The organism is Terrisporobacter petrolearius, assembly GCF_020748185.1.
Classification (GTDB): Bacteria; Bacillota; Clostridia; order Peptostreptococcales; family Peptostreptococcaceae; genus Terrisporobacter; species Terrisporobacter petrolearius.
The window spans coordinates 57,672-115,342 of sequence record NZ_JAHZMO010000003.1; the positions used below are offsets into that span (position 1 = coordinate 57,672).

The following is a 57,671-nucleotide window of genomic DNA, read 5'->3' on the forward strand; positions in this document are numbered from 1 at the left end:
TCTATGAAATATTTGCTATAGGCGTATATGATGCTGATTTTGGATATAATAAAGTGAATTTTAATAATAAAGAAGATTTTAATAATTTTATAAGTAAGATCTTAAGTAAGTCTATGTATAGCAGGAATATTGTGACTTCAAAAGATCAAATATTAACTTTATCAACATGTAGTTATGAGTATGACAATGCTAGAATAGCTATTTTTGGTGTAAAAAAGTAATTCTATAATTAAAGAGTTATAAAAAATGCTATAACTCTTTAATTATAGTAATATTATAATTTAAGTTCTAAATTAGCTATATTAAGAACTTCTTCTCTAAAAGTATCTAGGCTTATTCTATCTATGAAATCTCCTAATTTTTCACCTGGTTTTGCTGTGTCTTTATAGTAAAAAAGTATAGTTTTTACTAAATTGAAGGCATCCTTTTCTAACAATCCTTTAGTAAGTATATCTGCACTTCTTGGATAATACCCTGCACTACCACCAACGGTAATAAAAAAAGTACTATCTAAATCAGCAATTACTCCTATATCTTTAGAGTATACACTTGTACATGCGTTTTTGCATCCTGCTACACCTATTTTCGTTCTGCACGGAAGTTCCATTCCATGAAATTTCTTGCTAATTTTCATACCTATTCCAATAGTTGGATATTTTGAACGCTTACAATAGTTTGCTGGACACATTTCCACATTTTTAAGTGAATTTTGTACTTTTACAGCTGGCTCCATTCCTAATTCTTCCCATATTTCAGGTAAATCTTCTTGTTTTAAATTTGTAATTAAAATTCTTTGGCCAGAAGTTATTTTTAAAACACCTTTGTATTTTTTAGCCACTTCTCCTATTTTTATTAAATTATCTGGAAGAATAAATCCACCTGGAATATGTGGTGTTATGGCATAAGTTCGTTTTCCATCTTTTATCTTTTGCAAATTTCCATATACACTCATTTACATATATCTCTCCTTTGTTTAAGTTAATTAATATTTTTAGTATACAACAATATAATTTATTTTATCTACTTTTTATTTAACTTCAATATAATAACTTACTTCAAAACTATCTCCAATATTTAACTTATTAATATATTTTTTATTTTTATATATATCGTTAGAATCAATACCATCTGCTATTCCATACCAAGGTTCTATTGAAATAAATGGTGCTGTACTATTTTTACCTTTATAATATGGCGTCCATATTCCAACTAATGGGAAACCTTCAAAGTTCACATTAATATAGAATTCTTCTTTTGTAGACTTTAATGAAATTTCATCTATATTAGTATAAATTATTGCATCATTTTCAAATAAACCAGGGTTTAATTTCAGTTTAGATAAAGAGTTAATTTCATCTATTTCGCTATAATAAGGACCTTCTAAATTAATTTTTTGTACATTTTTTCTGCACTTAAATTCAATATAGTACTCCCTTAAGTTTTCTGGTGAGGAAATATTAAATGCTGGATGTCCTCCTATAGAAAAATATATATCTTTTGAATCAATATTTTGTACATTCCAAGTAATCTTAACTTTTTCCTCTACTATTGTATATGAGATGAAGAGATTAAAATTATATGGGTATATTTTTATTGTTTTTTCATTAGATGTTAACTTGTAGGTTATAGTATTTTCATCATTATTGATTAAATCAAAATCCATATCTCTAGCAAATCCATGTTGATTTATATTATATATTTCACCTTCTATTAAAGTTTTATCCTCCTTTAATTTACCTACAATAGGAAATAGTATTGGAGACTGTCTCCTCCAATATTTTTTATCTCCATTCCATAGAATTTCTTTCTTATATTTCTTAGAATATATCCTCGTTAATTCTGCTCCACTACTTTTAGTTTCTATTATTAAATTATTATTTTCTAAAATCTGCATATATCCTCCAAATTTATAATTTTCCAATATGTAAAAAGCTATCTTATACAAGATAGCTTTTTTCTATTATTTAAGTTAGTTATTTACTAAAAGTTTTTTCTACATATGCTTTTATTTCTTCTGCAGTTCCAAGAGATAATACTTCCTCTGAGAACTTTTTCATGTCTTCAAAGCTTAATGAATTTATTAATTTTCTAGCAGGTAATATTGATATTGGACTCATTGAAAATTCATCTAACCCAAATCCAAGTAATATTGGTATCATTAATTGATCTCCTGCAGACTCTCCACACATTCCAGCCCATTTGCCTTCTTTGTGTGCATTATCTATAACCATTTTTATAAGTCTAAGTACAGCCGGATTAAATTGATTGTACAAGTAACTTATTTTTTGGTTCATTCTATCAACAGCACAAGTATATTGTATTAAGTCATTAGTTCCTATTGAGAAGAAATCAACATGCTTAGCAAGTACATCTGATATTACTGCAGCAGATGGAACTTCTATCATCATACCAACTTCTACTTCTTCAGAATAAGCTATTCCTTCAGTTTTTAACTGTGCTTTAACTTCTTCACAAACTTCTTTAGCTTGTAATAGTTCTTCTAATGATGATATCATTGGGAACATTATTCTTAATTTTCCATGCACACTTGCTCTATATAAAGCTCTAAGTTGAGTTACAAATATTTCTTTTCTATCTAGACAAAGTCTTATGGCTCTATATCCTAAAAATGGATTCATTTCTTCGTCCATTGGAAGGTAGTCTAATTTCTTATCTCCACCTATATCTAATGTTCTTATAACTATTGGTTTTCCTGCCATTCCTTCAAGTACTGCTTTGTAAGCATTGTATTGCTCTTCTTCACTTGGGAAATCACTTCTGTCCATATATAAGAATTCTGTTCTATAAAGTCCTACACCTTCAGCATCATTTTTTATAAGACCTTCTACGTCACCTGGAGTGCCTATGTTACCAGCAAGTTCCACATGTCTTCCATCAGTAGTTATTGAAGCCTTACCTTTTAATAAGTCTAATGCTTTTTTATATTCTTCGAAATCAGTTTTTAATTTTGTATATTTAGCTATAGTTTCTTCATCTGGATTTATTATTACTTCACCAGTGTCTCCATTAAATGCTACAAAATCACCATCTTTTATTTCTTTAGTAGCGTGACTTAAACCAACTATAGCTGCTATTTCTAAAGTTCTAGACATTATAGCAGTATGAGAAGTTCTTCCGCCTATATCTGTTAAGAATCCTAAAACTTTTTTCTTATCCATTGTTGCTGTATCAGATGGTGTTAAATCATGAGCAACTAATACTACTTCATCAGCTAAGTCAGCTAAGTCTACAACTTTTACACCTAATATATGTCTAAGAACTCTATTTGTTACATCCTTTATATCAGCAGCTCTTTCTCTCATATATTCATTGTCCATAGATTCAAACATACCTATGAACATTTCTTTTATTTCATTTAATGCAAAGTCTGCATTAACTTTTTCATCATTTATTTTACTAACAGCAGATTCAACTAATTCTGGATCTTCTAACACTAATAAATGTGCTTCAAATATTTCAGCCTCATGCTCACCAAATTCTGATAAAGCCTTTTCCTTTACTTTTGTTAGTTCTTCTTTTGAAACTTCAACAGCAGTTCTTAATTTCCCTACCTCTGCTTCACAATCAGTTATTGTTTTTCTTTCTATTACTAACTGCGTATCTTCAACTACTAATGCCTTCCCCAAAACAATACCTGGAGATGCTCCTATACCCTTTAACATGTTGCTGTTCCTCCTAAAGATATTATTACATTAAAACCTGGGCAATTTATACCCAGGTTTATATTGGATTATTCGCCAAATCCAGATTCTACTAATTCAACTAATGCATTAACTGCTGCTTCTTCATCTGCACCAGCTGCACATATAGTTACTTCTTCACCTTTTCCAAGTCCTAAACTCATTATTCCCATTATTGATTTAGCGTTTACTACTTTACCTTTGCATTTTACTTCAACTGTTGAAGTGAATTCTGATGCTTTTTTTACAAACATACCAGCTGGTCTTGCATGTAAACCTGTTTCGTTTTTGATTACTACTGTCTTTTCCATTTTACAACCTCCAGGCAAATTAAAAAATTTAATTAAATAATTAGCTTATTTTTGTTTATTAAAATCATAAATAATCAAATTAGTGATTATTTTCGCTAATTTACTATTTGAGTGAGTAACAAGTAACTTGTCATCATTCATTTGTTTATTACAAATTTGGATGACTTTATTAAAATCATAAAGTTCAACCCTATTTATATTATTTTCCTCAAGCTTTCTTTCATATATACTGTAAAAAATATCTTTGTAAGAAGAGTTTTTGTCAATATCTAAAACTTCTATGATTTTAGGTATAACACTTTCCATTAGTGTTCTACGATTTATATCCTTTTTTATATTTAATAAATAGCATAAATCATTTATAGTATCCTTACTCAAATCACATATTTTATTAAAACAATAATCCTCATTATATTTACAGTCAAGATTGAAGAAATAATTAACGCCATCATATCTTTTATAAGCTTTCATAGTATCGAGATATCCAAGCTTTATATTTGATTCAATATGATCCTTATCTTTATTAAGTGACCCTCCCAAATTTTGAGATGGTACTATAACTTTTAAGTTCAAATCTTGATATCTGTTTATTATCATTTTACCAAGGAAATCGTCCACTAATCTAATTACTACTATATCATCATATCCTTTTTGTGCCAACATATTAATTGGTATATTGTCTGAAAACATTCCATCTAGATAAAGTTTATCATCTAGCTTGTCCAACTGGAATATTGGTAGTGACGAACTGGCTATTAAGTAATCTATCAATCTTCCTTCTGGTATATCTTCTGTATATAGAAGTTTTGGAAATATCTTTCCATCCCAATATGCTGTTGTTATACCAAAATCAATTTTAGATTTTCTTATTTTCACTTCATCAATTTTTTCTTCTAGTAATTTTCTAAGCGGGCTTATATCTATTCCCTGATTTTTTCTAGCTTTATTCATTAGTTCGACTACATCATGAAAGCTTTTTACCTTCATTTCAAGATTTTTATATCTTTCATATGTATCTTCATCTATATTCATAAAGCTTTTATAATCATAATTCACCCAAATATCTTCCATAGCATCAAAATCTCCCTGAACAATAAGTGCTCCATTTAATGCTCCTATGGAAGTTCCTGCTATACCAGTAAATTGTATTCCTAAATCTGTTAAGGCTCTATAAGCTCCTATTTGATAAGCGCCTTTTGTTCCCCCACCTTCTAATACAAGACCTTTTTTCATTTTATCACCTAACTTTTCATGGAGAATATATATAATGTAATACATTCTCCATATTTTTTACATGTTATTTTATAGCCCCTTTAGTGCTTACAATCTTTACTGACTTTAAAAATAATTTCTTTTCAATCGGTTTTAGTGATAAGTTGCTCATTATATAATTTGCTTCATCAACAAGATAAATTTTCTTATATCCTGTTTTTAAGAAAGCCATACATACTGTCCTGATATCATCTTCATTCTCACATTCGAAAAAAGATGGAGAAACTACTAGTTTATACGATGATGATTTTTTATTTTTCATAGTTTGCTTATAAGTATTTAAAAAATCATTTGATTCTCTTTTACTTATAAAACCACTTACATCAATATAAACTTTCTTTTCTTCTTCATTTATATTCATATTTATCACTTATCTCACCCCCAAATAATTCATTATTTTATTATATGAATTATTTAGAGTAAACTTGCTATAAGTTAAGTGATTTATTAATTAATTCATTAACTTTATTTTGCAGGAAATGGCTTTCATTTTCAAGGTAATTAATTTCCTTATTAATGGTATTTTTTTTACCTTGCAACTTTGTATTTCTTTTAATTAATTCAATTTCTTTTTTTATTGAAATTATTTTTTTACTAAGAGCCTCTATTTTGCTATAATTATCATCTTTAAATATTTTTAATTTCATTACTTTATTTGGATAATAATCATATATTTTGTTCCCCATACCTTTTGCTATCATTTTAAAATATCTATCATAGATTTCACTGTTTAATATTCCCACTATATATTCATAAGAAAATACGTTTTTATATTCTTCTTTAATATAAAATGAATATACGTCTGCACTACTAAAATTATCATTATAATCTATGGCAAACTTGTTGTTAGAGCTCTTGTATGGATACATGATTTTTTTTCTTTCAAATAAACTTTTTTCCCTTCCCCATTGAAGTTCATACCATTTTCTAACTTTCTTAATACATTCCCTTCTATCCTCCAATTTTCCCCTATAGGGTTTCAAACAATTTTCTTCTATATAAGGATAGTCTTGAATTTCCCTAATATCATTTGTATAAATTAACTTTTGATTACTTTCTTCTATTATATATTGATTTACATTTCTATTTTTTATCCATGACTTTAAGAACTTTTCGTCAATATGTTTTATTCTTTCATCTTCAATCTTTAATATAAAGGCCTTATCACAACCAGTAATTATACCTTGAAAACTTATACAAATATCTTCTAAATTATATTTACTTTTTTGAACTATTCTTTCATAAAGCATTTTATCTTCATAATTAAGTATTATCCAATTATTCCTTAAATCTACTTGATTAATACTTATTTTTTCACATTTTTCACTATTTAATAATATTTTTAAGTCTTTCATATTTTCAATATTTGTATTATCTTTTATTTTATATACAGCTAATATATTATAGTTAGTTTTTTTCTCCAAAATTGCTATAAGAGGCGCTATCCCTAAATTTTTAAATATATTAACATTCTTTAAATCTATAATTTTTTTTATGTCACAATTACTCCTAAGGTAATCTCTAAGAAGTTTGCCAGATGGACTTTCTAAAAAGTATCTCGGTGTAATAATTCCTATTTTACCTTCATCACTTATTAAATCTAAAGCTTTTTTATAAAAACAAAAATACATATCAGCTTTATCTTTATAAACGTCTTTATATTCCCTTAATAAAAATTTTTTGTATTCTTTATCTAGCCTCTTATGTCCTATATACGGTGGGTTTCCTATAATATAATCAAATTTCATATTATAATTTTTTTTTAGAGCATCTTCACAACTTATATTATCTATCGTTGACTGATTTTCTTCATTGTGATTATATAATTTTTTTTTATTTAAGGTTTTTTTTAAAATATTTATAGCATCTTTATCTATATCTACTCCATAAATACATTTATTTATAATATGATCACTTATATTATTGATATAGTTTTTACCATGCGCTTCATTTATTTCATCTATGTTATTTTTTATTAATTTATATATCATATTATATGCTTCTATTAAAAAGTTCCCACATCCACAAGATAAATCTAAAATCTTAGGCTCTGGATTTTTAATTATATTATGATTTTTAAATACTTCTTGTAATATATAGCTAACAATTATTTTAGGTGTATAATAAATACCCTTCACTTTTTTGTCATATAAAGATAAACTTTCTTCATATGACTTTGCCAATTCATAGTTATCCATTTGTATCCCCCCCTTACAATTTTTATCCCCTATGTTGAAATTATAGCATACTTATTTTTTGTATAAATATGTAAATTATAAAGTCTTAATAATTTTAAAACCGCCTCTTTAAAGAGGCGGCCTTAATTATTTTAATACTCTTCCTTCATTAACGAAAGCTTTTGAGTAATAATCACTATCCAATTGAGAAATTACTACTTTACCCTGGCTGGAAAATGCATGTATAAATTGATTATTTCCTACATAAATTTCTGCATGAGAAATTACATCATCCATAGCTCCTACAGTATCAAAGACACTAAATCTCCTACTTGTAAATCTTTTTTGTTAATATATTTTCCATACGCTACCTGCTCTTTTGATGAACGTGGTAAGTATATTTTTGCTATGTTTTTATATACATACCAAATGAATCCAGAACAATCAAAAGTCTCTGGCCCTTCATCTGCCCAAACATACTTTTTACCAATTAAAGTTTAGCATATTCAATTATCTTCTCTGCATTTACTGAAATCGTTATTTCATTAATATCTGATATTTTATTGCTTAAATAATTACTTGGCACATACTCTTCTTTTCCATTGTATTTTATTTTTGACCATCCATCTGATGTTGATATGACTTCTTATAATAATTTGTGTTTGTTTAAATATAATAAAAAATTCATTAAAGCAAAAAACACCTCTAAAAATAGAGGTGTTTTTTATAATACTCTTCTAGCATTTACAAATGCTGCGTTATAATAAGAACTCATTTGAGAAATTACAACTTTTCCTTTACTTGATGATGCATGTATAAATTCATTATTTCCTAAATATATTCCAACATGGCTAACGTTGCCATTATTTGGCCCACTTGTATCAAAAAATATTAAGTCTCCAGCTTTTAAATTACTTTTACTTACATAAGTTCCATATTTACTTTGATCTTTTGAAACTCTTGGTAAGCTTATATTTGTTGCATTTTTTAATACATAGTAAGTAAACCCTGAACAATCAAAGCTACTAGGTCCTTGCGCTCCCCATACATAAGACTTTCCAAGTAAAGTTTTAGCTATTGATATAACTTTACTTACTGATGAAGATGTTGAATTAGAATCATCAGGAGCATTACTGCTTAAATACTCACTTGATACATATCCTGTTTTATTATTATATTTTATTTTTGACCATCCATTTGATGTTGATATTACTCCTATCTTAGTCCCACTTGATAATGTTCCTATTACTGAATAACTTGTTGATGGCCCACTTCTAACATTTAATGTTGAAGTATTTACATATTTTGTTGTCGTATTGCTTGATTCAGGAGCACTGCTACTTAAATATTCACTTGATACATATCCTGTTTTGCCATCATATTTTATTTTTGACCATCCATTTGATGTTGATAATACTTCTACCTTAGTTCCACTTGATAGTTTTCCTATTACTGAATAACTTGTTGATGGTCCACTTCTAAAGTTTAATGATGTAGTATTTACATATTTTGTTGTTGTATTACTTGATTCAGGAGCACTAATACTCAAATATTTACTTGATACATATCCTGTTTTGCCATCATATTTTATTTTTGACCATCCATTTGATGTTGATATTACTTCTACTTTAGTTCCACTTGATAGTTTTCCTATTATTGAGTAACTTGTTGATGGTCCACTTCTAAAGTTTAATGATGTAGTATTTACATACTTTGTTATACTAGACGAATATTTTTCAACGTATTCCCCATAAACATACCCTGTTTTATTAGAATATTTAACTTTTATCCATGAACCGCTTTCACCTAAATATTCTACTTTATCACCTTTATTAAACTTTCCAATTGATGAATAACTTGTTGATGGTCCACTTCTAAAGTTTACTGCATCTGCTGTTATAACTCCATACTCAGTATCCGCAAATGCTGTAGTCATTCCTGTATGTAACATAATTGATGATGCCACTAATCCTGTTAAAACATATTTTTTATCAATACTCATAAATATATTATAACCTTTATATAGTTATAATTTACTCAACTCCTCTCACAGTGCCATTTCTATATTGTCAATTTTTAAAGATTACTTTCTTAATAATTTTAAATATTATAATTAGTATTATTACAAAAACGTAAGGTTTTGTCCATAAGTTTAAATATTTTTACATTATTTACATGAGTAATTAACTAATTTTGGGGCATAATAATAGGCTAACTATAATTTAGTTAACCTATTATTATGTAAATATATTATTGTTTCCCTGTACTTCCAATTCCACCTCTGTCTTCTGCTTGAAGCTTTTCAACTTCATCAAAAACTATCTTTGGTTGATTTTCTTGTATCCTAAATTGGCATATTCTATCATTTATTTCTATTACTGTATCTCTAAGAGCAAATGCTGGCATAAACCACCAATCATTAGATCCACAATATGTGTTATCTACGATTCCACAATGATTAGTTTGAATTATTCCAAAGTTTTTAAAAGTACTGCTTCTCGGCACTATATGAGCTTCATAACCTTTAGGTAACTCCATAGCTACTCCTAGATGTATTAATTTAAATTCTCCTGCTTTTAATTCTACTTTTTCAGCAGCTCTTAAATCTATCCAATCAGACTTTCCATCTATGTATTCTAATCTTTTTATTTCATCATTAAGATATTGAATTTTTATATTTTTCATCTTGTTATCTCCTTTTAGACTTGTTATTTTTCATCTTACTTTAAAGCACTTTTATATTTTACTACAATATCTAATATTATGTAAGTGTATAAGAATTTAATTTGCAAATACTTGAGTAGTTCCAATATATGTGGTAATATTGTAATGTTCAAAAGGAGGTATGAAATGAAACTTATTTTAGCAGAAAAACCATCTGTTGCTAAAACTATTGCATCCTTTTTAGGTGCAAAAACTAGACACAATGGATATTTTGAAGGAAATGAATATATTGTCACTTATGCAGTTGGACATTTAGTATCTCTATATGATATGAAAGATTACGATAAAGATAGGTATTCTGGATCATGGAAAATGGATAGTTTTCCATTTATTCCTCAAGATAGATTTAAATTTAAAGTTGAAGCTTCTAAAAAAGATCAATTTAATGTAATTAAAACCTTGTTAAACAGAAATGATGTTGAATATATAATAAACGCAACTGATAATGATAGAGAAGGTGAACTAATATCTTTTTTAATTTTTCTTATGGCAAAAAATAAGAAGCCTGTAAAAAGAATATTAGTTAATGAGTGGACTCCTCAAGATATTACAAAAGGTCTTCAAAATCTTAAAGACGATGAAGAAATGAGAAATTTACAAGCTGCTGGCTATACAAGGCTAATCACAGACTGGCTAATAGGTATAAACTTCACTTCTATAGCCACTCTTAAATATGGAAATGGTAAATTACTAAACATAGGACGTGTTATACTTCCTACTGTAAAACTAGTTTACGATAGAGACATGGAAATTAGAAACTTCGTTCCAAAAGCTTATTATGAAATAGAAGGACATTTTAGATGTAAAAACGGTGAATATAAAGGTAAATTAGTTAAAAATAAAAATAGTAAATTTGATACACCTGAAGAAGCTAAGACAATAATAGATAGTATCACTTCTAAAGAAGGTATTATAACAGATAAAAAAGTTACTACTTCTAAAGAATATGCTCCTAAATTATTTTCTCTGACTTCACTTCAAGGTTTTATAACTTCTAAGTATAGTAACTTTACATCAGATAAAGTTCTTAGCGTTTGTCAGTCTTTATATGAAGGTAAAGGAAAAGGTGGATATATTACTTATCCAAGAACAGATTCTATTTATTTGGAAGAAAGTTTAGTGGATAAAACTGCTCAAACTTTAGAAAAATTAAAAAAGGGTCTTCCTTACGAATGTAAAATTAAATTTACAAAAACAAAAAGAGTTTTTGACTCTTCAAAAGTTGATAGCCATAGTGCCATCACACCTACTTACATAATTCCTACAAATCTAACACCTGATGAAGCTATTGTTTACAATGCTATCAAAGATAGATTTATCGCTAACTTTATGCCACCTGCAGAATATGAAAATACAGAAATTAAAACTGATGTAGATAAAAACATCTTCCTTACTAAAGGAAAGGTGTTAAAAGTTAAAGGTTATTTAGAAGTATACAATAAGGAAGAAAAAGACGACTTACTTCCTATGATGGATAAAAATGAAGTAGTAAAGGTTATTGAAGTAAAACCTATAAGTAAACAAACTACTCCTCCTAAACCATATACTGAGGATACTTTACTTAAAGCTATGAAAAACTGTGGTAAAAATGTATCTGACGAAGACACTGCTGTATTATCTGGTTATTCCATAGGAACCTCTGCCACTCGTGCTGATGTACTAAAAAAAATCGGTCAAGTTGGATACGTAGGTAAAAAAGGAAAATCTTATTTTATAACTGATTTAGGTCAAAATCTAGTAGAAATATTCCCTGTTAAGGAATTATTTGACGTGGATTATACTGGTAAACTAGAAAAAAGCTTAAGTGATATACAAAAAGGTCAGTTTACTAGAAAAGAATATTTAAATAATATAATGAGCTTTATTTGGAATAATGTAAATCTTATTAAATACGATAGACCAAAAAAAATCTCTACAGAAAGTTTCACTTATAATGCAAAAACTAAAAAGTTTGTAAGTGATAAAAAGCTTTCATCCTCTAAAAAATCTGCAAAAAGTGATACTAAGACATCTAAATCCAGTGAAAATACTTCTCTAGGAAAATGTCCTGTTTGCGATGGTGATGTTATGGAAAGCGAAAAAGGATTCTTTTGTACAAATTATAATAATTGTAAATACGGTATTTTCAAGGATGATAAATATTTACAATTATTTAAAAAAAGGCCAACAAAAACTATGGTTAAAAGCTTACTAAAAAAAGGTGAGGCTAAAGTAAAATCTATGACTGGTAAGGATGGCAATAAGTTTGATGCCATACTAAAATATGAAAAAAATGATAAAGGATATTATGGCTGGTTAATAAAAAAAAATTCATAATAAAAATGGAGGAATAAATTTTAATATTTATTCCTCCATTTTTCTAATTAACTATTTAAAAATAATTACATTTGGGCATATATTTTAACTAATTCAATAGCTATATCAACAACTTTATCCATACCTTCAACACTTATATGTTCGCAAGCACCATGATAAGCTGCTCCACCAGTTCCTATATTTGGACAAGGTAACCCTTTGAAGCTTAATTGAGCTCCGTCAGTTCCTCCACGTATAGCATCTACCATTGGTTCTAAACCTACTGCTTTTATAGCTTTTTTAGCATTATCTATTAAATGCATGCATGGTTCTATTTTTTCTTTCATATTTCTGTATTGTTGTTTTATAGTAAGAGTTACCACACCTTCACCATATTTTTCATTCATAGTTTTTTCTATATTTTGTAAGAATTCATTTCTTGCAGCAAATTTATCTGCATCATGGTCTCTAACTATGTAAACTAATTTAGAATATTCAACTGAACCTGTAGTTTCCATTAAATGATAAAATCCTTCATATCCTTCAGTAGTTGCTGGAGTTTCATTTGGTAACATTGAATTTATCTCCATAGCTAATAGTTGAGAGTTTACCATTATATCTTTTGCACTACCTGGATGAACATTTATACCTTTTATTTCAAATGTTGCTCCTGATGCATTAAAGTTTTCATATTCTATTTGTCCTTCTAACCATCCATCTAAAGTGTATGCAAAATCAGCTCCAAATTTCTCAACATCAAAATTATGGGCTCCTGTACCTATTTCTTCATCGGGATTAAATCCTATACATATCTTTCCGTGAGGTATATTCTCTTTTTGTATTATTTCTATTGCAGTCATTATTTCTGCTATACCTGCTTTATCATCTGCCCCAAGTAAAGTAGTCCCATCTGTAGTTATTAAAGTTCTTCCTTTAAAGTTTTTTAAATGTGGAAAATCTGAAACTTTTATAACTCTTCCACTCTCTCCTAAAACTATATCTTCTCCATCATAATTTTCTATGATTTGTGGGTTTACATTTTGTCCACTTATATCTTGTGAAGTATCTAAGTGAGCTATAAATCCTAATTTAGATTTATCTTCATATCCTTTTGTTGCAGGTAAAGTTCCATAAACATAACATTTATCATCTACATGAGCATCTTCTATTCCTAGTTCTTTCATCTCTTCTACTAACAATTTAGCTAAATCAAATTGACGAGAAGTAGAAGGTACAGTTTCGCTACTACCATCACTAGTAGTCCATAATTTTACATAATTTAACATTCTTTCATAAGCTCTCATAGTTTTAATCTCCTTCTATTTAAAAATTTATTTTAATTTAATAAAAAACTGGGTTCTGTAACAGCTCAGAACCCAGTTGTAATATTTTTATTTTGATACTGTATGATAGTTAAGCTACTATATTTTCGCTATTTTCATTATCATCAGCAACTAGCTTGCTTAAGTTTTTATCTAGTGCAAATAATGCTACTGCACAAACAAATAATATTACTGGTATTGCAGTATAAACTGTTATCATATCAAATTGCTTTGTAAAGTTATATATTGCTCCGTGAGTTTTACCAGCTATAAATGTAGCACAAGTCCAAACTCCCATTAATACTGCTAAGTATTTTTTTGGAGCATATTTACTTACAAATGAGTTTCCAAGTGGAGAGAAGCACATCTCTCCTAAACTTAAGAAGAATCCAAATGCTATTATCCATATTATAGAAGCTTTTGCTGTATCTGGAGCGCCTATTCCTCTTGTAAATTCAGCTCCAACTAACATTAAAAATGCAATTCCTAAGAAAGCTAATCCTATACCTGTTTTCTTAAATAAAGATAAGTCACCTTGTGGTCTTTGAGATAGTTTATACCATAAAGCACCTAATACTGGTCCAAGTGCAATACATAAGAATGCATTTTCTGAGTCAAACCATAATAATGGAACTTCAAAGTTACCAATTGACATATCAACAAATGCTCCACCATAATCATAAACTGCTAGGTAAGTAAGATACCAGAATAACCAGAATATTACTGAAAAAGTAGATACTAAAACTATAGCTGCTACTCTTTTCTTTTCCATTACAGTTAGTGGTGCTTTACTATCATCTTTATTACTAGTATCTTTTTCTTTACCAGCTAAAAATGGCTTTTTACCATGTTCTCCTAATAGCTTCCATCCTAAAACAAATATTATTGCTCCAACTACCATTATGGCTGCTGAGAATTTAAAGCATGCTGTAAATCCTAAAACATCCCCTTTATTAAATAAATACATATAAGCAAATCCAAAGAAAGTTGTTCCAAAGAAACTACCTATATTTATGAAACTATATTGTGTTGAGAAAGCTGAGTCAAGTTGATCTTGATCTTCAAATAAAGTACCTGTTAATGCAGATAAATTACCTTTAAATAAACCTGTACCTAAAGCAACTAAAGCTATCATTATATTAATTCCTGATATATCTGTAGCATTAGCCCCTATAAAATAACCAGCACCCATTATTAACATTCCTACTGGTATAGCATATCTAGCTCCTACCCATCTATCACAAACCATACCACCAAATATTGGTGCTAAGTAAGTAAATGCAACTAAGTTAGCTACTGCTAAAGCTGCTTGATCTGATGTAAGTCCTAGTCCACCTGTTGCAACGCTTGCTGCAATAAATAATAACAATATTCCCTTACTTCCATAGTATGCTGATCTTTCAAACGAAAAAGCACCTGAACATAAATAGAAAGCTAAAGGTTTCTTTTTTGATTTAACTGTGTTTTCCATGTTGTCCCCCCATATTAATGTATTTTTTGTGTATCTTTCATATCAGTCATTTCCTAAGCTGTTAATAAATATGTCTGATTGTCTGTACACAGTTTTATGATAATTATCAAAGATATATCAATAGATATCTTTGATAATTTCAAACTCCTTAAGATTATTCCAAACTTTTATAATTATTATATTTTTAATACTATATTGCTCTTGTATATTCTTTTAACCAGTTTCTTTCTTCTTCATTTAAATAAGGACTGATTGTTTCATATACATTTTTATGATAATCATTTAAATATGATTTTTCTCTTTCAGTCATTAAGCTTGGATTAATTCCATCTAAATCTATTGGACACATAGTTATTGCATCAAATGCCATAAATTGTCCATTTATATTTTTCTCTAGCTTTTTAACAACTAGTTGATTTTCTATACGAATTCCATGAGAACCTTCCATATAAATTCCTGGTTCATTTGTTATAACCATTCCTTCTTCAAAAGGAGTCGTCTCATGTTTTGCAGGTACAATATACCATCTGAATCCAGCTGGTCCTTCATGTACGCTTAACATATATCCAACACCATGTCCTGTTCCACATTTATAGTCAATTCCCATATCCCACATTGGGCCTCTTGCAAGTATATCTAAGTTATATCCTCTACACCCGTGTAAGAACTTAGCCTGAGATAAGTTTATCATACCCCTTGCTACTGCAGTATAATGAGTTTTCAACTCCTCAGATATATCTCCCAATATATATGTTCTTGTTATATCTGTAGTTCCTTCTAAGTAATGACCTCCAGAATCTACTAAGAACATATGCTCTGCTTTTATTTTGTAATCGCTTTCTTCAGTGGCTGCATAATGCATCATGGCAGCATGTTCTTTATAACCTGCTATAGTTTCAAAACTTAAATCAACAAATCCTTCTTGTTCTTTTCTAAGTTGTAATAATTTTTCTGATGCGCTAAGTTCACTAATTTCAATTTTACCTACATTAGTTTTTAACCAATACATAAATTTAGCACAGGCTACACCATCTTTTATATATGCACTTTCTATATTTTTTAATTCAGTTTTATTTTTCATTGCTTTCATTAAAACTGCAGGATTTTCTATTTCTACTTTTTTAATTTTTTCTGAAATATTATTATATAAAGAGTAGTTTACTCTCTCTGGGTCTAGCATTATAACTTCTTTTTCATCTAATTCTTTTATAAAATCATAAACATCGTTATATGGTTTTATTTGTATATTAGATTCATTAAATTCTAATTTGATAGAATCATCAAGTTTATTGTCATTAATAAATAAATAAGCTTTATCAAGAGTTATAGCTGCATAAGCTAACACTACTGGTGTATAACTTACATCATTTCCTCTTATATTAAATATCCATGCTACCTCATCTAGAGTTGTTACTACATGAGTTGTTGCACCATTTTCTCTCATTACATTTCTTATTCTATTTATTTTGGATTGGAAACTTTCTCCAGTATATTTTACATCTAATACAAAAGCCTTTTCTTCTGATAAATCAGGTCTATTTTCCCAAATAGAATCAATAAGATCTTCGTCATATTCAATGATAACGTTTTTCTTTTTTAATTTTTCTTTAAGTTCTAATCCATCACCTGCTGCTATTAATCTTCCGTCAAAACCTAGTTTTCCACCTGTCTTTATATTTTCTATAACAAACTCATTAACAGTTGGTACTCCTTCTTCTCCCATTTTGAATAGGTCTATACCACTTCCTGCTAACTCTTTTTCCGCTTGAATAAAATATCTTCCATCAGTCCATAGTCCAGCTTTTTCTTTAGTTACTACTACAGTTCCTGCTGAACCTTTAAAACCTGAAATAAATTGTCTAGATTTAAAGTATTCCCCAACATATTCACTTTGATGATTGTCTGCAGAAGGAATAATGTAAGCATCAATATTTCTGTCTTCCATTATTTCCCTAAGTTCAGATACTCTACTTGCTATACTCATAACTATCCACCCCTGAATATAATATTTCGTAAAACATTTAATATTAAGTTGCCTACAAGTCATATACATTTGAATATAATTATTTTATTTGAAATATATATTTGCATTTAACATGTCTTGTCATCTGTAATTATAATATAATCTTAGAATAATTACACTACGTATTATTTTTTTTTTATATAAATTTACAATTATTCGTCACATTACTTCTCATAACTACACACTAATAATAAATTAATAATTTAACATACTTTAAATGTTTTATTTTTTTATGTTTTGAGTGACTAATATTGACTTTATTAGACATGAATACTACAATAATCTTAGTTAATTTAATAAATGAATTTTTAGATTAATTAATTTGTACTTTACAATAGGGGGATTTATTAATGGATCAAATGAAATTACAAAGAATTATTACATCAATGAAGGAAAACAATGTTCCTCAATTAATAGTAGCTGATCCAGCTTCTATATGTTATTTAACAGGCCGTATGTTAAATTGTGGCGAAAGAATGCTTGCTCTTTATCTTGATGTTGAAGGCAATCATAAATTTTTCATAGGTAAATTATTCCCACAGTCTACTCCAATTGAAGGAGCTGAAATAGTTTACTTTGATGATATTGATGATTATGTAGGAATGTTAGCAAACTGCATGAGAGAAAATACTATAGTTGGTATAGATAAAGTTTGGCCAGCTAAGTTCTTATTACCTTTAATGAGCAAATTGAATGCTACTAAATTTATTGATGGATCATTCATAATAGATAACATTCGTCAAATTAAAGATGAAAAAGAACAAGAATTAATGAGAGAAGCTTCAAGATTAAATGATAGCGTTATAGAAAGATTAATGCCTCTTGTTAAAGAAGGTTACACTGAATTAGAAATGGCAGACAAAATTTTAGAAATGTATCTTGAAGGTGGAGCATCAGGTCACTCTTTTGATCCAATAATAGGATATGGTGCTAATGCTGCTGACCCTCACCACGAATCAGATAACTCCAAAGGTAAGTTAGGTGATTCAGTTGTTCTTGACTTAGGTTGTGTAAAAGATGGATACTGCTCTGACATGACTAGAACAGTATTTTTAGGTGAAGTTTCTGAAAAAGGAAGAGAAGTATACGAAGTAGTTAAAGAAGCTAACTTAAGAGGTATAGCTGCTTGTAAGCCAGGAAATAGATTCTGCGATGTAGACAATGCTTGTCGTGACTATATAACTGAAAAAGGTTACGGAGAATACTTTACTCATAGAACTGGTCACTCTATAGGAATGGAATGCCATGAGTTCGGTGATGTATCTTCTGTAAATGAAGCTATATTAAAACCAGGTATGATATTCTCAGTTGAGCCAGGTGTTTACTTACCAGGTGAAGTTGGAGTTAGAATAGAAGACTTAGTATTAATAACTGAGGATGGTTGCGAAGTATTAAATAACGTAACTAAAGATTTAATTGTTATAAAATAAATATTATTTTAATTATTTATTAAAAAACCAGAGTTTTTATAGCTCTGGTTTTTTTGTGCATATTTTTAAGCAATTAAAATATTATACTTTTCAAAAATATTTCGCATCTTATAAATCTTAATACTATTTTAATACTCCCCTTATAGGTCTTAATACATTTTTAAAGCCTCAATTCTTATAATTGAATTATAAAAAAAGGAGGTATAAGAGATGCAAATACTAATTTAGACAATTTGTTTAGTTGTAATAATCTTTTTAATTTACTATTTTGTAATTCTTATGGGAGGAGATACACAATGACATACACAATTTTGCAGTATTTAATTTATTTAGTAATTCTTATATTGCTTGCCATACCACTTGGTTCATATATAGGCAAAGTAATGGATGGAGAAAAAGTATTTTTATCAAAACCTCCATATCCCTGTGAAAAACTTATTTACAAATTAATGAAAGTTAAAAGCAATGAAGAAATGAACTGGAAAAAATATATATTCTATTTTAACGTTTAGTTTAATGGAATAGGTTTAATATTTTTATTTCTTCTTCAGTTATTACAAGGTCATTTAATTGTTAACCCTCAAAGTCTACCTGGTGTTCCATGGGATTTATCTTTAAATACAGCTATAAGTTTCATAACAAATACTAACTGGCAAGCTTATAGTGGCGAATCTACTTTAGGTTATCTGACTCAAGCCCTTGGACTTACAGTTCGAAACTTTAAGTTTGCTGAAACTGTTCAATTAGTCGAACCTATTGCTGTTGACAACGACGGTAATATTATTGAAAATACAAAAATTGACTTAAAAACTAAGACAGCCTATGTTAATAGAAAAGTAGTTAATTATACAGAAGTTATAAATAAAGAAACTATTCCTCTTGGCCATGCTGCTAGTCAAGCGGCAATAAAGCAAACTAGTACTAATGGTGGTTGTTTTTATGGAGTAAATTCTGCTCACCCTTTAGAAAACCCAACAATCATTTCTAATTTACTAGAAATGATTTCAATTTTACTAATACCTATATGTTTATGCTTTACATTTGGTAGAAATATAAAAAATAAAAATCAAGGTATTGCAATTTTTATGTCTATGTTTATAGTTCTTGTAATAGCTCTTGGATCACTAGCTGTATGTGAACAAAATGCCACTCCTCAACTTTCACAAAGCGATATTGATATGACTACTATAGAACAATCTGGCGAAAATATGTAAGGTAAAGAATCTCGTTTTGGTATAGTTGCTTCATCTACATGGTCTACATTTGCCACAGCTTCTTCAAATAATCCTGTAAACTCTATGCATGATAGTTATACTCCTCTGGGTGGAATAGTAACCATGTTACTAATGCAGCTTGCCAAAGTAATCTTCGGGGTGTTGGATGTGTATTGTATGGAATGCTAGCTTTTGCCATATTAACTGCATGCTGGTAGCTTAGCTCAAAAGAAAAAAATTGCTACTACAGCAGGTACGTTATCAACTACAAATACCATGTTTGTATTTTTATTAATTATGATTATTTTATTAATTGGTGACCTTAGCTTTTTCACAGCATTATCATTAGGACCAATTGCTGAATATTTAAGCTCAATCTTATTGGAGGTGACATTAATTGAACAATAACACGAAGACCGCTTTTTCAGATAAAAATATGACTAAAAGAGCTATAAAAGATTGATTTACAAGATTAAATCCAAAAACACAAAAGGAAAACCCTGTAATGTTGTTGGTTTATATATCCGTTATATTAACTACTTTGCTTTGGATAGCATCATTGTTTGGTATTAAAGATGCTTCACCTGGGTACACATTGTCTATAGCAATAATTCTTTGGTTCACAGTAATATTTGCAAATTTAAGAAAAATGGGTATTAAAACTATAATGATAACTGGAGATAACCCTCTTACTACAGCTGCCATATCTGCCGAAGCTGTAGTTGATGATTTTCTTGCGGAGGCTACACCCAAAAAATGAAGATATGGTTTTAGTAGAAATTAGTGGCAATGGTAATAGTCTGTCTGATAAAGATAAAGAAAAAATCTTTGATCTGTTTTACACTGTCGACAATCAAATTGTTGATAACAAGCGTAATTTAGGATTAGCTCTTTGTAAATCTATTATTTTAGCTCACGGAGGAGAAATAGATGTAAAAGATAATAAGCCTCACGAAACAGTATTCTCATTTACATTACCATCTGAGGAGGTAAACTTGCATGAATAAACCATCGATTTTAATAATAGTGATTTAAAAATTCACTATGCTAGCGGATGTGTTTATAAAAATAATGAAGAATTACATCTAACCCCTATTGAATATAAATTGCTTTGCCTACTTATTAGAAATGTTGAAGAAGTTTTGATTCATACTTATATGACAAAGGAAATTTGGGGAATTTCTTGGGATAGTTATGTTTCTTCTTTAAGAGTTTATATGGCCACACTTCGAAAAAAAATTGAAACTGATACTTCTCATCCTCAGTATATTCAAACTCATGTAGGTGTTGCTACAGGATGATAGAGATATAATAAGAAGGTCAAAGTGATTACACTTTGACCTTCTTATTATATCTTATTATATCTTATTATTTATTTATGTGTCTATTTTGATTTTTTCTTAATAGTTGCTTGTGCAGCTGCAAGTCTAGCTATCGGAACTCTATATGGTGAACAAGATACATAGTTAAGTCCTGTCTCATAACAGAATTCTACTGATGTAGGATCACCTCCATGCTCTCCACATATTCCAAGTTTAATATTATCACCTTCTTCTCCTCTTGCTAGTGTTGTTGCCATTTTTACTAATTTACCAACACCATTTTGATCTAACACTTGGAATGGATCTTTTTCTAAGATTTCTTCATCCACGTATTGACCTAAGAATTTTCCAGCGTCATCTCTAGAGTATCCAAATGTCATTTGTGTTAAGTCATTTGTTCCAAATGAGAAGAAATCAGCTTCCCTTGCTATTTCATCAGCTATTAAACAAGCTCTCGGTATCTCTATCATTGTACCAACAGTATATTTTAAATCTACGTTGCTATCTTTTATAATTGCATTTGCTGTTTCAACTATAATATTTTTAACTACTTTAAATTCATTTAAAGCACCAACAAGTGGTATCATTATTTCTGGTTCAACATTTAAACCTTCTTTATTAACTTCTATAGCAGCATTTATTATAGCTTTAGTTTGCATTACAGCTATTTCTGGATAAGTAACTGCCAGTCTACATCCTCTGTGTCCAAGCATAGGGTTAAATTCTGCTAAGTCCACTATTCTCTTTTTGATTTCACTAGCTTGAATATTCATATCCTTAGCTAATTGTTCTATTGTTTCATCATCATGTGGTAAGAATTCATGTAGTGGTGGATCCAATAATCTTATATTAACCGGTCTCTCACCCATAACCTTATATATATCAACAAAATCTTGTTGTTGCATAGGTAATAACTTATCTAATGCTTCAACTCTATCTTCAACATTATTTGATAATATCATTTTTCTAACAGCAGGTATTCTATCTTCATCAAAGAACATATGCTCAGTTCTACAAAGTCCTATACCTTCTGCACCAAAATCAACTGCAGTTTTTGAGTCCCTTGGATTATCTGCATTAGTTCTAACCTTCATATCTCTAACTTCGTCAACCCAGTTCATTAACTTTTCAAAATTGCCTGTCATAGATACTTTTGTTTTAGCAACATCTCCTAAGTAAACAATACCTGTAGAACCATCTATAGATATGAAATCTCCTTCTCTTAGAACTAAGTTGTCTCTTCTTACTTCTTTTGCTATTTCATCAACTTTTATTTCTCCACATCCAGCCACACAACATTTACCCATACCTCTAGCAACAACTGCTGCATGAGAAGTCATACCACCTCTTGCAGTAAGTATACCTTGAGAGCAAACCATTCCTTCTATATCTTCTGGAGATGTTTCTTGTCTAACAAGTATTACTTTTTCTCCGTTTTTTGAAGCTTCTACAGCCTCTTCAGCAGTAAAGTAAATTTTACCACTTCCTGCCCCTGGTGATGCTGGTAACCCTTTAGCTAAAACTGTAGCTTCTTTTAGTGCTTTATCTTCAAACTTTGGATGTAATAATTGATCTAATTGCTTAGGCTCAACTCTCATTATAGCTTCTTCTTTACTTATTAAACCTTCTTCAACTAAATCTACTGCCACATTTATAGCAGATACAGCTGTTCTTTTACCATTTCTAGTTTGTAAAAAGAATAATCTTCCTTTTTCTATAGTAAACTCAACATCTTGCATATCTTTATAATGATTTTCTAATTTTTTAACAGTATCTATAAACTGTTTGTAAATCTCTGGCATTGCTTTTTCAAGCGTAGCTATAGGCTCTGGAGTTCTTATACCTGCAACAACATCTTCACCTTGTGCATTTATTAAGTATTCTCCTAATAACTTGTTTTCTCCTGTACCAGGGTCTCTTGTGAAAGCAACTCCTGTACCGGAAGTATCTCCCATGTTACCAAATACCATTGATTGTATATTAACTGCAGTTCCCAAATCATTTGGAATATCATTTAATCTACGATATACTATAGCTCTTGGGTTATTCCAAGATCTAAATACAGCTTCTACTGCTAACATTAATTGTTTTTTAGGCTCTTGCGGAAAATCTTCTCCAACTTCTTTTTTATATATTTCTTTATAGTCTTCTACTACTGATTTTAAATGATCACATGTTAAGTCTGTGTCGAATTTGAAATTATTTTTTTCTTTGTAGTTATTTAGAACATTTTCAAATTTGTATTTTGGAACTTCCATCGCAACATCAGAGAACATTTGTATAAATCTTCTATAACTATCATATGCAAATCTATCATTACCAGTAGCTTTTGCCAATGCTTTAACTGTATTATCATTCAATCCAAGATTTAATATGGTATCCATCATACCTGGCATTGATATAACTGCACCTGAACGAACAGATACAAGAAGCGGATTTTCTTCACTTCCTAATTGTTTGTTTAAATCTTTTTCTAAAGAAGATAATTTTTCTTCAATTTGGTTTATAATTTCTTGCTTTATTGTTTTGTTGTTTTCATAATAATCGATACATGACTCAGTTGTTATAGTAAACCCAGGAGGCACAGGAAGTCCTATTTTAGTCATTTCTGCTAAGTTAGCTCCTTTTCCTCCTAATAATGATTTCATTTCTTTACTTCCTTCATTAAAGCTATAAACGTATTTAACACTCATATCACGAATCCCCTTTGAAATATTTATTTATGCAAATCTTAAAAAGATTTTAATTAGTTGTGTGTATTTTTTTCTTTAAACCATTTTCTTTCATAATATCTATAATTAATCCAGCTGTCTCTTCTATTGCTTTATTTGCAACATTAATAACTGGACAAGATAGCTTCTTCATTACTTCTTCAGAGTAATCTAACTCTTCTAAAATTCTATCTAATTTAGCGTAATTTGCACTACTTGATAATCCAAGAGCTTTAAGTCTTGCTTGTCTTATCTCATTAAGTTTTTCTGGTGTGTTAGTAAGTCCTATTATTTTTTTAGGATTTATTTCATATATTTCTTTTGGTATTGGTATTTCTGGTACTAAAGGAATATTTGCTACTTTTATATTTCTATTTGCTAGGTACATACTAAGTGGAGTTTTTGATGTTCTTGATATACCAACTAGTACTAAATCTGCCTTTAATACTCCTCTTGGGTCTTTACCATCATCATACTTAACAGCAAATTCTATAGCCTCTATTCTTCTAAAGTATTCCTCATTCATTCTTCTGATTATGCCAGGTTCTCTCTTTGGAGATGCTCCTATTTTTTCTGTTAATATATTTAATATTTGAGACATTAAGTCTACACAGTGTAAATTTTCTTTTGAACAGAAATTTTCAACAATATCGCCTAAATGTTCACTTACTAGAGTATAGACAACTATAGCATTTTCACTTTTAGCACTTTCTAAGATTTCAAGAAGAACTTCCTTGTTAGACACATAAGGAAATCTTCTTATATCGTAAGTTTCTTCTTTTATATCAAATTGCGATATGGCTGCCTTAGCAACTTGTTGTGCAGTCTCCCCTATTGAATCTGATATTGCATATAATATAAAACTCTCCATATTCTCCTCCTTAATTGTCTACAATCTCTAAAAATAATTTTGTAATGTTTGTTTTTGATATTTTTCCTATTACCTTGATTTTATCATCTATATTTTCAACTACTGGAATAGAATCTATTTCATGTTCTATTATTTTTTTAGCTACTAGGATAACACTGTCTTCTTTTTCTACTGTAATAATATTAGGAGTTCTAGTCATTATCATTCCTATAGGCATTTTATTCATATCTGCACCACCTATAGTTGCCTTTAATAAATCTTTTCTTGATACTATACCGCATAAACCTTCATCATCATCTATGATAAAAATACTTCCCACATCTGATAAAAACATATTTACTATTACTTCATATAAACTATCATCTTTTTTGGCTATTACAGGAATACTCATGATATCTTCAACCTTTTTATTTTTCATGTCGTTTCCTACTAAGTTAAGTTTATTTATTCCTGAATAAAAGTAACCTACTTTTGGTCTTGCATCTAATATTCCTGTCATTGTTAGGATTGCTAAATCTGATCTTAACGTAGCACGAGTAACATTTAATATAGAAGCAATTTGCTCACTTGTTATGGGCTCATCTTCTTTTACTATTTCTATTATCTTTTGTTGTCTTTGATTTAGTTGAATGACAATCACCTTCTTTCAATATGCTATACTTTATCTCCGTTACACCTTATATAGTATATTATATATCCATATATGCTATTGTGTAAATAGATTTTTTTATTATTTATGATATATTTTTTAATTATTTTCATCATGTATGTACTTAGTTTTTACTGTACCATTAATATTAATACACACTATATCAATTTATACATAGTATTTGTGTTACACTAAATATCCTAAGCAAAAAATGCCTCCCTTTATTTTGGATTCAAAAGGAAGGCAAGTATTTTTATATAATTGTTTATTTATAAACTATCTTAGATAAATCACAAATAGTAAGCATTGTGCTGTAAATTTGTTTTAATAATCCAAGTCTATTTTCTTTTATTGCTTCATCTTTGTCCATTATCATTACATTATCAAATAAATTATCAACTAGTGGTCTTAGTGTAGCAAAAGCATCTAAAGCTTCATTATACTTTTTATATGCTAATAAAGCCTCCACATTTGATTTTATTTCATTAAATCCATTATGTAGTTTAATTTCCGCATCTTCTTTTAATAGTTCTTCTTTAACTATATCTGTAGTTGCCTTCTCAGCTAAAGTAGAAACTCTGTTGAAAGCAGTTAACATTTCAACTAGTTCGTCTTTTTGAAGCCATCTATTTAGTTCAAAAGCTCTTGTATGTATATCTGATATATCATCTAAATTACTATTTAATACTGCATCTATGACATCATATCTTATTCCTAAATCTTTGAATAGGTTTTTAACTCTTTCAACAAAAAATTCAACTATTTGAAAAGCTACTTCTTCTTTATTAAATTCTAAACTAGAATAGTTATCTAGTGCTACATTTATTAAATTATTTAGGTTAACAGATAATTTTCTATCTAATAATATAGAAAGTATTCCTAAGGCTTGACGTCTTAAAGCATAAGGGTCTTGAGATCCTGATGGCTTAATTCCTATAGCAAAGAATCCTGCTATTGAATCTAGTTTGTCAGCTATAGATAAAGCTATACCTGCATTAGTTTTTGGTAATATATCACCCGCAAATCTTGGTAGATAATGCTCAAATATACCTTGGCATACTTCTTCATTTTCCCCACTTACTTTCGCATAATCTCTACCCATTATACCTTGAAGTTCAGTAAACTCGAATACCATATTAGTTACAAGGTCAGCTTTACAAAGTTTAGCTGCTCTTGAAGTATTTTCAGCACTCCCAGTCATATCTAATTCATCAAGTATAACTTTAGATAATTTTTCTATTCTTAATGTTTTATCATAAACTGTACCAAGTTTAGCTTGGAATACTACTGTATGTAATTTATCAACAAAACTTTCTAAAGACTTTTTAGTATCTTCATTGTAGAAGAATAAAGCATCTGCAAGTCTAGCTCTAAGAACTTTCTCATTCCCAGCTTTAACTAAATCCATTCTATTAGAATCACCATTTCTAACAGCTATAAATTTGGGTAATAATTTTCCATCTTTTAATACTGGGAAGTATCTTTGATGTTCTTTCATCGGTGTAGTTACAACTTCTTTTGGTAACTTAACATATTCTTCGTCAAACTCACCATAAAAAGCTGTTGGATATTCTACTAAAAATGTTATTTCTTCTAGTAAATCATCATCTAATTCAACTTCTCCACCTAAAGAATTAGCTACTTCTATAGCTTGTTCTTTTATCATTTCTTTTCTTTTATGTTGATCTAATACCACAAAGTTCTTTTCTAATTTTTCAAAATAATCTTCTATTGAATTTACTTCAAATTCTTTTTCTCCTAAGAATCTATGACCTTTAGTAATATTAGAAGATTTTATACCCTCTAGATTTACCTCTAGCACTTCATTATTTAATAATGTAACCATCCATCTTATTGGTCTAGCAAATCTCATGTTTTTACCACCCCAACGCATTGCTTTAGGGAAAGTTACATTTTTAATAGCTTCAGGAATTATATTTTTTAACACTTCTTTAGTATCTTTTCCTTCTTGCTTAATTGTACTAAATAAGTATTCAGCATTTCCTACTTGCTTAAAGTATACATTTTCTGGGTCTAAACCTTTACTTCTCATAAACCCAAGGGCAGGTTTTGTAAAGTTTCCTTCATCATCTACTGCTATTTTTTTAGCAGGACCTTTAACTTCTTCCTCTAAGTCACTTGCTTTATCAGCTAAGTCAACTATAACAAAAGTTAGTCTTCTTGGAGTTGCATACTTTTCTATTTTGTTAAAACTTACTCTTTCATCTTTAAGTAACTTACTTAAATTTTTTTCTATTTGATCTAATGTAGTTTGTCCAAATCTTGATGGTAATTCTTCTACCCCAATCTCTAATAAAAGGTAATTATTCATTATTTGTCACCTTCCTTTAATAGTGGATATCCCATTTCTTCTCTTTGCTTAACATAAAGTTCAGCTACAGCTTTTGCCATGTTTCTAACTCTGCCTATAAATGATGCTCTTTGACTAACACCTATAGCACCTCTAGCATCTAATGTATTAAAAGTGTGAGAACATTTTAACACATAGTCATATGCTGGTACTACAAGCCCTCTTTCTATTATTCTTAATGCTTCTTTTTCATATATATCAAATAAGTTAAATAACATATCTGCATCGCACTCATCAAATGAATATGTACTATTTTCAAATTCAGCTTTTTTAAACACGTCACCATAAGTTATACTATCGTTCCACTTTAAATCATAAACACTGTCAACGTCTTGTATATACATGGCAAGTCTTTCTAATCCATATGTTATCTCTCCAGTTTCTAACTCACACTCTATTCCTCCAACTTGTTGGAAGTATGTGAATTGAGTAACTTCCATACCATCTAACCAGACTTCCCATCCAAGACCCCAAGCACCAACAGTAGTTGATTCCCAGTTATCTTCAACAAATCTTATATCATGTTCTAATGGATTAATTCCTATAGCTTCTAAACTCTTTAAGTATAGTTCTTGTATATTTTCTGGAGATGGCTTTAGAATAACTTGGAATTGGTGATGTTGATATAATCTATTAGGATTTTCTCCATATCTACCATCTGCAGGTCTTCTTGATGGCTCTACATAACAAACACTCCATGGCTCTGGACCTAATGATCTTAAGATAGTGTTTGGATTCATTGTTCCTGCACCTTTTTCCACGTCATAAGGTTGCATCATGATACATTCTTGCTTAGACCAGTAACTTTGAAGTGCTAGTATCATATCTTGAAAATTCATATTAATACCTCCTAAATTTAATTTCTTAACTATTTATAGCAATAAGGCCTTCCGTATCCACGAAAGGCCTTTTAATACTTCGTTTATATTTGTAAGAATAACAAAACATAAAAAATTTGTCAATAAACTAGCTCATTATTTGTTATTCTTCATCCTTTTTTTCTCTGTAGTCGTTTTTATTAAGATCAATTATAACTTCGTCATTATCACATTCATTTTTATCTTCTGTGTTTTTATTTTTCTTATCAACAGCTTGTTTTACATCTTTAGCAGCTGAACTTACCATATCTTTAATAATATTCAATTTTTCTTCGCTAAATTCGCCTAAATCAACTGTTGTGCCTTCATCTTCATTTTCAATTTTTATTCTATATTTTGCAAGTACTGATGCTGATAAACCTATTAATGATAATATGGGTGCAAATACTACTCCAACAACTCCTACAGTAATAGGTATATTCATTATTATTTTTCCATTTTTTTCAATAACTATACGTATAACGCTACTTTTTCTTAAAAGTTCTGTCACTTCTTCTTTTATTTTATCTGAGTCTTTTCCAAATACATCTTCAAATGATTTTTTACCTTTATCTTCTTGTGAACCTGTAGAATTGTCTTGTAGTAAAATTATAGCATCAACCACATCTCCATCACATTTTTCAAGAGCCTCTTTTACTTGAGAATAAGTTACTCCTGGCACTCTTTCCATCACCTGATCAATGGCTTCAATCGTTATTTTACTCATTTATTCCACTCCCTTTTTATTTAGACTTTTTAAAACATTCAATGATTTTTCGTTTATACTTCCTAAATATTCGTTCATGTAAATTTTTAAAATCTTATTTAGCTCATTTATTAGATATTTAGATACCTTAGCTTTTGAACATAAAAGCATATCATTTTTTAATATATATTCCATTAGATTTGCTGTTGTTATATTCATCCTTAAGTTATGTTGGAAATTGTCACTACACCTTTCACATAATATTCCACCTTCATATATATTAAATACAGGATTTTTAAAATTATTGTTGTTACAACTTACACATTTATTAACAATAGGTTTAAATCCTACATAATCTAAAAATTTAAGTTCAAAGCATAAGCTCACATATTCCATATCTATATTTTCCTCACAAAATAAGTAAAGAGTTTGAGCTAGTGATATAAACAGTCTGTTATTAGGTTGATTATCAATAACAAAATTGTCTAATAATTTTAGTATATGCGTTGCATAAGAAAAAGCCTCAAAATTATAAGATAAGTTATAAAAACTTTTTATAATTTCACTTTGGGTTACTCTATACATATTTCCTTCTTTTTTTAATGTAAAGTTAGAATATGCAAATATTTGTGAAGAGGACAATAAAGAACTTTTACTTTTCTTTGCGCCTCTAGCTATTGCAGCTATCTTTCCCAGCTTTCTAGTATATATAGTTAATATTAAATCATTCTCTTTATATGTGACTGATTTAAGCACTATACCCTGGGTGTTTAATATTACCATTACTTATCTCCCTTTTATTCTTTCTTTTTAAGTAAGGCTTTATGATTATTAATATACAAGTAAGCTTCTATACTTCCACTTTTTTTAAAAAATTGCCAACATATATTGTGCATATTATTACCCCCTTCTTACATTATTTATAATATTTTTCGTAAGAATGATGGAAATAATTCATATCTTTTAAAAACAATTTTTTACAGGAATATAGTTATTATTAAGAAAAATATACATATTCCTATAAAATCAAGTATTACAGAAATTAGAGGTGCAGATACTATAGATGTATCTATATCTAATTTTTTTAATAAAGCAGGTACAAATGCTCCAATAGTAGCTCCAAATATCATATTTATAATTATTGCTATTCCTACAAGTAAAGCAATATTTTGATTGTTAATTATAATATATGTTCCAGCTCCTCCTATCAGTCCACATAATACACCTGTTACTATACCTACTAAAATTTCTTTTAGTGTATTATTTAAAGATGTCATATCTTTATTTGATAAGGTCATTATTGTTATAGATGATGATTGAATACCGATACTTCCACCTAAACATAAAATAACAGGCAAGAATAAAAGTATATTTACATAGGTTGAATCCGCTCCAACAAAATCTAGTTTCGTTAAAAGTATTGTTGATAATAATCCCATTATTAGTATTATTATTAACCATGGCACTCTAGCTCTAACAGATGATGTTACTTGTTGGAGTGGTGTGGCATTTTGGTCTTCTGCTACATCTCTTTCGTGTTCTGAAGAACCTGCTAACTTATATAAGTCTTCACTTGCTTCTTCTTCCATAACATCTATAATATCATCTACTGTTATTATCCCCTTTAACACTCCTTGTTTATCTATTACTGGTATGGCAATTAAATCATATTTTGATACTAATCTAACTGCTTCTTCTCTATCTTCATCTACATCTATTGAAATAATATTTTCACTCATTAAATCTTCTACAATAACTGAATCTCTTGCTGTTATTAATTCTCTAAGAGACAAAACACCAACTAGTTTTTCATCGTTATCTACTACGTAAATATAATATATTGTCTCTGCATCTAAAGCATTTTCTCTCATGTGATCTATTGATTCTTTTGCAGTCATGTTCTTATTTATTTCAATATAACCAGGAGTCATTATACCACCAGCTGAATCTTCATCGTATACTAATAATTCTTTAACATCATCAGCATCCTCTTTACTTAAAAGATTCATTATTTTATGTCTTTCTTCTTCTTCTATTTCGCTCAAAATATCTGTTAAATCATCTAATGACATTTGTTCTAAAATATTTCTACCATGTTCTTGGTCTATATTAGACAATATTGATTTAAAGAAATCTGGACCACTTTCTTCCAAAATAGAAGCTGACATATCTATTGGCAATACTTCAAATAATTTTATTTGCATATCTTCATCTAAAGTTTCCATTACATCGAAAATATCCATAATATGATATTCTTCTAGTAATTCTATCAGATCTAATAATTTATTATTTTCAAGTAAGGATATAACATCCCTTAACAAATCCCTGGAATCTTCTTGTTTCTTATCCATATAATCCACCTTTATTTATCATTGTAACCAAAATCACTTATGTAATTTTGAGAGTTTCTCCAATTTTCTTTTACTTTTACCCATAATTGAAGATTAACTTTAGCTCCTAAAAGCAATTCCATATCTTCTCTTGCTGACTTTCCTATTCCTTTTAGTTTTCTACCATTCTTTCCTATAATTATACCTTTATGTGAACTTCTTTCGCAACAGATAACCGCAGAAATATCTATGATGTTTTTATCTTCTCTAAACTTCATTCGTTCTATTTCTACTGCTACACCATGAGGAACTTCATCATGGACAAAGTGTAGTACTTTTTCCCTAATTAGTTCAGAAACTAAAACTCTTTCTGGTTGATCAGTTATCATATAGTCTGGGAAATACTTAGGTCCTTCTTCAAGGTAACCTTCTATTACCTTTAGCAATTCTTTTACATTTCTACCTTTTAATGCTGATAATGGCACAATTTCTTTGAATATGCCTTCTTCGTTATATAGTTTCATTAAATTAAACAAATCAGCTTCTTCTATTAAATCCATTTTATTTATTACTAATACTACAGGAGTTTTTATATTCCTTAAATCTTCTATTATTTTTTTATCTCCTGGTCCTATTTTTTTAGATTCATCAACAACAAACAAAACTACATCTACATTTTTAAATGCGTCTGTTGCTTGACTTACCATAAATTCACCTAGTTTAGTTTTAGGTTTATGTATTCCTGGTGTATCTAAAAATACAATTTGACAATCTTCATTTGTGTATACTGCCTGTATTGTATTTCTTGTTGTCTGAGGTTTATCACTCATTATGGCAATTTTTTCACCTATTACATTATTCATTAATGTAGATTTACCAACATTTGGTCTACCTACTATACTTACAAAGCCTGATTTAAACATTTATGATTCTCCTAACTTTTCTTTATGATTGTTTATATTATTGTTCATTTTTTCCTAGGTTTATATATCTATTCATTTCACTAATATTTTTTATAAAAATTAAATAAACATCTAATATTATAACACATTTTAGTAAAAGTTAATTATTTTTAATTGGAAAACTAACATAGCCACTAAAATACCCAATAATGCACCTGCAACCGTCTCCCAAAATGTATGTATCTTACCTTCTATTCTACTTTGCGCCACTAATATTGCCATAACATAAGCTAGTGCTGATACTAAAGGTCTTTCTATTAACATTGTTATAGATGTGGCTACTGCAAAGGCAAGAGCTGAGTGACCACTTGGCATTCCGCCTTTTAACGGTGTTCCTGTAGATGTTAATGCTTTTACTACTACAACAGATATTAATACTAATACAATACATATTAATGTGACATGGGGGTCTGATTTTCTAATGGCAAATATTAAGGATTTAGATAAATCTGTGAATTTATCATAAAATATAAGATAACCTACTGCTACTGCATTTAAAGCCGATATTAATACGCCTCCTGCAGCCACATCTTTTGCTATTTTAGCTAGCTTATGATATTTATCTGTAACCAAGTCTACTGTATTTTCTATAGCAGTGTTAAACATTTCAGCTATTATAACTAGAGAGATAGATAATATTAATATCATCATCTCCAATTTACTTAAATCAAAACGCAAACTTACAATTAGCACCGCAACTGCTATAAAATAATGTATTTTCATGTTTCGTTCATATTTAAATGTATATAATATACCCTGAATAGCTGCATTAAATGCTTCTATAATACTAGGGCGAGTTTTTTTATCTTTCATAAAAATTACTCCCTTGTTATACCAAGCTTATTTAAGATAAGTTCTTCCTTTTCTCTCATTTCTTTTGTATTTTCTTCTGTGTCATGATCGTATCCTAATAAATGAAACATACTGTGACATACTAAAAAACACACTTCTCTTTCAAAACTATGGTTATATTCTCTACTTTGTTCAAAAGCTCTTTCTAAGGAAATAACTATATCTCCTAAGGATTCCTCTCCAAAGTCTACATCAAATTCTTCATCTACCAAAAGAGGAAATGATAATACATCTGTAGGTCTATTTACCCCTCTAAACTCTCTATTTAATTGATGTATTTCTTTATTGTCAACAAATGATAAACTTACTTCGTAGTCGTCATCATAACCTTCATAATCTAAACACTCTGATATAATATCTTTTATTTTTTCTATTAGTTCTTCTTTAACTTCTAATTTGTCTTGTCTATTGTCTATTATTAATTCCATGTTTTCACCTTCTATTATCGCCTTATTTTTTTGTACTTTTATCTTTTATTTTCGTCTCTTGTTTTTTATTTAAGTTAAATTCTTCTTTTTTCTCAAATTTTTCATAAGCTCTGATTATTCTTTGAACTAACTCGTGTCTTACGACATCCTTTTCACTTAGAGCTATACTTCCTATACCACTTACATTAGAAAGTATTTTTGTAGCCTGAACCAATCCACTTTTTTTATTATTTGGAAGATCAGTTTGAGTTATATCTCCAGTTACTACAGCTTTTGAGCCAAAACCAAGTCTTGTTAAAAACATTTTCATTTGTTCTGGTGTAGTATTTTGAGCTTCATCTAGTATAATAAATGCATTATCCAAAGTTCTACCTCTCATAAAAGCTAGTGGGGCTACTTCTATTGTTCCTCGTTCCAAGTATTTATTAAATCTATCAGGTCCTAGCATATCAAATAAAGCGTCATATAAAGGTCTTAAATAAGGATCTACTTTATCTTTCATATCTCCAGGCAAAAAACCTAAACTTTCCCCTGCTTCAACAGCTGGTCTTGTAAGGATTATTCTGCTTACTTCATCATTTTTAAAAGCTCTTACTGCCATAGCTACAGCTAAATAAGTTTTTCCTGTTCCTGCTGGACCAATTCCAAAGGTTATATCATTATTTCTAATCAGGTCCACATATTCTTTTTGACCTAAAGTTTTAGGCTGTACAGGATTTCCTTTTTTAGTTAAAACTATTACACCCTCTAGCTCTTTTATCTTTTTTTCACTTCCTTCTAATAATAGTCCCAAAGAGTAAGTAATACTTTGCTTGTCTAAAGACTTGCCTTTAGACACTGAATCATGTAATTCATTCATTAATCTAAGTGCCAAGCCCACATTTTTTTCTTCTCCCATTAGCACTATATTACCTTCTCTTAGTATCACATCTATGTTTAAAGCATTTTCTATTAATTTTATATTTTCATCAAAATTTCCAAATAATTCTCTTTCAAATTTTTCTTCTGATACTATAAATTTTTTTTGTATAATCAATTGAAATATTCCTCCTTAAGTGATATGCAGTATATTAATTTTCTTTATCTTTATCATTAGTCTTTATATCTTCGTCTTTAAATTCATTTCTTATATCATTAATAGGTCTATTTTGCGGATTTGAACTCTTTTGTTCTCCTTCTTCTTGCTTTTTCTTTTCTAAATTAGACTTAATTATTGCTTGGGCTTCACTTTTACTTAATATATCAAGCTGGGCTATATCTTCACTTGTAGTTACTGTCACTACATATTCTACCATACTTTTATTTACATTATATTTATCCTTCGAATCTACTATCCTTGCTGATACTGGAATTGTATAATCTAACTCTTTTAGCACTGATGAAGATAATTCTTCTTTTAATTTTTCAACATCTATTTTATTTTCAACTTTTTTTGCTTCATAAAAAGTACTTACTATTATTTTCACAGGAAATGTATAATCTCCTATTTTAAGCTCATGTGTTTTATTTTCAATTTCATAGTCCTTATATTTTATATTTCTCAATATTTTATATTTCTTATCATAGAAACTTATGGTATAAACTTTTTTCTTATTATCAGTCCTTTGATTTTTAATATCTATGTAATTTGAAGATTTTTTTGCTTCATAAAAAGTTGTTGCCCACACTTCTGGTAAAGCTGTTGTATTAGCTCCATTAACTAGGACATCTCCTTTTTTTACTATGTCACCTTCTTCAACAAGTGCTTCACCACTTCTAGGTACTACTTTTTCTATTATACCATCTTTTGTTGCTATAATATTACAATAATTAGAGTTTTCCTTGGAATTTTGACTTCCATCTTTTTTTGTTATATTTACGAAAATATTAGTTCCTTTAACATTTATTGATACATATGCAATTTGATTAAATTTGACCATTATATTTTCTCTTACAACTTTTCTGTCTATGCTCTTTTTGTATACTCCTGGTTTGACTCCTTGTATGTAAAGCTCCTTTTTTAGAGCCACTTTGTCTATTCCCTCTGGAACTGTAATATACACATCTGTAACAAACTGGGATGTGGACATTAATATGATTAAAGAAATTATTGCACAGATAACCATTCCCCTGTAAGTATATATTCTTTTAGCAATAAAAGGAATGCCTGTCTGTTTTTTAACCTTAATATTAAACTTGTTACTTCTATGAATTTTTTTTAACCTTTTAAAATTTTCTCTATCAATATTAAATTCAATTTTAGTTTTTTCTATCCTATTTACATTGTAAACATATATTTTATTTCTTATAAGGTAATTTAGAAAGCTTTCCGTATCAAGTCCTTCTACAACAATTGTATAATATCCTCTTATGAAACTTATCACTACTATCTCCTCCTAATCAACATACTCTAGGGAGTATATAAGCCCTTTTATTCCAATCTCTTCTGTTTCTATATACTTTAATAAAAGTTTATCCCCAGTTATTTTTATTGTTTTAACCTTTGTCTTTATTTTAATTAAACTAGTGTCATAAGTTATAATTGATAAATAATTTTCTATTTTAATAAATGTATTGCTTACTAAAGTAACTGTTGGTTGCGTTACTTTCAAATCTGGTGATATATCCATAACGAAAATCCCCTCCTCCTTGTATATTCTATTAATGTACCTCCTTAAAATTTCATATTTTTTATATCTTCATATAAAAAAAACTGAGAATACTCTCAGCATTTTTTATTTCATTTCTCTACTTATTTATAAACCATATGAAATAATTAAGAACTAGAGCATAAATCAACCACAGAATATATGGTATGTTTAAATAAGAAGCAATTGGTTTAATCTTATAAAACTTATAAACCATAATTAATACGAAAACAAAAAGTAGTATTAAGTCTACTAAAGCTGTTAATCTAAGTTGGAATCCAAAAAACAAAATAGACCACAAGAAATTTAGACCTAATTGAACCCAAAAATAAAACATAGCATCTTTTATTTTTGTTTCATTTTTCTTTTGGGATAATATTATGTAAGAGGATGTTCCCATTAATATGTATAACACAGTCCAAACAACAGGAAATATTATACCTGGAGGTGCAAATCCCGGTTTAATAAGTTCATGATAATATGTTATAGTATCTACTCCACTTATAGCTTGGGCCAAAATACTACTCAAATATCCAACAAGTAACGGAATTAACACGCAACACATATACTTTTTAATTTCTTTTACTGATATAATCAACTTCTTCCCTCTCTTTCACTTATTGTTCATATTTATTTCTATTAAATAAATATGAACAATAACAAGTTATTATGATTATTTATTAATTACAACACAAAAAAACCTAGAGATTTCTCTCTAGGTTTTTATCTATTGTAAATTTTTCTTTACTAACTCATTTATTAGTTTTCCATCAGCTCTGCCTTTTACTTTAGGCATGATTGATGTCATAATTTTTTTCATATCTTTCATAGAAGTAGCTCCTACTTCAGATATAGTAGAAATTACAATTTTATTTAATTCTTCTTCGCTTAATTGTTGAGGTAGGTACTCTTTTAAAACTTCTATTTCTGCTTCTGCCTTGCTCACTAAATCTTCTCTCCCAGCTTTTAAAAACTCTTCACGAGAATCTCTAGTCTGCTTTAATTGCTTTGCAATAAGATCTACTATTTCATTGTCTCCTAATTCAACTCTATTATCAACTTCGTATTGTTTAATAGAAGCTCTAATAAGAGTTATAACAGACTTTTTAATAGCATCTTTATTTTTCATAGAAGATTTTAGATCTTCTTGTAACTTTTGTTTAAGGGACATTCCCCTCACCTCTTTATTTCTATTTACTATTTCTTAGCGTTTTTTCTTCTAGCTGCTTCAGCTTTTTTCTTACGTTTAACACTTGGCTTATCATAGTGCTCTCTTTTTCTCACTTCTGACATTATGCCAGACATTGCACATTGACGTTTAAATCTTCTTAAAGCACTGTCCAATGATTCATTTTCTCTTACTCTTACTTCTGACATTCTTTTTCCCTCCCTCCGATTGCGCGAATTATGCTGGGACTGTAATCTGATTATATCTGCATCACTGCATTACAACCTCACACTTTGTTTATTATAAACTAAAATTAAACTTTTATCAAGTATTTAATTATTTATAATTTTAATTTATTCAAGAAAAAATTATTTCTTATCAGCTTCATAATTAGGTAATTTTTTACCTGCTAATATGTGATAGTGAAGGTGTTTTACTTCTTGTCCTCCGTCACTTCCACAGTTATTAATTATTCTAAATCCAGCATCACTAAAACCTTTATCTATAGCTATTTTATTTATAACAGAGTGAATGTGTGCAACAATTTCAATTTCTTTATCTGAAATATCTATTATACTATAATAATGTTTTTTTGGAACAACTAGTATATGATATGGTGCCACAGGATTTATGTCATTAAAAGCTAATACCTTATCATCTTCATATACTTTGTCACAAGGTATATTTCCATCTATTATTTTACAAAATAAACAATCCATTTTTCCACCTCCTAACTATTGATTATAACCCTAAAATTCTACATGTTACACTAAAATTCCTTCTACATATTCATCTTTTACTTCTGTAATTTTAACTTTCAGTATTTTTCCACAAATATCTTCATTATAATTAACAAAAGTTTTTAAATAATTAGGAGTTAATCCTTCATATTCATTTTCTTCAGTTTTTTGTTCAAATAAAACTTCAAATTCTTTGCCTACCATTCTTGATGCAAACTTTTCAAAGTTTTCCTTATTTAACTGTAAAAGTTTTTCACTTCTTTCATGTTTAATTTGTGGTGAAACTTGATCTTTCATATCTGCCGCTTTAGTTCCTTTTCTTGGTGAATACTTGAATATATGCATTTGTGATAATTCAATATCTTTTAAGAAATTGTAAGTTTGTTCAAACTCTTCTTCTGTTTCACCAGGAAACCCAACTATTACATCAGTAGTTATCGTTACATTAGGGATCTCTCTTCTCAATTTATCAACTATTTCTTTATATTCCTCAGTTGTATATCTTCTGTTCATTCTTTCTAGTGTCTTATCACATCCACTTTGTAGTGATAAATGATAATGAGGCATTACTTTTTCCATTTTTGATACTTCATTGACAAATTCATTTGTGAATAATATAGGCTCAACAGAACTTGTTCTTATTCTTTTTATTCCATCTATTTCATTTATTTTCTTAATTACGTCTAAAAGACTCACTTGTTCTTCTTTTAAATCTTTTCCATAAGAAGCTACATGTATACCTGTAAGTACCACTTCCTCGTACCCATTTTCAGCTAAAGTTTTAGCTTCATTTACTATGCTTTCCTTATCTCTACTTCTTACTTTTCCACCTCTTGCGTAAGGTATTATACAGTAAGTACAGAATCTATCGCATCCATCTTGTATTTTCATAAACGCTCTTGTTCTACCGTTTGATTGGCTTATTTCTATATCTTCGAAAGCTCTAACTTTCATTATGTCATCAACTGTAGAAGCTTTTCTATCCCCTTCTACAACTTCTAGTTTTTTTATTTCATCAACTATAGTTCTTCTCTCATTAGTTCCCATAACCAAGTTTACTTCATCTATTTCAAGTATTTCTTCTGGCGATACTTGAGAATAACATCCAACAACAGCTATTATAGCATTTGGGTTTTTCTTTTTCATTCTTCTTATATATTGACGTGATTTTCTATCACTCATATGCGTTACTGTACATGTGTTTATAACATAAACATCTGCATAATCTTCGCTACCAACTTGCTCATATCCGTCTTCTTTGAACATTTCAAGCATAGCTTCTGTTTCATATTGATTTACTTTACATCCTAAAGTGTAAAAAGCTACTTTTTTCATTATATATTTCCTCCTAAGTCACTTAGCTCATATAAAACTATGGAAGAAGCAACTACAGATGCAGTTTCCGTTCTAAGTATTCTAGGTCCTAGAGAAACTATTTTCCCATCTATGTTTTGAATTTTTTCAATTTCTTCTTCTTCAAATCCACCTTCTGGTCCAACAAAAATTCCAATTGTATTTGCACTAGAATCTTTTAAACCTTCTTTCATAGAAATTGTTCTTTCATTTTCATAAGGACAAAGATTTAAATCATTATTTTTCATATCTTCTAGGGCTTCTTTAAAAGTTAAAACTCCTGTAAGTTTTGGTATTTTACCTCTTTTACTTTGTTTAGCTGCTTCGTAAATGATTCTTTCCCATCTTTCAATCTTTTTATCTTCTTTTTTATTGTCTATTTTAGTTACACTTCTTTTTGTTTGTACTAAAACTATTTCATCTACACCTATTTCTGTTAATTTTTGAAGTATTAACTCCATTTTAGTTCCTTTAGGCATACCTTGATATAGCTTGACTTTTAAATCAGATTCACGTTTTATATTTGCTTTTTCAATTATGTCTAATAATATACTGTCTTTATTTATTTCTTTTATTTCACAAATATACTCATTATTGTCCATATCACACACCTCTAGTTTATCACTTTCTTTACATCTAAGAACTCTAGAAATATGCTTAACATCTTCACCTTCAATAATGCAAGTATTTTGTTCTAAATTAATGTTATTTTTAGGCGTGAAAAATCTATCCATAATTTCACCTACTTAAGTTTTGATACTATAGCTGACCATTCACCAAGTTTTACTATATCAACTATCTCAAATCCATTTTTTTCTAAAGACTCTACAACTTCATCTATTTTAGCATGAATTATTCCTGATGATATAAACACTCCATCTGCACTTAAGAATTTACTTACATCATTTGCTAATATTTTTATTATATCTGCTATTATATTAGCAACAATTACATCTGCTTTTCCTTCTACTACTTCAAATAAGCTACCATGTTTTACAACAACTTTGTCTGATACATTATTTAGTTCACAGTTTTCTTTAGAAACTTTCACTGCTACTTCATCCAGGTCTCCTGCAACAACTTCTTTCGCTCCAAGTTTAGCTGCAGCTATTGCAAGTATTCCACTACCACATCCTATATCAAATACTCTTTTACTTTCATCAACGTATTTTTCTAATTCTCTAATACACATTGAAGTTGTTTCATGTGTTCCCGTACCAAAAGCCATTCCTGGATCTAGCTCTATTATTAAGTCACCCTCTTGCTTATCATAATCTTCCCAAGTAGGTTTCACTACAATTTTTTGCCCAATCTTTGTTGGCTTATAATACTTTTTCCACTCATTTGCCCAATCTGATTCATTAACATCACTTAAAGAGACAGTTCCTTCACCTATGTCTAAGCCGTAAGATGGTAATAGTGATATTTTAGCTTTTATAGTTTCAACAAGTTCTAATACATTTCTTTCTTCAGGTATATATGTTTTTATTAATACTCCATCTTGATTGCTTTTATTAAATACTTCTTCTTCTACATAATCCCAATCCAATTCATTTTTCTTTTGGAATAGGAAGTCTTTAGGGTCTTCAATCATTACCCCTCCACATCTTTCTTCTAATAATATATTACTTATAGCTTCAACAGCTTCTGTCGTTGTTTTCACTGTTACTTCTGTCCAATTCATATGTAAACCTTCTTTCAATAATTTAATACTTTTTCATGAATTTTATTATATCATAATTATTCTCTTTTATAATATTGTTTTATACATATAATAGTCATAATCATATAAAAAATCCCTCCAATATGATTATAATTGGAAGGATTTTTTATATATTTTTACTTCTTTTTTAAATTTTTAAAGAAGCCATCTATTTTATCACTTAAACTTTTTTGCCTTTCATGCACCTCTTCGCCACACTCTTTAGCAAATTGTCTTACTAGTTCTTTTTGTTTGTCATTAAGTTTTTTAGGTATCTCAACGGTTACTTTAACATATTGATCTCCTCTAACGTTAGATCTTAGTTTTGGTATACCCTTACCTCTTAATCTAAATACTGTTCCTGTCTGAGTTCCTTCTGGAACTTGATATTGTACTTTTCCATCTAATGTAGGTACTTGTATTTCATCTCCAAGAGTAGCTTGCGCAAATGTTATAGGCATTTCTAAATAAACATCATAGCCTTCTCTTGTGAATAATTGATGAACATTTACACTTACTTCAATGTATAAGTCTCCTCTTGGTCCACCTCTAGTTCCAAGTTCACCTTGACCAGAAAGTTTAATCATTTGACCTTCATCTATACCTGCTGGTATGTCAACTTCTATAGTCTTAGTTTTTCTTATACTTCCTTTTCCATGACATTTGCTACATGGAGAATCGATAACTTCTCCTTCACCATTACATGTAGAACATGTTCTTGTGCTTGCTATATTACCAAAAGGAGTTCTTTGAACTGATTGTACTTGACCGCTACCATTACAAGTAGGACAAGTTTTCTTTGAAGTTCCTGGTTTTGCACCACTTCCATGACATTCATCACATTCTTCACTTCTATTAATTTTAACTTGAACTTTCTTACCAAAAGCAGCTTCTTCGAAAGATATATTTATTCTTTGTTTTATATCCGCCCCACGTTCAGGACCTCGTCTTCTTGATCTTCCACCACCAAAACCTCCACCAAACATATCGCCAAATATGTCTCCAAATATATCATCAAATCCACCAAATCCTTGGCCACCGAAACCTCCAGCACCACCAAATCCTTGGCCATTTACACCTTCATGACCAAATTGATCATAATTACTTCTCTTAGTTTCATCTGATAATACTTCATAAGCTTCATTTATTTCTTTAAATTTTTCTTCCGCTTCTTTGTCACCTGGGTTTTTATCTGGGTGATATTTCATTGCTAATTTTCTATAAGCCTTCTTTATCTCCGTTGCATCCGCACTTTTGCCCACGCCTAAGACATCATAGTAGTCTCTTTTAGTACTCAAGTTTTGTCACCACCTTTATATTACAAAACAATAGCTTGTAGAATATTAAACTACAAGCTATTATTAATTGTTTTAAACAGATTAATATCCTTAATTTATTATACACAATCTGTATGTTTTTGCAATTAAATCTTATACTTCTTTAAAGTCTGCATCTACTACATCATCATTTGATTGATTTTCTTGTGCTTGCTCTCCACCTTGAGCTCCTTGTTCAGCTTGAGCTTGTTGATACATTTGCTCAGAAACTTTGTGGAATTTGTTCATTACTTCATCTATTGCAGCTTTTATTTCTTCAGCTGTAGAAGCTTCTTTATCTTTTACTTCTTTTAATGAAGCAATAGCAGTTTCTATTGCAGATTTATCATCAGCATTTACCTTATCACCAAGTTCATTTAAAGTTTTTTCTGTTTGATATATAGTTGAATCAGCTTGGTTAAGAGCTTCTATTTTGTCTTTTTTAGCCTTATCAGCTTCAGCATTCATTTCAGCTTCTTTAACTTTCTTTTCTATTTCGTCTTCACTTAAATTAGTTCCTGAAGTTATAGTAACCTTTTGTTCTTTTCCAGTTCCTAAGTCTTTAGCAGTGACGTGAACTATACCGTTAGCATCTATATCAAAAGTAACTTCTATTTGAGGTATTCCTCTTGGTGCTGGTGGTATTTCAGATAATTGGAATCTACCTAAAGTAGTATTGTCGTAAGACATACTTCTTTCACCTTGAAGAACATGTATGTCAACAGCAGTTTGGTTATCTGCAGCAGTTGAGAATACTTGTGATTTTTTAGTTGGTATAGTAGTATTTCTTTCTATTATTTTTGTCATTACATTACCCATAGTTTCTATTCCTAGAGATAATGGAGTTACGTCTAATAATAATAAGTCGTTAACTTCACCAGTTAATACACCAGCTTGTATAGCAGCACCTGCAGCAACACATTCGTCTGGGTTTATACCTTTGTGAGGTTCTTTTCCTATAAATTTCTTAACAGCATCTTGAACTGCTGGTATTCTTGTAGATCCACCTACTAATAATACATCGTCTATTTCTGATACAGAAAGTCCAGCATCAGATAAAGCTCTCTTAGTTGGTTCCATAGTTTTTTCGACTAAACCATGAGTTAATTCATCAAACTTAGATCTAGATAAATCCACATTCATATGCTTTGGTCCACTTGCAGTAGCTGTTATGAATGGTAAGTTTATGTTTGTTGTCATTGTTGAAGATAATTCTTTTTTAGCTTTTTCAGCAGCTTCTTTTAATCTTTGAAGAGCCATGCCGTCTTGTCTCAAGTCAACACCTTCAGCTTTTTTGAATTCTTCAGCTAAATAATCTATTACAACTTTATCAAAGTCATCTCCACCTAATCTGTTGTTACCAGCAGTAGCTAAAACTTCAAAAGTACCATCACCTATTTCAAGTATAGATACGTCAAAAGTTCCTCCACCTAAGTCAAATACTAATATTTTCTTGTCTTGATCTAATTTGTCCATACCGTATGCAAGAGCTGCTGCAGTTGGCTCGTTTATTATTCTTTTAACTTCTAACCCTGCTATTCTACCAGCATCTTTAGTTGCTTGTCTTTGAGCATCTGTAAAGTAAGCTGGAACTGTTATAACAGCTTCTTTAACTGGTTGACCTAAGTAACTTTCAGCATCAGCTTTTAGTTTTTGAAGTGTTATAGCTGATATTTCTTGTGGTGTATATGATTTTCCTTCTATATTAACTTTGTAATCTGTACCCATATGAGTTTTTATAGATATTACTGTGTTATCAGCATTTGTTACTGCTTGTCTTTTTGCAGGCTCCCCTACTATTCTTTCTCCGTCTTTTGTAAAAGCAACTACAGATGGAGTAGTTCTCATACCTTCATTATTTGCTATTATTTGTGGTTCTCCATTTTCTAAAACAGCAACACATGAGTTTGTTGTTCCTAAATCTATTCCTATTACTTTTGACATAATTCATTTCCTCCTTAATTCTTCATCTATTTAAATTTTAATAATTTGTTATTTTAATTAACAAGAAACTTTAACCATTGTAGGTCTTATTACTTTCGTGTTTAACTTATAGCCTTTTTGTAGTACCATTACCACTTTGTTTGGTTCTACTCCTTCTACACTTTCTTGCATTACAGCTAAATGTAAATTTGGGTCAAAATCTTCATCGAGTGCTTTGATTTCTTCAACCTCAAATTTTTCTAAACAGTCTATTAACTGTTTATGTACAAGCTCAATACCTTTGTACATATCATCTTCTTTATCTGTACAAGCATCCATAGCTCTTTCCATACTGTCAATAACAGGTATTAACTCTGTAATTATTTTTTCATTGGCAAATATACCCACAGTTTGTTTTTCTTCTTGAGTTCTTCTCATATAATTAGAGTACTCAGCTTGAAGTCTTATATATTTGTCCTCTTTTTCTTCTATTTGTTTTTCAAGTTCCTCTATTGTGTCATTTATTCTTTTTTCTTCTAACTTAGAGTTTATATCTGTTACATTCTCTTCACACGTAGCTTCTTCTACATTTCCTTCAGATGTTTGCCTTACTTCCTCTTCATTAGAAGTGCAATTTTCTTGTATTTTTTCATCCTGATTCATGTTTTTTTCCAAGATCTACACCCCTCAGCTTAAAATTTATTTGATTTATTATTTAATAATATATTCATATAATTTATTATAGAATATATTCTAGAATAATCCATTCTTGTTGGTCCTATGAAACTTATACGCCCAATCAAATCTTTATCTACTTTATAGGTAGCTGTCACAACGCTACATTCTTGAGCTTGTTCACAATCATTATCGCTACCAATAATAATTGTAGCATTCTCCTTTAATATACCCTTTGATTTAACTATTTTGGCAATTGTTTCTTTTGTTCCTAACATGTCTAAAAATGACCTGGCCTTTAGAACGTCGTTAAATTCTGGATAATTAAAAATATTAGTAGCTCCATTTAAAGTCATTGAAAGCTCTTCCTCAGTAGGATTTGTATTTAACATATTAAGTAATTGGTCTATTATAGATGAATATTCGCCTATTTCATATTTTATATATGCTATTAATCTATCATCTATTTCTGTTATAGTTTTGCCAGAAAGCTTTCTAGTTAAATTATCAGAAATTAAATTCAACTTAGCTTGATCTAAATCAATTTTAGCACTTAAGCTGGATTTTTTTATATCGCCTTTTTCTGTAACTACTATTAATAAAATCTCACCTTCATGCATTCTAACCAATTGAATATGTTTAATTTCACTTAAAGTAGCCAAATGTTTTGTCATTGCAACTGTAGTATAGTTAGTAAGTTGAGATAACATCTTTGATGTTTCATGTATTAAGTCTTGAATATGATTCATGTTACCATCTACACATCTTTCAATTACCTCTTTATCACTATCACTAAGTTCTATAGTATTCATAAGAGAATTTACATATAGCTTATATCCCTTTTCTGTAGGAACTCTTCCTGCAGATGTATAAGGTTGAACTAAGTATCCTAGTTCTTCTAAGTCTGACATTTCATTTCTAATAGTTGCTGCGCTAACTCCAAGGTTATATTTTTTTGATATTGTTCTAGACCCTACAGCTTCAGCTGTTTCTATATAATCTTTAACTATTGCTTTGAGGATATTCATTTTTCTTTCATTCAATTCCATTTTCAAATACCTCCTTCGCTGTTAGCACTCACTAAATCCGAGTGCTAAAAAGATTATATATATTATATACCATGTTATTTTTTTATTGTCAATAGGTTTCAAATAATTTGTTTTCTTATTTTATAAATTCTACAAAAACACTGTTAGATATTTCTCTGCCTTTTTGGGTTAATATCATACCTTTATCACTAATTTCAATTAATTTCATTTTATTTAACTTGTTAATTTCTTTTTCATAAACTTCTTCAAAGTCAATATTATATTTTTCATAAAAATCCATAAATTTTATACCTTCATTCATTCTTAAACCTAAAAATATACTTTCCTCTACCTTATCTTTAATACTTAATTTTTCTTCCCATTCTATAGGTTTCCTACCAGTATTAATTGTATTTTCATATTTTTTTAGTTCACACAAATTATTATATCTTGTCTCATTTAAATATCCCGATGCTGATGCACCTAATCCAATGTAATTTTCACACTTCCAATATAAAATATTATGCTTACATTCAAATTCTTCTTTTGCATAATTTGATATTTCATATTGATTGTATCCATATGATTTTAAATATTTTATAGTATATTCATACATTTCAATATCCGTTTCTTCATCTAATAGTTCAAATTCTTTTCTTTCATACATCTTAAATAATTCTGTATCCTCTTCTAGTATTAAAGAATATGCAGAAATATGAGTAGGGTTTAGTTTTACAATTTTCTCTAAGGACTCTATCCAATCTTTTTTGCTTTGATTTGGAAGGGCGTACATAAGATCAATATTTATATTCTCAAATCCAACTTTTTTAGCTTGGTAGTAATTCTCTTCAAATTCTTCATATGTATGTATTCTTCCTATATATTCTAAGTGCTTGTTTTGCACCGCTTGCAGGCCAATACTTAATCTATTAACGCCACATTCTTTCATTGTTTTTAATTTATTTAAAGTTAATGTACCAGGATTACATTCCATGGTTATTTCTGCGTTATTTTTTATATTAAAATTATTTTTAATATTATCAAATAAGAACTTAATCTCATCTTGATTTAATATACTAGGTGTTCCACCTCCAATAAATATGGTATCAATTTCTTTGCCTCTTGCTTCTTCTTTATAAAATTTCATTTCTTTTTGTAATGCATTCAAATATTTTCTTTTTTCATCCAAGTTTAATTTATAGGAATTAAAATCACAATATTTACACTTTGATATACAAAAAGGAATATGTATGTATAAACCTAACATATGTTTTCTCCTTAAATAATTTTTCTAGTTACTATATTATTACCCACTCATATATTTCATTATTTTATATTTTGTTATTTATGTACACAAAAATATCCTACATGGCAGATTCTAATCTCTATCATATAGGATATATACATTTAAATTTATTTATTGCTTATAGATACTCTTCCTGGTCTTCTTATATCAGAAGCTCCAATATATTTACCATTTTCTATTCCTGCAGCTTGAACAGATCCGAAATATAATTTATCTGTAGATTTAATTATAGGATATTTAGTAGTGCTAATATCTATGATAGATTCATTGCTTTCATTATCTTCTGCTAATATTGTTCCTTTTGAATAGAAAGTAACCCTATTTTTATTTATTGATTCTTGTAAGTCTTTTTCAAAATATAACTTATCAACTAAAATAGGCGCTAAGACCTTAACTATTCTATTTCCTCCAGGAGTTCCAATAGCTAACGTAAAGTCATCACCTTTCTTAACTATAGTAGGAGACGTAAATGTTCTAGGTTTTTTTCCTGGTGCATATTTATTAATGCCACTCTTGCCAAAGTTACTCATTGTTCCATTTAGATAAAATCCATCCACTAATGTTTCTGATCCAAAGAAATGACCTAGTGTATTAGTAGATGAAACTACCATACCATTTTTATCTACGATAGAAAAATGTGTTGTACTTTCAGATTCTTCATCATCTTGATATTTTACATTTCTCATATTAATCAGTGATTTTATATTTTCTTCCGAAGTCATTGTTTTATAATCAATATTTGCAAAATCAGGGTCACCAATTTTTTTAACTCTTTCATATGTTGATAAGTCAGTAGCTGTATTAAGAGCATCTAAATAATTATTAGCATCTTTTAAATCTTTATCTTTACCAAGTTGTTCAATTATTTCCATAGTTTGAATTAAAGTTGCCCCTGAGAAAGGTGCTGGTGCAGAAACTACATTGTATCCATTAAACTCTCCAGAAACAGGTTCTACAACATCTACTTTATAGCTTTTCATATCATCGGCAGTTAAAACTGATTTTTTAGATATATTAGTTGCCATAACATCTTCATAAAAACCTTTAGCACCATTAGACTTAATATATTCTAATGTTTCTGCTAAGTCTTGCTGAACTAGATTCTCACCTTTTTTTATTAATTGTCCATTATTCACATATGCACTATTGTTCATAAGTGTTGCTGAATATACATTTATAACTTTTTCTAACTCTTCATCAACTTTAAAGCCATTTTTAGCTAGATTTATTGATGGCTGAATTAAGTCTTTAAATTCCATACTTCCGTAATCTTTAAATACTTTTTCCATACCAGCTACAAATCCAGGTACTCCAACATTACTTTTTTTAGTACTCTGAGACAAAGGCGCTATATCTTTATAATCATAGAATTTATATTCGTCAGCAGATGGATTGTATATAAGCATACCTCCGCCTCCGCCAATTCCAGATCCATAGGGTTCTACAACTCCCAAAGCATAGGCAACTGCAACTGCAGCATCTACTGCATTTCCGCCTTTTGCTAGAATTTCTTCTCCCACTTGTGTTGCCAATTCATTAGATGTACTTATACTATAAGAATATTTAGAGTTAATTTTAGATAAACTATTATTGTTTAACACATTCTTTTTAATATAGAAACCACCAACTATAGATATTATTAATATAGCTAATACTTTTAAAGTTTTCATTCTTTTCTTTTTAGTTTTCATCTTTTTATTTTTACTATACTTCTTACTCATACATAACTTCCTTTTTCATATGATTTTTTCCCCGTTAACTTAAATTTACTTATGCTCGATATTGCTAGTATCCGTAATGTATTTATGTTTAAATGGTATATATATAGTAGTTCTTATTGAGATTATTGTAAATTATTTTGTTGTGTTTCTTGCAAAGCATTTTGTTGCGTTTGTTCTACATTTTCTTTTTTAGTAATATCTGTTTTAATAATATTTTTTAATGTTAATGTATCTCCTGTCACCTCAAACTTAGACTTGTCCAAGTCTTTAATTAGAGTTGCAAATATTCTTTTTTGATAAAACTTATTAGTAGTTGGCACAGGATATCCATTTACTATCCTTACTGGAACTACTTCAAAAGTACCCTCACCTTTTTCATTAATATAGTAGTTTAACACCATACTATCTTTTGTTCTAGTCCAGCCTTGATCAAATACAAAGTTACCCATACTATAGAATATAATTCCGTCCTTATATGTTTGTATAGGTTGTAATACGTGAGGATGTGACCCTATAATCACATCTGCTCCAGCATCAATTAATGACTTGGCAATTTTCTCTTGTGCCTCACTCTGGCCGACACCGTACTCAACACCCCAGTGTAGATTAACCACTACTAAATCAGCTTTTTGAGATGCTTCATACACTAGTTTATTATAACCAGGATACATAGTTGACAATATACCTGCTTCTGTTCTGCTCGCACTGAAGTCTTTTGGTACTATATCACTTATACCTAAAGTTGCAACTTTTATGCCATTTACTTCTTGAATATCGTAAGTAGCAGCATCATCTCTATTCTTTCCAGCACCAACATGTTTTAGTCCTGCAGATTCAACAGCATCGATAGTACTTATTACTCCATCCCTGCCAAAATCACCTAAGTGATTATTAGCTAAATTAGCCATTGTAAATCCATTAGTCTTTAAAAGATTTGAAACTTTTTTTTCTGCGTATAAATGAATTTCTTTGTCACTTTTCTGAAAATCATCTGGATTATCAAGTAAAGCACTTTCTACATTTCCTGAAACATATTGTGAATCTTTCCATAAATATGATACATCTTTAAACACACTTTCATAATTATCTAATTCACTTTTAATCTTAACTGATCTTCCCAGCATCATATCTCCAACAAAAGTAAATTGAGCTAACTTATCATCCGAATAATTAAGCTTGAGTTTTTCATTATCACTATTTGCGTATACAAAAGTTGATCCAAAAACTATACTTGCAAGTAAAAATATTATTACTAATGTTTTTTTGCTTGTAATTTTAGGTTGATTTTTAATTTTTATCTGTAATCGCTCTTTAAATGTTAATTTATTTTTCATAAACTTCTCCTTACACTAAATATAAAATTTGCATTAATGCAAACACAAATCCAGTCATTAAAAGTGTAGATATTACTGTAAGTTTTATTCCTTGTTTTGAGTAAGAGTTTGCCAATAATGCTGGTACTATTACTCCTATCCCTCTAAATTCAAAAGTAGGGAATGGTGTTAATGGATATGTGAATTCAAATACTAGCTTTAAAACTATTGCTATAATTAATGTAGCTGTAAATTTTCTTTTTCCATATAGGATTACAAACTTAGGTAATACAAAGTTAACAAGCCAATATGTTATAAAAGAAACTAAAAATATTAATGCTAATGTTATAGGTGAATCAAATACTAATGCCAAATAACTGGCTGCTATTAATCCCCCTGGCGTAATTCCCGTCTTTTCAGTGAATAGCAAAGTACTGGCTACTCCTATTATTAATGCCATATAAAAATCTGTAATAAACATCTGCGTCCTGTCTCCTCCTAAAAATTACTACTTCTATATTTCTTTATATACGCTCTTATACTTATATTGTTATTTGCTTCCTCATGTTCATCTGTATGAATATATATATTACACAATTTTTGTAATAATATCTCAGCTTGTCCATGTATATTTCCGATACCATAAATGACTCTATTATGCATCATGCCATGTAATTCATCAATTACTTCATCAACTTCATAATCTGATAAATCTATATATTCTTTTATATTACTTAATCTTCCATCCTCAATTGCATTTTGTATACATTCTATTCCCTCTCCTATACCTATTAAAGTGGTATTTTTTAAATAAGGGAAACAGTCATCAACAAACTGATTAGTTCTATCTATTCTATCTTCTCTTCCATTAAAAAGAACTATCGGATTTTCTGTATTCGGTATAGTGTCCTTTATTCTATCCCATATTGCAAGTGTTGATTCAGGCTCATTAGCTGCAAAACCATTTACAAAATCACTTACATTATCCCCACATTCTATAGGGTTAATAGTAGCTGCACCTGGATCTGGATGTGCATTTAACATACCTTCAAAGGCTGTTTCTGCATCTATATCTAATATTTCTGCCACAGCTAATGCTAAAGATATATTATCCTCAAATATTGTATATTTAAACTTTTTAACAAGTCCTTCTGGTATTTTTGAGTTATCTGCAACAACAAGTTTTGTTTTTCTTTGTTTACAGATTTCTTCAAAATATTTTACATAAGGCCCATTGTCAACTACTAAATATCCATTGTATGGTATAGTCGAAGAAAATGCTAAAGCAATTTCGTCTGTTGTTGGTCCCATAACATCTAAGTGGTCTTCCAAAACATTAACTATAACTGTGATATTTGATTTAAAAATATCATTTTGATACACTGATTGATATTCAGGTCTTACTGCCATACACTCACATACTAAAGCTTCTGCACCAACTTCTCTTGCTTTATTTATAACTTGAATTTGTTCTTTAATATTCGCGCCTAAAAGATTACGCTTAATAACGTCTTCATCTTTTTTGTTCCAATATATCATTCTCGGAGAAGTTCCTGTAGTTTTACCCACAACTTTATAATCTGCGTTACACAAAACACCTGTTATTAATCTAGTCGCAGTTGACTTCCCACGTATACCATTTACATTAATTCTAAGGGGTATTTCCTTTAAATTTTCTTCATTCTTTTTCTTTTCCTTAATTCCTAAGTAAAGTAATATTGCCATATAAGCTACAATCACCAACAATTGTACTAATGTTATCTTATCAAACATACTCTCCTCCATAACTACTGTAACTTTGATTTTTTATCATATTTTTGAAATATCTTTATTAGCCTCATAAAAACAACTCAGTAGTTCCATTATTCTCTTCTAAGTTCCTAAACAGCTTAACATTGCCCAGTCTTCATATTACTATGGTGCACTCTAGCAAATAAATTTAACATTTTTAAATTTTATATTATTTATTTTTATAAAAGCAGGAAAAATACCTTCCTTGTCTTTTATATTCAGCGACTCATCTCCTCTTCTCTTTTTTAAATAATAAAATTATAATATTTTATTATTTAGTCATCTAGTAAGGTTTTTAACCTACAATTTAACGAATCTTCATTTTCAAATATACATCTATTATCTATCACCACTATATTACTATATATGATTCTTTTAGGTCAATAGAACATTTTTTCCACAATATATTACAATATATTACAATAAAAGCCAAAAAAAATTAAGATGTATTTAAAAAAATTTTGCTAAAATTATTAGTATGTCATGAAAATTTTCATTTTTAATACTATATTTAAAGCAATAAAATCAATAATTTATTATATAATGTTTACTATCAAGTACCCATTATATAATAAATTACTTCATAACACAAAGAATATCTTCAATATGTTATAATTTTCTTAAATTACAACTTACTCTCAATAAATTATATCTCTTATATTAAAAATAGTAATACTTTATAACTCTAATTCAACCGTTATAATGTTACTTTATTGTTAAATAATTTTCTATTATTCATCTAACTTAAGAACTGACATAAATGCTTTTTGTGGCACTTCTACACTACCAATTTGTCTCATACGCTTCTTACCTTCTTTTTGTTTTTCAAGAAGTTTCTTCTTACGAGATATATCTCCACCGTAACATTTAGCAAGAACATCTTTTCTAAGAGCACTTATTGTTTCTCTAGCTACTATTTTATTTCCAACAGCTGCTTGTATAGGAACAGCAAATTGATGTCTTGGTATTTCATTTTTAAGTTTTTCACACATCGCCTTGCCCCTAGAGTATGCTTTACTTTCGTGAACGATAAAGCTAAGTGCATCAACTTGTTCTTTATTTATTAATATATCTAACTTAACAAGTTGAGAAGGAACATATCCCTTCATTTCATAATCTAAAGATCCATAACCTCTAGTTCTAGATTTTAGTGCATCAAAGAAATCATATACAACTTCATTTAGAGGTAAATCATAATGAAGCATAACTCTTTTCTCATCTATATATTCCATGTGTAACATTGTTCCACGTCTTTCTTGACATAGCTCCATAACTATTCCAACAAAATCTTTTGGTGCTATGATATCAGCTTTTACTATTGGCTCTTCTATCATCCTTATTTCTGAAACCTCTGGCAAGTTTGCAGGGTTCTGGACCATAACAACTTCTCCATCATTTTTAGTGACTCTATATATAACTGAAGGAGCTGTTGTAACTAAATTCAGATTAAATTCTCTTTCTAATCTCTCTTGTATTATTTCAAGATGTAATAATCCTAAGAATCCACATCTAAAACCAAATCCTAAAGCCGCAGAAGTTTCTGCCTCAAACTCAAGAGCTGCATCATTAACTTGTAACTTTTCTAAGCAATCTCTTACGTTTTCATATTTTTCCCCTTCACCTGGATAAATACCACAATAAACCATTGGAGTTGCTTTTTTATATCCTTCTAAAGCTTCTTGTGTTTTATTATTAGCATCAGTAATAGTGTCCCCTACATGACAACTTCTTATATCCTTTATACTTGCTGCTATATATCCAACATCACCAGCAGATAAACTGTCTAGTTCCGTTGCACCTGGAGCCATAACTCCAACTTCTGTTACTTCGAATTTCTTCTTAGTATTCATCATTTCTATAGTCATACCTTTTTTGACTTCACCTTCAAATACTCTAACATAGGCTACAACACCCTTATAAGCATCATAGTATGAATCAAATATTAAAGCTTTTAATGGTTTATTTATATCTCCAGTAGGAGCTGGTACGTTTGCAACTATATCCTCTAATACATCTTGTATATTTAAACCACTTTTTGCTGATATTAATGGTGCCTCACTTGCATCAAGACCTATTATATCTTCAATTTCTTCTTTAACCTCATCTGGTCTAGCACTTGGTAGATCTATTTTATTTATTACTGGTAATATTTCTAAATCTTGATCTAGAGCTAAATATACATTAGCTAAAGTTTGCGCTTCCACACCTTGTGCTGCATCAACTACAAGTAATGCCCCCTCGCATGCTACTAAACTTCTTGATACTTCATAGTTAAAGTCCACGTGACCTGGAGTATCTATAAGATTTAAATAATATTCATTTCCATCCTTAGCCTTATATATTAACCTTACATTTTGTAGTTTGATAGTGATTCCTCTTTCTCTTTCTAAGTCCATGTTATCCAATAACTGACTTTTCATTTCTCTATCACTTACTAAACCTGTATACTGTATTAATCTATCAGCTAAGGTAGACTTACCATGATCTATATGAGCAATTATACTGAAATTTCTAGTTCTATTTTGTTTGTCCACCGTTATTCCTCCTTAATAAGTTCTTATCATAGATTTTATTTTATAATATATCTGCTTTTATGTAAATAAGTAGTATATAACAAAAAAATAAGACTTGTTTTTTAAGTCTTATTTTTTCTATTATTTTGGTTCATTTTTGAAATTTGTATTCTTTAATATTATATATAGATTAAATATTATAGTCTAAAATATATTCATTATATACTTTATAATATTATTTTTACTATCATTATCTAATACTTCATTAATTCTATAATCTACCAGTAATATGCTCGCCGTAGTAATTGCTAGCATCATAAGCATAAATACAACTCTACAAATTGTTTTATATTTTTTTTTAGAACATTTTTCTTTTTTAGATTTTTCTAAACGACTCATAATTTATACACCGATTATTTCATATTGGAATAATACTCATCAAGTATTTCTGCCAAATATTTACATGTAGCTTGAGCTTCTTTTGTACTTGTTGCATTATTACCTATTTCTATTAATAATCCATTGTCTGCCATATATTGATTAAATCTACCGTATTGTTTTGTAACTACTGGACAAACTAATCCTGGATATTTATTTTCAGCCAAAGCAGTAATCTCTTCTGCTTGTCTCTTTAATTCTCCCACATTTTGATTTCTTTGACCAACTACTAAGAAAAACTTCGCAACAGTTTCTCCATTTATTTTAGTTGTATACTTATCATGTACTGCTTTTTTAGCCTGTGCAGTACTTACACTTTGCCCGTCCCTATGTAAATCTATACTTACCTTTATAGAATTATACTTAGATAATATAGACTTCATTGTCTTGGCACTAGTTGCATAAGCATCATTATAAGATAAATCATTATATCTAGTAGTATGAACTACACCCCATCCCTTTTCTGATAACGATGTAGATAAAATACTTCCTACAGACATAACCGAATGTTCTATATCTGTTGAGTGATAGTTATTCTTTGGCGAATCAGAATAAGTTTCACTACTATGAGTATGATAGATAAGCATTTGTGGCTTGTCCTTTGTTACTCTTATATCATTAGTGTAACTTGAATCAATAATATTACTAGTTTCTTTCGCTTCTTTTTCCTCTTTTGATTCTGGCTTGTTTTCCTCGCCAACATAAACATTAACATATTCTTTGTCATTTTTACTATTTGTATTACTTTTTATATTATCTGTAGATTTCGAGTTCTCATCAGAATCTTTATTATCCTTATCTTCTTTGTCTATCACTTTTACTTCAGGATAAGATGACTTCACCAAATATTTTAATATATCTTCTTTATCTAATGCTTGAGAAATAGTAGGCAAAATACAAACTATTAAAAATCCAATTTTTATAGCTTTTATTTTATTTTTAATCATTAAAATTCCTCCTTATTACGAGGTTCTTCCTGGATGAAGAGACCTATTTAATCCTTCACTAATTATTATTGATAGATTTTCTATAGTTTCATCTATATCCTTAGGAGTAACAATTAAGTTTTTGTCATAAGGATCTAGAGAGTCTTTAATTAGTTGATACTTTTCTTCTTCCTGTAGTTTTTGAAGCATTTTATAAAATACTTCCCCTTCATCAGATTGTTCCATTAAATTATTAACTGCCATGTCTAGTACATCACTAGTTAAAGTAGCCGCATCAACTACCGTTGGTACACCTATAGCTACAACATCTACTCCCAAGTATTCTTTATTCAGAGCCTTTCTTTTGTTACCTACTCCTCCACCTGGAGATATACCTGCTGTAGATATTTGTATTGTAGAATTTACTCTGTCCATTTTTCTTGAGGCAAGCGCATCTATGGCAACTACTCTATCTGGTTTAATAATATCTACTATTGCTTTAACAGTTTCGCTAGTTTCTATTCCAGTTATGCCCATAACTCCTGGACTCAGTGCAGCAACTTCTGCAAAATCGTCATCATAATCCTTATTGTAGTTTTTAAATATATGACGTGTTACAAGAGTTTTCGATACTGATTTTGGTCCTAATGCATCAGATGTTATATTCCAGTTGCCAAGTCCAATTACTAAAGTTTTCTTGTGTTCCTCTGAACCAAAAATATCTCTAAGTTCCTTAGCTAAATAATTTATTATTTGTTCTCTTGATTCATCGTCATCATATTTCATCAATTTACTTTCTAATGTTACGTACGTTCCAATTCCTTTATTCATTATTTGAGAACCTTGCTCATTCAATACTTCTACTTTTGTAACTACACAGTCATCAAGTTGTTTGTTTGTTGTTTTAACTCCTGGTATTTCACTACTATTACTGCTTTCTTCTATTATTTCTCTTGCTTCTAGAGCTAGGTCGGTTCTAATTTTTATCATAGTTTCCTCCAGTATTCAATAAAATGATATTATTGATTATTGACAGGTGCTAACATTTTAAACATTATTTATCATTTTTTATTACTTTTATGAATAAATAAATCTATTATTGTGAAATATTTTTATATGTGATAAAGTAAGT

At 29.3% G+C, this 57,671-nt stretch carries 55 protein-coding genes and 1 pseudogene (1 of these 56 only partly in view); 8 read left to right on the forward strand and 48 right to left on the reverse strand.

Annotation, left to right across the window (positions count from 1 at the left end; translation table 11 throughout):
• Positions 1 to 221, forward strand: partial view of a class B sortase gene (srtB, locus tag K0040_RS02830; protein ID WP_228107458.1) — the final stretch only. The gene continues 475 nt to the left of window position 1, outside the view; only the last 221 of its 696 coding nucleotides appear in the window; its start codon lies beyond the left edge, outside the window; its stop codon occupies positions 219 to 221.
• A 53-nt stretch (positions 222 to 274) separates the two neighbouring features.
• On the opposite strand, the gene K0040_RS02835 is transcribed toward srtB, so the two are convergent.
• The 11 genes from K0040_RS02835 to K0040_RS02880 all read right to left on the reverse strand — a co-directional run bounded on the left by K0040_RS02835 (position 275) and on the right by K0040_RS02880 (position 10,146).
• Positions 275 to 952 (reverse strand): ferredoxin-like domain-containing protein, encoded by a 678-nt coding sequence (locus tag K0040_RS02835; RefSeq protein ID WP_228107459.1) that lies wholly within the window; start codon positions 950 to 952, stop codon positions 275 to 277.
• A 75-nt stretch (positions 953 to 1,027) separates the two neighbouring features.
• On the reverse strand, positions 1,028 to 1,894 hold the full coding sequence (locus K0040_RS02840) for an aldose 1-epimerase family protein (protein ID WP_228107460.1): 867 nt from the start codon (positions 1,892 to 1,894) through the stop codon (positions 1,028 to 1,030).
• 79 nt (positions 1,895 to 1,973) lie between these two features.
• Entirely contained in the window at positions 1,974 to 3,683 is a 1,710-nt protein-coding gene (gene ptsP, locus K0040_RS02845) for a phosphoenolpyruvate--protein phosphotransferase (RefSeq protein WP_228107461.1), read from the reverse strand.
• Between the two features lie 68 nt (positions 3,684 to 3,751).
• Entirely contained in the window at positions 3,752 to 4,012 is a 261-nt protein-coding gene (locus K0040_RS02850) for an HPr family phosphocarrier protein (protein WP_228107462.1), read from the reverse strand.
• Positions 4,013 to 4,057: 45 nt separating this feature from the next.
• On the reverse strand, positions 4,058 to 5,245 hold the full coding sequence (locus K0040_RS02855; RefSeq protein ID WP_228107463.1) for a patatin-like phospholipase family protein: 1,188 nt from the start codon (positions 5,243 to 5,245) through the stop codon (positions 4,058 to 4,060).
• A 64-nt stretch (positions 5,246 to 5,309) separates the two neighbouring features.
• Positions 5,310 to 5,654 carry a hypothetical protein gene (locus K0040_RS02860; RefSeq protein WP_228107464.1) on the reverse strand — a complete coding sequence of 115 codons (345 nt, stop codon included), beginning with the start codon at positions 5,652 to 5,654 and terminating at the stop codon, positions 5,310 to 5,312.
• 58 nt (positions 5,655 to 5,712) lie between these two features.
• On the reverse strand, positions 5,713 to 7,482 hold the full coding sequence (locus K0040_RS02865) for an Eco57I restriction-modification methylase domain-containing protein (protein ID WP_228107465.1): 1,770 nt from the start codon (positions 7,480 to 7,482) through the stop codon (positions 5,713 to 5,715).
• Positions 7,483 to 7,608: 126 nt separating this feature from the next.
• The gene (locus K0040_RS20635) at positions 7,609 to 7,758 is read right to left on the reverse strand and encodes an NlpC/P60 family protein (protein ID WP_265588790.1); all 150 of its coding nucleotides are present in this window, start codon (positions 7,756 to 7,758) and stop codon (positions 7,609 to 7,611) included.
• A 5-nt stretch (positions 7,759 to 7,763) separates the two neighbouring features.
• A complete protein-coding gene (locus tag K0040_RS21435; protein WP_369123723.1) occupies positions 7,764 to 7,952 on the reverse strand; it encodes a C40 family peptidase in 189 nt (62 codons plus the stop codon).
• 233 nt (positions 7,953 to 8,185) lie between these two features.
• On the reverse strand, positions 8,186 to 9,463 hold the full coding sequence (locus K0040_RS02875; protein ID WP_228107466.1) for a C40 family peptidase: 1,278 nt from the start codon (positions 9,461 to 9,463) through the stop codon (positions 8,186 to 8,188).
• A gap of 248 nt (positions 9,464 to 9,711) precedes the next feature.
• A complete protein-coding gene (locus K0040_RS02880) occupies positions 9,712 to 10,146 on the reverse strand; it encodes a dUTP diphosphatase (RefSeq protein ID WP_018591435.1) in 435 nt (144 codons plus the stop codon).
• A gap of 165 nt (positions 10,147 to 10,311) precedes the next feature.
• On the opposite strand from K0040_RS02880, the gene K0040_RS02885 reads away from it, so the two are divergent.
• Complete coding sequence (locus K0040_RS02885) at positions 10,312 to 12,501, forward strand: type IA DNA topoisomerase (protein WP_228107467.1); 2,190 nt, start codon at positions 10,312 to 10,314, stop codon at positions 12,499 to 12,501.
• 65 nt (positions 12,502 to 12,566) lie between these two features.
• On the opposite strand, the gene pepT is transcribed toward K0040_RS02885, so the two are convergent.
• The 3 genes from pepT to K0040_RS02900 form a co-directional block, all read right to left on the reverse strand.
• Positions 12,567 to 13,784: a peptidase T gene (pepT, locus tag K0040_RS02890; protein WP_228107468.1), complete on the reverse strand. Its 1,218-nt coding sequence runs from the start codon at positions 13,782 to 13,784 to the stop codon at positions 12,567 to 12,569.
• 109 nt (positions 13,785 to 13,893) lie between these two features.
• Positions 13,894 to 15,273: a peptide MFS transporter gene (locus tag K0040_RS02895; protein ID WP_228107469.1), complete on the reverse strand. Its 1,380-nt coding sequence runs from the start codon at positions 15,271 to 15,273 to the stop codon at positions 13,894 to 13,896.
• A gap of 190 nt (positions 15,274 to 15,463) precedes the next feature.
• Positions 15,464 to 17,257, reverse strand: a complete 1,794-nt coding sequence (locus K0040_RS02900) for an aminopeptidase P family protein (RefSeq protein ID WP_228107470.1) — start codon at positions 17,255 to 17,257, stop codon at positions 15,464 to 15,466.
• Between the two features lie 389 nt (positions 17,258 to 17,646).
• Here K0040_RS02900 and K0040_RS02905 point away from each other — a divergent pair, with 389 nt between their 5' ends.
• The 6 genes and pseudogenes from K0040_RS02905 (at position 17,647) to K0040_RS02925 (ending at position 21,241) form a co-directional block, all read left to right on the forward strand.
• Positions 17,647 to 18,726 carry a M24 family metallopeptidase gene (locus K0040_RS02905; RefSeq protein ID WP_228107471.1) on the forward strand — a complete coding sequence of 360 codons (1,080 nt, stop codon included), beginning with the start codon at positions 17,647 to 17,649 and terminating at the stop codon, positions 18,724 to 18,726.
• A 296-nt stretch (positions 18,727 to 19,022) separates the two neighbouring features.
• Positions 19,023 to 20,129 (forward strand): annotated as a pseudogene (locus K0040_RS02910) (potassium-transporting ATPase subunit KdpA).
• A 48-nt stretch (positions 20,130 to 20,177) separates the two neighbouring features.
• Positions 20,178 to 20,348 carry a potassium-transporting ATPase subunit KdpA gene (locus tag K0040_RS21440; RefSeq protein ID WP_369123724.1) on the forward strand — a complete coding sequence of 57 codons (171 nt, stop codon included), beginning with the start codon at positions 20,178 to 20,180 and terminating at the stop codon, positions 20,346 to 20,348.
• Positions 20,349 to 20,445: 97 nt separating this feature from the next.
• Positions 20,446 to 20,700 (forward strand): hypothetical protein, encoded by a 255-nt coding sequence (locus K0040_RS20985; RefSeq protein ID WP_331476264.1) that lies wholly within the window; start codon positions 20,446 to 20,448, stop codon positions 20,698 to 20,700.
• Positions 20,675 to 20,947 (forward strand): sensor histidine kinase, encoded by a 273-nt coding sequence (locus K0040_RS02920; RefSeq protein WP_228107472.1) that lies wholly within the window; start codon positions 20,675 to 20,677, stop codon positions 20,945 to 20,947. Before K0040_RS20985 ends, K0040_RS02920 begins: the two co-directional genes overlap by 26 nt.
• A 99-nt stretch (positions 20,948 to 21,046) precedes the next feature.
• Positions 21,047 to 21,241, forward strand: a complete 195-nt coding sequence (locus K0040_RS02925) for a winged helix-turn-helix domain-containing protein (RefSeq protein ID WP_334302482.1) — start codon at positions 21,047 to 21,049, stop codon at positions 21,239 to 21,241.
• Between the two features lie 83 nt (positions 21,242 to 21,324).
• Here K0040_RS02925 and ppdK read toward each other — a convergent pair whose 3' ends face one another.
• From ppdK to gpr, 34 genes are all read right to left on the reverse strand, one after another.
• Complete coding sequence (gene ppdK / locus K0040_RS02930) at positions 21,325 to 23,955, reverse strand: pyruvate, phosphate dikinase (RefSeq protein WP_228107473.1); 2,631 nt, start codon at positions 23,953 to 23,955, stop codon at positions 21,325 to 21,327.
• Between the two features lie 49 nt (positions 23,956 to 24,004).
• Positions 24,005 to 24,844, reverse strand: coding sequence for a pyruvate, water dikinase regulatory protein (locus K0040_RS02935; RefSeq protein ID WP_228107474.1), 840 nt, complete (start codon positions 24,842 to 24,844; stop codon positions 24,005 to 24,007).
• 10 nt (positions 24,845 to 24,854) lie between these two features.
• The gene (gene ccpN, locus K0040_RS02940; RefSeq protein ID WP_074914871.1) at positions 24,855 to 25,484 is read right to left on the reverse strand and encodes a transcriptional regulator CcpN; all 630 of its coding nucleotides are present in this window, start codon (positions 25,482 to 25,484) and stop codon (positions 24,855 to 24,857) included.
• Between the two features lie 274 nt (positions 25,485 to 25,758).
• Entirely contained in the window at positions 25,759 to 27,825 is a 2,067-nt protein-coding gene (glyS, locus tag K0040_RS02945) for a glycine--tRNA ligase subunit beta (protein ID WP_228107475.1), read from the reverse strand.
• Positions 27,825 to 28,703 carry a glycine--tRNA ligase subunit alpha gene (glyQ, locus tag K0040_RS02950; RefSeq protein ID WP_228107476.1) on the reverse strand — a complete coding sequence of 293 codons (879 nt, stop codon included), beginning with the start codon at positions 28,701 to 28,703 and terminating at the stop codon, positions 27,825 to 27,827. The genes glyS and glyQ overlap by 1 nt, the downstream gene beginning before the upstream one ends.
• A gap of 142 nt (positions 28,704 to 28,845) precedes the next feature.
• Entirely contained in the window at positions 28,846 to 29,448 is a 603-nt protein-coding gene (locus tag K0040_RS02955; protein ID WP_228107477.1) for a DUF4342 domain-containing protein, read from the reverse strand.
• On the reverse strand, positions 29,449 to 30,210 hold the full coding sequence (gene recO / locus K0040_RS02960) for a DNA repair protein RecO (protein ID WP_228107478.1): 762 nt from the start codon (positions 30,208 to 30,210) through the stop codon (positions 29,449 to 29,451). It lies immediately after the preceding gene.
• Between the two features lie 194 nt (positions 30,211 to 30,404).
• Positions 30,405 to 31,778, reverse strand: a complete 1,374-nt coding sequence (gene mgtE / locus K0040_RS02965) for a magnesium transporter (RefSeq protein ID WP_228107479.1) — start codon at positions 31,776 to 31,778, stop codon at positions 30,405 to 30,407.
• Positions 31,779 to 31,789: 11 nt separating this feature from the next.
• On the reverse strand, positions 31,790 to 32,680 hold the full coding sequence (gene era / locus K0040_RS02970; protein ID WP_074914860.1) for a GTPase Era: 891 nt from the start codon (positions 32,678 to 32,680) through the stop codon (positions 31,790 to 31,792).
• Positions 32,681 to 32,809: 129 nt separating this feature from the next.
• Entirely contained in the window at positions 32,810 to 33,532 is a 723-nt protein-coding gene (locus K0040_RS02975) for a diacylglycerol kinase (protein ID WP_228107480.1), read from the reverse strand.
• A 5-nt stretch (positions 33,533 to 33,537) separates the two neighbouring features.
• A complete protein-coding gene (gene ybeY / locus K0040_RS02980) occupies positions 33,538 to 33,999 on the reverse strand; it encodes an rRNA maturation RNase YbeY (protein ID WP_074914857.1) in 462 nt (153 codons plus the stop codon).
• 22 nt (positions 34,000 to 34,021) lie between these two features.
• Positions 34,022 to 35,035 (reverse strand): PhoH family protein, encoded by a 1,014-nt coding sequence (locus K0040_RS02985; protein WP_228107481.1) that lies wholly within the window; start codon positions 35,033 to 35,035, stop codon positions 34,022 to 34,024.
• Between the two features lie 34 nt (positions 35,036 to 35,069).
• Positions 35,070 to 36,362, reverse strand: a complete 1,293-nt coding sequence (locus K0040_RS02990) for a sporulation protein YqfD (RefSeq protein WP_228107482.1) — start codon at positions 36,360 to 36,362, stop codon at positions 35,070 to 35,072.
• Positions 36,363 to 36,374: 12 nt separating this feature from the next.
• Positions 36,375 to 36,608 carry a YabP/YqfC family sporulation protein gene (locus tag K0040_RS02995; RefSeq protein WP_074914851.1) on the reverse strand — a complete coding sequence of 78 codons (234 nt, stop codon included), beginning with the start codon at positions 36,606 to 36,608 and terminating at the stop codon, positions 36,375 to 36,377.
• Positions 36,609 to 36,726: 118 nt separating this feature from the next.
• Complete coding sequence (locus tag K0040_RS03000) at positions 36,727 to 37,224, reverse strand: TspO/MBR family protein (protein ID WP_228107483.1); 498 nt, start codon at positions 37,222 to 37,224, stop codon at positions 36,727 to 36,729.
• A gap of 129 nt (positions 37,225 to 37,353) precedes the next feature.
• Positions 37,354 to 37,797: a GatB/YqeY domain-containing protein gene (locus K0040_RS03005; protein WP_228107484.1), complete on the reverse strand. Its 444-nt coding sequence runs from the start codon at positions 37,795 to 37,797 to the stop codon at positions 37,354 to 37,356.
• Positions 37,798 to 37,823: 26 nt separating this feature from the next.
• Entirely contained in the window at positions 37,824 to 38,003 is a 180-nt protein-coding gene (gene rpsU, locus K0040_RS03010; RefSeq protein ID WP_074914847.1) for a 30S ribosomal protein S21, read from the reverse strand.
• 159 nt (positions 38,004 to 38,162) lie between these two features.
• Entirely contained in the window at positions 38,163 to 38,513 is a 351-nt protein-coding gene (locus K0040_RS03015) for a histidine triad nucleotide-binding protein (RefSeq protein WP_228107485.1), read from the reverse strand.
• Positions 38,514 to 38,558: 45 nt separating this feature from the next.
• Positions 38,559 to 39,869, reverse strand: a complete 1,311-nt coding sequence (gene mtaB / locus K0040_RS03020) for a tRNA (N(6)-L-threonylcarbamoyladenosine(37)-C(2))-methylthiotransferase MtaB (protein WP_228107486.1) — start codon at positions 39,867 to 39,869, stop codon at positions 38,559 to 38,561.
• Positions 39,869 to 40,621, reverse strand: coding sequence for a 16S rRNA (uracil(1498)-N(3))-methyltransferase (locus tag K0040_RS03025; protein ID WP_228107487.1), 753 nt, complete (start codon positions 40,619 to 40,621; stop codon positions 39,869 to 39,871). Before K0040_RS03025 ends, mtaB begins: the two co-directional genes overlap by 1 nt.
• 8 nt (positions 40,622 to 40,629) lie before the next feature.
• Positions 40,630 to 41,571 carry a 50S ribosomal protein L11 methyltransferase gene (prmA, locus tag K0040_RS03030; RefSeq protein WP_228107488.1) on the reverse strand — a complete coding sequence of 314 codons (942 nt, stop codon included), beginning with the start codon at positions 41,569 to 41,571 and terminating at the stop codon, positions 40,630 to 40,632.
• Between the two features lie 155 nt (positions 41,572 to 41,726).
• Positions 41,727 to 42,887 (reverse strand): molecular chaperone DnaJ, encoded by a 1,161-nt coding sequence (gene dnaJ, locus K0040_RS03035; RefSeq protein WP_228107489.1) that lies wholly within the window; start codon positions 42,885 to 42,887, stop codon positions 41,727 to 41,729.
• A gap of 132 nt (positions 42,888 to 43,019) precedes the next feature.
• Positions 43,020 to 44,849, reverse strand: coding sequence for a molecular chaperone DnaK (gene dnaK, locus K0040_RS03040; protein ID WP_228107490.1), 1,830 nt, complete (start codon positions 44,847 to 44,849; stop codon positions 43,020 to 43,022).
• Positions 44,850 to 44,906: 57 nt separating this feature from the next.
• Positions 44,907 to 45,503, reverse strand: a complete 597-nt coding sequence (gene grpE, locus K0040_RS03045) for a nucleotide exchange factor GrpE (protein WP_228107491.1) — start codon at positions 45,501 to 45,503, stop codon at positions 44,907 to 44,909.
• 17 nt (positions 45,504 to 45,520) lie between these two features.
• Entirely contained in the window at positions 45,521 to 46,552 is a 1,032-nt protein-coding gene (gene hrcA, locus K0040_RS03050) for a heat-inducible transcriptional repressor HrcA (RefSeq protein ID WP_228107492.1), read from the reverse strand.
• Positions 46,553 to 46,667: 115 nt separating this feature from the next.
• On the reverse strand, positions 46,668 to 47,798 hold the full coding sequence (hemW, locus tag K0040_RS03055) for a radical SAM family heme chaperone HemW (protein ID WP_228107493.1): 1,131 nt from the start codon (positions 47,796 to 47,798) through the stop codon (positions 46,668 to 46,670).
• Between the two features lie 146 nt (positions 47,799 to 47,944).
• Positions 47,945 to 49,558, reverse strand: coding sequence for a gamma-glutamyltransferase (locus K0040_RS03060; RefSeq protein ID WP_228107494.1), 1,614 nt, complete (start codon positions 49,556 to 49,558; stop codon positions 47,945 to 47,947).
• Positions 49,559 to 49,680: 122 nt separating this feature from the next.
• Positions 49,681 to 50,892, reverse strand: coding sequence for a CapA family protein (locus K0040_RS03065; protein ID WP_228107495.1), 1,212 nt, complete (start codon positions 50,890 to 50,892; stop codon positions 49,681 to 49,683).
• A 10-nt stretch (positions 50,893 to 50,902) separates the two neighbouring features.
• Complete coding sequence (gene pgsC / locus K0040_RS03070) at positions 50,903 to 51,331, reverse strand: poly-gamma-glutamate biosynthesis protein PgsC (protein ID WP_272491576.1); 429 nt, start codon at positions 51,329 to 51,331, stop codon at positions 50,903 to 50,905.
• 38 nt (positions 51,332 to 51,369) lie between these two features.
• Positions 51,370 to 52,644 carry a poly-gamma-glutamate synthase PgsB gene (gene pgsB / locus K0040_RS03075; protein WP_228107497.1) on the reverse strand — a complete coding sequence of 425 codons (1,275 nt, stop codon included), beginning with the start codon at positions 52,642 to 52,644 and terminating at the stop codon, positions 51,370 to 51,372.
• A gap of 749 nt (positions 52,645 to 53,393) precedes the next feature.
• Entirely contained in the window at positions 53,394 to 55,196 is a 1,803-nt protein-coding gene (gene lepA / locus K0040_RS03080; protein WP_228107498.1) for a translation elongation factor 4, read from the reverse strand.
• Positions 55,197 to 55,379: 183 nt separating this feature from the next.
• Entirely contained in the window at positions 55,380 to 55,574 is a 195-nt protein-coding gene (locus tag K0040_RS03085; protein WP_228107499.1) for a hypothetical protein, read from the reverse strand.
• 14 nt (positions 55,575 to 55,588) lie between these two features.
• On the reverse strand, positions 55,589 to 56,560 hold the full coding sequence (gene spoIIP, locus K0040_RS03090) for a stage II sporulation protein P (RefSeq protein ID WP_228107500.1): 972 nt from the start codon (positions 56,558 to 56,560) through the stop codon (positions 55,589 to 55,591).
• Positions 56,561 to 56,575: 15 nt separating this feature from the next.
• On the reverse strand, positions 56,576 to 57,529 hold the full coding sequence (gpr, locus tag K0040_RS03095) for a GPR endopeptidase (RefSeq protein WP_228107501.1): 954 nt from the start codon (positions 57,527 to 57,529) through the stop codon (positions 56,576 to 56,578).
• Positions 57,530 to 57,671: the final 142 nt, after the last annotated feature.

Coding starts and splice junctions, on each gene's coding strand:
- ptsP (WP_228107461.1), bottom strand. CDS start 3,683: ATGTTAAAGGGTATAGGAGCATCTCCAGGTATTGTTTTGGGGAAGGCA.
- recO (WP_228107478.1), bottom strand. CDS start 30,210: ATGGTAATATTAAACACCCAGGGTATAGTGCTTAAATCAGTCACATAT.
- K0040_RS02840 (WP_228107460.1), bottom strand. CDS start 1,894: ATGCAGATTTTAGAAAATAATAATTTAATAATAGAAACTAAAAGTAGT.
- mgtE (WP_228107479.1), bottom strand. CDS start 31,778: ATGGATAAGAAACAAGAAGATTCCAGGGATTTGTTAAGGGATGTTATA.
- K0040_RS02955 (WP_228107477.1), bottom strand. CDS start 29,448: ATGAGTAAAATAACGATTGAAGCCATTGATCAGGTGATGGAAAGAGTG.
- K0040_RS02835 (WP_228107459.1), bottom strand. CDS start 952: ATGAGTGTATATGGAAATTTGCAAAAGATAAAAGATGGAAAACGAACT.
- K0040_RS03025 (WP_228107487.1), bottom strand. CDS start 40,621: ATGGATAGATTTTTCACGCCTAAAAATAACATTAATTTAGAACAAAAT.
- hemW (WP_228107493.1), bottom strand. CDS start 47,798: ATGTTAGGTTTATACATACATATTCCTTTTTGTATATCAAAGTGTAAA.
- K0040_RS02880 (WP_018591435.1), bottom strand. CDS start 10,146: ATGAAAAATATAAAAATTCAATATCTTAATGATGAAATAAAAAGATTA.
- K0040_RS02855 (WP_228107463.1), bottom strand. CDS start 5,245: ATGAAAAAAGGTCTTGTATTAGAAGGTGGGGGAACAAAAGGCGCTTAT.
- ppdK (WP_228107473.1), bottom strand. CDS start 23,955: ATGAGTGTTAAATACGTTTATAGCTTTAATGAAGGAAGTAAAGAAATG.
- mtaB (WP_228107486.1), bottom strand. CDS start 39,869: ATGAAAAAAGTAGCTTTTTACACTTTAGGATGTAAAGTAAATCAATAT.
- hrcA (WP_228107492.1), bottom strand. CDS start 46,552: ATGGAATTGAATGAAAGAAAAATGAATATCCTCAAAGCAATAGTTAAA.
- ybeY (WP_074914857.1), bottom strand. CDS start 33,999: ATGGAATTAATAATAGACAATAGACAAGACAAATTAGAAGTTAAAGAA.
- K0040_RS02905 (WP_228107471.1), top strand. CDS start 17,647: ATGGATCAAATGAAATTACAAAGAATTATTACATCAATGAAGGAAAAC.
- glyS (WP_228107475.1), bottom strand. CDS start 27,825: ATGAATAATTACCTTTTATTAGAGATTGGGGTAGAAGAATTACCATCA.
- K0040_RS20985 (WP_331476264.1), top strand. CDS start 20,446: ATGTTGTTGGTTTATATATCCGTTATATTAACTACTTTGCTTTGGATA.
- K0040_RS02900 (WP_228107470.1), bottom strand. CDS start 17,257: ATGAGTATAGCAAGTAGAGTATCTGAACTTAGGGAAATAATGGAAGAC.
- rpsU (WP_074914847.1), bottom strand. CDS start 38,003: ATGTCAGAAGTAAGAGTAAGAGAAAATGAATCATTGGACAGTGCTTTA.
- K0040_RS02850 (WP_228107462.1), bottom strand. CDS start 4,012: ATGGAAAAGACAGTAGTAATCAAAAACGAAACAGGTTTACATGCAAGA.
- K0040_RS02885 (WP_228107467.1), top strand. CDS start 10,312: ATGAAACTTATTTTAGCAGAAAAACCATCTGTTGCTAAAACTATTGCA.
- K0040_RS02935 (WP_228107474.1), bottom strand. CDS start 24,844: ATGGAGAGTTTTATATTATATGCAATATCAGATTCAATAGGGGAGACT.
- pgsC (WP_272491576.1), bottom strand. CDS start 51,331: ATGGCATTAATAATAGGAGTAGCCAGTACTTTGCTATTCACTGAAAAG.
- K0040_RS02975 (WP_228107480.1), bottom strand. CDS start 33,532: ATGAAAGATAAAAAAACTCGCCCTAGTATTATAGAAGCATTTAATGCA.
- gpr (WP_228107501.1), bottom strand. CDS start 57,529: ATGATAAAAATTAGAACCGACCTAGCTCTAGAAGCAAGAGAAATAATA.
- K0040_RS02865 (WP_228107465.1), bottom strand. CDS start 7,482: ATGGATAACTATGAATTGGCAAAGTCATATGAAGAAAGTTTATCTTTA.
- era (WP_074914860.1), bottom strand. CDS start 32,680: ATGTTTAAATCAGGCTTTGTAAGTATAGTAGGTAGACCAAATGTTGGT.
- K0040_RS02995 (WP_074914851.1), bottom strand. CDS start 36,608: ATGGATATATCACCAGATTTGAAAGTAACGCAACCAACAGTTACTTTA.
- spoIIP (WP_228107500.1), bottom strand. CDS start 56,560: ATGATTAAAAATAAAATAAAAGCTATAAAAATTGGATTTTTAATAGTT.
- K0040_RS03005 (WP_228107484.1), bottom strand. CDS start 37,797: ATGTCCCTTAAACAAAAGTTACAAGAAGATCTAAAATCTTCTATGAAA.
- K0040_RS02875 (WP_228107466.1), bottom strand. CDS start 9,463: ATGAGTATTGATAAAAAATATGTTTTAACAGGATTAGTGGCATCATCA.
- dnaK (WP_228107490.1), bottom strand. CDS start 44,849: ATGTCAAAAGTAATAGGAATAGATTTAGGAACAACAAACTCATGTGTT.
- K0040_RS03015 (WP_228107485.1), bottom strand. CDS start 38,513: ATGGATTGTTTATTTTGTAAAATAATAGATGGAAATATACCTTGTGAC.
- prmA (WP_228107488.1), bottom strand. CDS start 41,571: ATGAATTGGACAGAAGTAACAGTGAAAACAACGACAGAAGCTGTTGAA.
- pepT (WP_228107468.1), bottom strand. CDS start 13,784: ATGAGAGCTTATGAAAGAATGTTAAATTATGTAAAATTATGGACTACT.
- glyQ (WP_228107476.1), bottom strand. CDS start 28,703: ATGAATTTTCAAGATATGATACTAGCACTTCAAAGTTACTGGTCTAAG.
- K0040_RS03085 (WP_228107499.1), bottom strand. CDS start 55,574: ATGAGTCGTTTAGAAAAATCTAAAAAAGAAAAATGTTCTAAAAAAAAA.
- K0040_RS20635 (WP_265588790.1), bottom strand. CDS start 7,758: ATGGATGATGTAATTTCTCATGCAGAAATTTATGTAGGAAATAATCAA.
- K0040_RS03060 (WP_228107494.1), bottom strand. CDS start 49,558: ATGAGTAAGAAGTATAGTAAAAATAAAAAGATGAAAACTAAAAAGAAA.
- K0040_RS03065 (WP_228107495.1), bottom strand. CDS start 50,892: ATGAAAAATAAATTAACATTTAAAGAGCGATTACAGATAAAAATTAAA.
- K0040_RS02895 (WP_228107469.1), bottom strand. CDS start 15,273: ATGGAAAACACAGTTAAATCAAAAAAGAAACCTTTAGCTTTCTATTTA.
- pgsB (WP_228107497.1), bottom strand. CDS start 52,644: ATGTTTGATAAGATAACATTAGTACAATTGTTGGTGATTGTAGCTTAT.